We start from the raw sequence: 55,888 nt of genomic DNA, 5'->3' as shown, positions 1-55,888 counted from the left end.
TCAGCCAGAACCGCGCCCGCAGCGCACTGCGCGCGGTCACCGGCTCACTGCCCGTACGCATCCGGATCACCGTTCCCGACTTCAACGTACTCTTCCCCCAGGACGCGACCAAGGGGGTCACCGCTTGCTGCCCGACGCCGACGAACTGGCCGAGGAACTGCTCGACCTGGCCGTACCCCACGAGGACATCGACGACCTGGTACGCGTGGGCCGCCACGTCCGCGACGACCCGGAACTGCGGCAGTCGCTGGAGAACGCCGTCGCGGATCTGGTGCGCGACATGGGGGCGACCCACGGCGGCGCCGATCTTCCCGACCCCGACGTGCCCACCGACGCGCTGCGACGCTGCTTCCCAATCCACGTCTTCGTCGCGGCCCTGCCCCACGTCCGCCGGTACCACCGGGAACGCGGCATCCCGGCCGACGTCACCCGGCGCACCCTCGCCGACCTCGGCCGGAACATGGCCGCCCACCGGGCCCGCCACGGAACGGCCGGCATCCTGGCGCCGCGCTGGCTCACCCTGCACTTCCGCGGCGAGCTGTACCGACTGGGACGCCTGCAGTACCAGCGTGCCCCGCTCGGGGAGCCCACCGCGGCGGCTCTCACGGCGGCCGGGCTGGACGTGACCCCGCAAACGCCCTGCCTGAGCCTGCACATACCCGGCTGCCACGGCCCGCTGACACCGGCCGCCTGCGACCGCTCACTGGCGCTGGCGGGGGAGTTCTTCGCCCGCCACTACCCGGAGGAGAGGCACCCGGCCGCCGTCTGCCACTCCTGGCTGCTCGACCCCCAGCTCAAGCGGTACCTGCCCGCACACTCCAACATCGTCCGCTTCCAGGAACGCTTCCGCACCGCCCACCAGGACACCGAACCGGCCGACACCACGCCCGTCCGGTTCGTCTTCGGCGACCCGGACCTGCCGTACGCCGACCTGCCGCGGCGCACCCCCGTCGAACGGGCCGTCGGCGACCACCTGAGAGCCGGACGCCACTGGTACGTCGGACACGGATGGTTCCCGTTCCCCAGTACCTGACTCGAACGAGTGAACCGCCACCCTCCCGGGAACGCCCGCTCCCGCCCCACCCGTTCTCCCGGCATGACGGTCGAAATGCGTGAGGGATACGAAGGAACAGGACCCGGTGCGATCACCCCGGACGGCTGCGCGGTCGAGCTCTACACGCGGCTCCCGGTCGGCGGCGAACCGGACGTCATCACGAGCGCCGTCCCCGCCGGGGCGCACATCCTCGAACTGGGCAGCGGAGTGGGCCGCGTGACCCACGCCCTGCTCGAACGCGGCTTCACGGTCACGGCGGTCGACGAGTCCGCCGAGATGCTCGCCCGCGTCCGCGGGGCACGCACGATATGCGGGCCGATCGAAAAGCTGGAGCTGGACGAGAAGTTCGACGTGGTGATGCTCGCCTCGTTCCTCGTGCACGCCGGCGACATCGAGGTGCGCCGGGGCCTGCTGCGCACCTGCGCCCGGCACGTGGCGGAAGGCGGCTGCGTGCTCATTCAGCGGGAGGGCGAGGACTACCACTCCGACGTACCGAGAGAGCGGGTCGACCCGAGCGGCTTCACCGTGCGGATCGCGTCGGACGAGCCCGTCGGCGACGGAGTGCGCGCGGTACGCGCCGAGTACGTGTTCCCGGACGCGGTCTGGACGCAGACGTTCCGGAGCCGGCCGCTGACCAAGGAGCAGTTCGAACAGGCGCTGGCGGAGGCGGGACTTGAGGTGGACACGTATCTGACCCCGGACCGGACATGGGTGAGGGCGATGCCGGTGGTCCAGGAGCGATGAGTTCGCGGGACGAGGCCGGTCTACCTCTGTGACAGCAATCGGGACCGCTTCACCCAGGAGACCACCATGTCCGAGACCGCCGCCCCCAGCACCTCCACCGCCACCTCCACCACCCGCGGCCGATTCGCCAGGATCGCCCTGCGCTCGGTGCAGGTGCTGCTGGCCCTGTTCTTCGGGATCGCGAGCGCGCTGCCCAAGCTGATCGCCCACCCGTCGGCCGTCGAGTCCTTCGACAGAATGGGATGGGGCAGTGCGGCCATGTACGCCATCGGCGCGCTCGAACTGGCGGGCGCGGTGGCGCTGTTGGTGCCGGTCCTGCAGTCGGTGGCGGCGATGGCGCTGAGCGCGCTGATGGTGGGCGCGTTCATCGTCCAGGTCACCGTCTTCGACGGTCAGAACGCGGCGACCCCGCTGATCCTGATCGTGCCGCTCGCACTGATCGCGTGGACCCGGCGTGCCCACAACCTGGACCTGCTGGCCCTGCTGCGGCGCGCGGGACGCCGGGCCTGATCTCGGCCCCCGGAGGAGACGAAACTACCGCCCCCGTGAACGCCCGCCCGTTCCTCCGGTCCCGCCCGTCCTGCCGCGCCCGCGGGAGCCCTGCGCTCGTCCCGTACCGGGCCCACTCGGGCCACCGGACCCGACAGACCCACCAGGCCCGCCCAGGCCACCCATCCCGCCCGGTGCCCCCGGTCCGCCGAGTCCGCCCAGCCCGCGCAGTCGTTCCAGCTCGCGGCGGTCCCGCTTGGTGGGGCGGCCGGTGCCGCGGTCGCGGAGGCCGGCCGGAGCCACGGCCTCGCGGGGCGGCGGAGGCGGGGAGTTGTCGATGTAGCACTGCACGGCGACAGGGGCGCCGACGCGTTTGCGGATCAGCCGCTTGACGATCACGACGCGTTCCCGGCCCTCGTGCCGCAGGCGCACCTCGTCGCCGACCCGCACGGAGTAGGCCGGCTTCACCCGCTCGCCGTTGACGTGCACGTGCCCGCCCCGGCAGGCGGTGGCGCCCAGGGAGCGGGTCTTGATCAGACGGACGGCCCAGATCCAGCTGTCGATCCGTACGCTCTCGCCCTTCCCCGGACCGGCCGCCTCGGCGGCGGCCACCGCGGCGGCGACCTTGGGATCGAGCGGCTGGGAGTCCGCGGCCCCGGAGCCATCGGCGGCCGGGACGGGAGCCGGTTCGCCCGGCCCGCCGCTGTCACGGTGCACGTTCTCGTCCGCATCCTCGGAAGCCATGCCCCGACCCTAACTCGCCGGACCCGGCAGGCCGGGCGGATTTTCCGGCGGCCGTTCCGCGTACGAACCCGCCTGTCCATCGGCGGGGCGCGGTGCGCGAGTCTCCGGGGTTGACGCCCCGCCGCACACGGTCCGCCGGCCGCGTCGCCCATGCATGGGACACGCATACGACGGGCATACGGTGGCGGCATGGACGACAGCAGCGACCTGGCCCGGCTCGACCGGCGCGTCGCGGAGTGCCGGGCCTGCCCCAGGCTCGTCGAGTGGCGTGAGGAGGTGGCCCGGACCAAGCGGGCCGCGTTCGCCGACTGGACGTACTGGGGGCGGCCGGTGCCCGGCTTCGGCCCGCCCGACGCGCGACTCGTGATCATCGGACTCGCGCCGGCGGCCCACGGGGGCAACCGCACCGGACGCATGTTCACCGGTGACCGCTCCGGCGACGTGCTGTACCAGGCGCTGTACGACGTGGGCCTCGCCTCGCAGCCCACCTCCGAGCGGGCCGGCGACGGCCTGGAGCTCTACGGAGTCCGCGTCACCGCACCCGTGCACTGCGCCCCGCCCGCCAACAAACCCACCCCCGGCGAGCGTGACACCTGCCGCCCCTGGCTGGTCCAGGAGCTGCGGCTGCTGCGGCCGACGCTCAGGGCCGCCGTCGTGCTCGGCGCCTTCGGCTGGCAGGCTGCGCTGCCCGCGTTCGCCGAGGCGGGCTGGCCGGTGCCGCGCCCGCGTCCCGCGTTCGCCCACGGCGCCCGGGTCGCCCTCGGCGGCCTGGACGTCTTCGGCTGCTTCCACGTCAGCCAGCGCAACACCTTCACCGGCCGGCTCACCGCCGAGATGCTGCGCGAGGTGCTGCGCACGGCCGCGGACACGGCCGGGTTGCCCTGACCGCTTCCCCGTAGCCCGGGCCCGGCCTCATGCCAGGACTGAAGGCCGCCACGTCTCAGGGCTGCCACGTCTCAGGGCCGCCACACGTACCTGCCACGTCTCAGGGCCGCCACACGTACCGTACGTCCGGCTCGCGCTCCTCGTTGCCGCTGCCGTCCGTGTGCTCGACGGCGACGAAACCGTGCCGTTCGTAGAAGCGGTGTGCCGGCTTGTTGACCTGGAAGGTCCACAGCGTCAGCCCCCGCGGACTGCGCTCCTTGGCCAGGGCGACGAACCGGTCCCCGACGCCTCGCCCGCGCCACCCGGGATCCAGGTAGAGCTGCGACAGCAGGTCGCCGTCCAGGACCATCACGCCGACTGTCCGGCATTCTGCCGCCGTCTCCACGGCGATCCAGGTCTCCCGCAGCGGTACCACCACGTCGCGGAAGTGGCCCCGCACGTCGTCGTCGGTGCGGGGCCGGACGACCGTGGGCAGGGCGGCGGCGAAGGACCGCAGCCAGACGTCGGCGGCCGCACCCGCGTCCGCCGCCACCGCCCGCCGCAGCACGATCCCGTCCCCGGACGTCATCGGTCCGTTCCCGGGTCCGGCACGGCGGCCGTCGCCGTGATCTCCACCAGCTGCCCGGTGTATCCGAGGCAGGCGACCCCGAGCAGCGTCGACGAGTGCGGCCCGCGGCTCAGCCCCGAGGCCTCGACGACCTCCCACACCGAGGACAGCACGGCGGGCTCGCCGCTGACGACGTACACCTCCGTCTGCAGCACGTGCTCCAGGCCGCTGCCGACGGCGTGCAGCTGTTCCGTGAGGTTGGCGATCACCTGCTCCGCCTGCCGCACCGGATCGCCGGGACCGACCACCTCGCCCTTCTCGTCGAGCGGGACGGCCCCCGCGAGGAAGGCGAGCCTGGTGCCGGCCTCGACCACGGAGGCGTGGGAGTAGGCGGGCGGCGGGAAGAGCGCGGGGGAGGTCACACGCCGGATCATGGCGGCTCCTGGGGTGGTGGGCGGACAACCTCCCGATCATCCGAGGACCACGCGGCCCGGCGCACCCGAATTTCCGGCCCGACGGCCGAGGCACGGGAACCCGCGAGGTCCTAACGGGATTCACCGCCCCGAAACGTCGTCGTCCCAGGCGTTCGGGACGGGCCCCGTATCCTGGTATCCGCACTTGAAGCGCCCGGCCACTGTCGTCCGAAGGCCCAAGCCGCCCTCGTATGGACAGGAGCCCCGTGTCGCGCCCCGCCGCACTGCCACTGCCGCTCTGGCTCACGCATGCCCTGCGCACCCAGCGGGGGCCCGTCCCGTGGAGCGCGCTGACACGGGGCGCGCTCGCCGCCGGGCCGCTGCTGCTCGCCGGAATGCTCGCGGGCCGGACTCCGCTGGGCGTGCTCGCCGCCATCGCCGCGATGCTCGCCGGCATCAACGACCGGCCCGGCAGCAGGCGGGCCTCCGTGAAGCGACTCGGGGTGCCCGCGCTGGCCGGGACCGTCGGGCTGCTCGTGGGCTCGTACGCGGGGCAGCAGTTGTCCGCGGTGCCGCTGACCCTGGTCCTCACCGGGCTAGGACTGGCCGCCGGAGGCGTCAGCGCCGTCGGGCCGGTCGCCTCGGCCGCCGGCACGCAACTGCTCGTCACCGCCGCCGTCGGCGCCGGGACGCCGCCGGCCGGGAGCGGCTGGCAGCAGGGCGCGGCCTTCCTGGCCGGAGCGGGCTGGCTGCTTCTGCTGCGCCTCGTCCTGCCCACGCCCGGCTCGCTCGCCGGTGACTTCCGGTTCGACGGCGAGCGGACGGCGGTCGCCGACGTGTACGACGCCATCGCCGCCCTGATCGACGCCACCGGAAGCACGAGCGCCACGGCCCGGCGGGCCGCGCTCACCGCCGCCCTCGACCACGCGCAGGACGCGCTCGCCGGACCCCGCTTGCGCCGCCGCGCCAGTTCCGCCGCCGAGCGCCGGCTGCACGCCCAGTTCACCGCCGCGCTGCCCCTCGCCGAGGCCGCCACCGCCCTGGCCTGGGCGGGCGAGCCGGTCTCCGCGCGGGCGGCCGAGGGCCCCCGGCGGCTCGCCGCCGCCGTCCGCGGCAACACCGGCACCGGACCGCTGCCGGCGCCCAGCCGATCGGCGCCGGCGCTGCGCGCCCTGGACGACGCCCTGCTGCGTGCCGCCGAGACCTTCGACCGGGCCGGGGACGGCGCACAGCGGCTGCCCGCCCGGCGCCGGGGGGTCAAGGCCGCGGTCCGGGCCGTGTTCGGCACCGGCGGGCGGGAGTACGGACTGCGTGTCGCCGTCTGCTTCGGGGCGAGCGCGGCCGTCGCCCAGGCGCTGCACGACGCCCGCTGGTACGGGCAGCACCAGCACTGGTACTGGCTGCCCGCCACGACCGTCTTCCTGGTCAAGCCCGACCTCGGGCCGCTCGCCTCCCGGGTGCTGTGCCGGGCCGCCGGTACCGTGCTGGGCGCCCTCGTGTTCGCCGGGTTCGCCGCGCTGCTGCCCCGGCCGGAGGGGCTGGTCGTCCTGGTGACGGTGTGCGGGGCGCTGGTCCCCCTCTCCACCCGCAACTTCGCCGCGCTGACCGCCGTCATCACCCCCCTGGTGCTGGCGCTGGTCATGATCGGCGGCGAGCGGCAGGCCTCGCTGAGCCGCATCGCCGAGACCCTGCTGGCCTGCGCGATCGTGCTGATCGTCGGTCATCTGCCGATGCCGGGGAAGCGGGGCGGAGGGGTACGGGCCCGGCTCGACACCGCCGGGAGCGCCGCGCACGCCTACCTGGTGCACGTGCTGAGCGAGTCCGGCGACCGCGCCGAACGTTGGGCTCTGCGCCGCGAGGCGTACCGCACCCTCGCCGAGGCCCGTACCGCCATCGCGGTCTCCGCCGCCGAGCTGCCCGCACTGGCCCGGCACACCGAGGGCACGGACACCGTCGCCGTCGTGCTGGAACGTCTCGTGGACACCACCACGGCCTGCGCGGTGCACCTCGACGACACCGGACGGCTCACCGCCCGGCACACCGAACTGCTGCGGGACCTGCTCGACGAGCTGGAGCGGCGCGAGGCGTGGACCGTGCCGCCCGCCGCGGCATAGCCAGCTCCCTCAGGGGCTCGTAACGCGCGCGTCCGGCCGCGGAAGGAAGAAAATCCACGCGCCGGAAAAAATCTTCGCGCGCTCCGATGAGTTCCCGGTCCGCCGCCGGTCACCACCCGGAACCGACCTGATACAGGCCGTAGGACAGGAGGGCCCATGTCGCTTCCGGAGATCGTCTCGCGCGAGCGGTGGCGCGCGGCACGGGAGGCGTTGCTGCTCAAGGAGGACGCGGTGCGCAGGGCGCGGGAGGTGCTGAGCGCCGAGCGGCGGCGGCTGCCCATGGTGGAGGCCGACCCGGAGTACGTGTTCGAGGGCGGCGACGGCAAGGCGACGCTCCTCGACCTCTTCGAGGGCCGGACGCAACTCGTCGTCCACCACTTCATGTTCGACCCCGAGTGGCAGGCCGGCTGCCCCTGCTGCGCCGCCTTCCTCGACCAGGTCGGCCACCTCGCCCATCTGCACGCGCGCGACACCTCGTTCGCGGCCGTGTCCCGGGCCCCCTTCACCCGGATCCTGCCGTTCAAGGCGCGGATGGGCTGGGCGGTGCCCTGGTACTCCTCCTGCCACAGCGATTTCAACCGCGACTTCGAGGCGACCGTGGAGCGGGCCGGGGCACTCGTGGAACGGCCGGGGCTCAGCTGCTTCCTCCGGGACCGGGACCGGGTCTTCCACACCTACTCGGTCCACGACGACGGCCTGGACACGCTGGGCACCACCGCGGGCCTGCTCGATCTGACCGCGCTCGGCCGCAGCCCGCTGGGCAGCGACCGGCTCCGGTACCACGACGAGTACGCGGACTGACCGAGCCGCGGATCCGGCACGCGCCCGGCACGACGACTGCCCGGCTCGCCGGCACGACGGCCGGCGGTGCGACGCGCGAGCCTGACACGGTATGCGCCGAACCCGTCGCCGAACGTACGGTTCGTGTCGCAAGGTGCACGGATCCTCACGGTCCGCGCTGAACGGGTGTCGACATGGTCTCAGTCGGGTCACTGGGCGAGGCGTTCGCCCTCCTCAGAGCGTTAACTCCTACGAGTACAACGCTTCTGGAGGTGCGAGATGGTGAACGGGCGAACGGTGCTCGAACGCTTTCCCGCAGGCGGCCCGCGCGGATCGTGGCCCGCCGAGGAATTCGCGCACGCGCGACGTCTCGAGGGCCTGCCCGCCGAGGTCGTGATGGACCTGGCGACGGACACGTTCCTGGTGATCGTGCGCGGCGGGGACGGCGCCGAGTGAGGCCGCTCAGGCCGGCTTCGGGGCCGGTATCCGCGCCGTGAACTGCTCCGCCTGCAGCGCGTACAGCTCGGCGTAGACACCACCCCTGGTCAGCAGCTCCTCCGGGGTGCCGGACTCCACCAGCCGTCCGTGCTCCAGCACGTGCACCAGGTCGGCGTGACGGACCGAGGCCAGCCGGTGGGTGATCAGCACGACGGTCTGCCCGCTGCCCGCCAGTGCCCGGATCTTCTCGAACACCTCCAGCTCCGCCCGCGCGTCCAGCGCCGCGGTGGGCTCGTCCACGATCAGGATCCGCCCGCGCCGGTACGCGGCCCGGGCGATGCCCAGTCGCTGCCACTGGCCGCCGGACAGCTCGTGGCCGCCGCTGAACTCGCGGGCGAGCAGGGTGTCGAGACCGCGCGGCAGCTCGGCGACCACGTCCTCGGCGCCGGCCTCGGCGAGCGCCGTGGCCAGCCGCTCCTCGGTCAGGGCGGCGGAGGGCCGGCCGATGGCCACGTTCACCCGGGCGGTGAAGGGCCAGCGCTTGAAGTCCTGCGCCACCATCGCGACGCGCTCGGCGAGCAGCCTCCGGTCGGCGTCCGCCGCGTCGACGCCGTCCCACAGGATCCGCCCCCGGTCCGGGGTGTAGAGGCCCGCGAGGAGCTTGACGAGGGTCGTCTTGCCCGAGCCGTTCTCGCCGACGAGCGCGATGATCCGGCCGAGGGGGAACGTGAGGGACACGTCGTCGAGGGCCGGACGGGTCGTGTCACCCGGGTAGCTGAACGTGACGTGCTCGAACCGGATCTCCTCGGGCTCCTCGGGCAGCGGCCGGCCGCCGGCCGGGATGGCCCGCTCGGCTCCCTCGGCGTACAGCCGCTGCAGATCGCCCACGAACAGGGCCTCCTCGTGCAGCTCGTTGATCTCGAGCACCAGGGTGTCCAGGCTCGCCGCCCCGGTACGGATGGCGATCACAGCGGTGCCGGCCACCGCCAGCGCCATCGCGCCGGTCAGCAGCAGCGCGCCCAGCGTGGCGTACGTCGCGACGGTCGCGAGGCCCGTCCAGGCGGCCGCGATCAGGCCGGTGCGGGCGGCCAGCCGGGACAGCCGGGCCTGTTCGGCCTCCGCGGACTCCGACATGGACCGGTAGTGCCGCAGCAGGAACGGGCCGACGCCGTGCACCCGGATCTCCGGGGCGGCGGCCGGTTCGGTGAGCAGGTGACCGATCAGGTGGCCGGCGCGGGAGTGCTGAATCCAGACGTGGAAGGACTCGTAACGGCGGCGGGCGTTGGTCAGGGCGCTCCAGGCGCTGGGCAGGGTCATGGTGACCAGCAGCGGGAGCAGGGCCGGATGCAGCACGGTGAGCACTCCGGCCGCGGCGACCAGGGAGATCACCGCATTGATCACCCGGGCCCCGTACATGATCATGCGGCGGGCGGACTGGGCGCCGTACCGGGCCGTGTCCAGCAGTTTGTGGAAGGCGTGGTCCTCGATCGCGGCCAGTTCCACGTTGGCCGCCCGCTCCAGGTACAGCTCGGTCGCCACCCGTTCCACCTTGGGCTCCAGCCGTCCGGTGGCATACGTGGAGGCCGCCCGCAGCAGCGCCGCGACCAGCATCATGGCGGCGACGACGGCCAGGGCGGGGACGGCGTCGCGCAGCCGCCGTTCGATGTCGGCGCCGGCCAGCAGCCTGCCGAGCGCGCTGTTCACGGCCAGCAGGCTCACCGCCTGGGCCACGCCCCGGCCCGCCTCGGCGGCCAGTACGGTCCGCGCGGCCGACGGATCGGCCTGCCGGGCCAGCCGCAGGCTGGAGGCCAGCATGCCGGGCAGCCGCACCACCATCGCCCGGAAACCGAGCTCCAGGAAGGCGTCGGCGTGCTTGTTCCATCCCATGTCGTAGCGCAGCGGCCCGCCGAACAGCAGCCGCTCCGACGCCGAGACCTCAGGGCCGGCCGCCGTACGCCTCTTCCGCACCTGGAACCTCCCCCGAGGGCGCCGTGGACCGCCCCTGGCTCTCCGTGAACCACCGAGGGCCGGCCGCGGCGCGCGGCCGGCCCGGGCGGCTGGCCTTACGGTCACGGCCACTATCGCGGCCGGGGCCGGCGGCGGGGCAGGGCGCGAGCGGGGGTACCGGGGGCGCGCGGGGAGCACTGGCGGGGGAGCGAGGGCTCGGCTCGGGGCTGTGCGGGGTGTGGGGTACGGGAGGCTGGCCGCACGCGGAAGGCCTACCGTCTCGGGGGAGCCGGTGGCGCTACGCCGAAACGGCCCGGGACCAGTCCGGGGTCGTGCCGGTCACCCGGCACAGGGCCAGGTACAAGGGGATCGGCGGGGTGTACGGGACCGTGCTCTCGGGGCGGTGGATCAGCCGGGCGGCGTCGGGGACGGGGGCGCCGGTGGCGTAGTGGGCGGGGACGGGCCAGGGGAGGGCGTAGTCGGAGTCCGACGGAACGATCCACCACCAGTGCGCCCCGTCGGCGTACACGCAGCCCACCCGGGGCAGCCGCGGCACGATCAGCGGTCCGAGGCGGTCCGGCACGGCTACGGCGTCGCAGCCGAGCGGGGCCGTCATGCCTTCCGGGACCACCGGGCGGCGGACCTGGGCCGGTATCCGCCGGTGGCGTCCGAGACGGACCAGGGTGTCCAGGCCGAGCGGCCTGCCGCACGCGTCGGCGGCGCTCACCGGTGCTCCCGCGTCCGGCGCCGTTGCGCCGGGGCCCGGTGCCGCCCCTGCGCCTCCTCCTCGTCGCCGGGGCCGGGCGGTGGGCCGCCGGGCTTGGGGCGGGTGCCCCAGCCCAGGTCGTTGCGCGGTTCGGAGAGATCGTGGGCCGCGTCGGTCTGGCGGGCCAGCTCGGCCCAGACCAGCAGCCCGGGCCCGTGCTCCTGGGCGCCCCAGGCCCGGCACAGCGTGTCCACCAGCAGCAGCCCCCGCCCGTGCTCCTCGTCGGGCCGCTGCGGGGAGGGATGGGGTTCGCCGGGTGCGCAGCCCTCGTCGTGCACGGCTATGCGCACGGTGTCGTCGTGGTCGTGCAGCTCGCATACGACACGGCTGCTCGCGGTGTGCACGATCGCGTTGGTGACCAGCTCGGATATGACCAGGGCCGCGGTGTCGCAGGTGTCCTCGCACACCGACCAGCCGGTCAGCCGGGCGCGTGCCAGACGCCTCGCCTGCGCGGCGGAGCCCGGGTGCGCGGCCAGCTCGAAACGGAACCGGCGCCCGCCGGTGTTCCTGTCAGGGGTCGCCGCCTCGCCCGCACTCGAACCTGCTCGAGCGGGGGAACCGCCATCGGCGCCGAGACGCGGGGCGTCTGCGGCGGTGTCTGTTCCTAAGGGCGCGGACGGAATCACGCTTGCCACTATCTCCCCGGCGTGAACACTTGGCAAGTGTCACTCTGAAAAATGCAGAGTGCTGTGTGACTCGATGGGAGGCCGTGGCACACTGCTCGCAACAGCACCTCGCGCGGCGCCAATTGGGACCGTCGACGATCCCCCGGATCATCGAACGGGTCTTCGAACGGCGCCGCAGGGCTGTCGGGAATCTTTTGTCCCGGACTCTTTTGTCATGGCGGATCGTGCCGGAGGTGGAGCGTGAGCGAACCGCGGTCCGCGCCGACCGTGGGCCAGGTGGTCCTCGGCAGGCGCCTGCTGGACCTGCGGGAACGCGCCGGGCTGAAACGCGAGGAAGCCGCCCGCGTCCTGCGTGTCGCCCCCGCCACCATCCGCCGGATGGAGATGGCCGAGGTCGCCCTCAAGATCCCGTACCTGCAACTGCTGCTGAAGGCCTACGGAGTCCCCGACGACGAGGCCGAACTCTTCGTCCAGCTCGCCGAGGAGGCCAACCGGCCGGGGTGGTGGCAGCGGTTCCACGACATCCTGCCGGGCTGGTTCTCGATGTACGTCAGCCTCGAGGGCGCGGCCGGTCTCATCCGCTCCTATGAGCCGCACTTCGTCCCGGGCCTGCTGCAGACCGAGGACTACGCGCGCGGTGTGCTGAAGTCGGGCGCCATCGGCCAGACCAGCCCCGACGACATCGAGCGCCACGTCGCGCTGCGCATGCGGCGCCAGAACCTGCTCACCCGCCCCGACGCGCCCCGTTTCTGGGCGGTGATGGACGAGACCGCCCTGCGCCGCCCGGTCGGTGGTCCCGAGGTCATGCGCGCGCAGATCGACAAGTTGCTCGAGGCCACGAAGCTGCCCAACGTCACGCTCCAGGTCGCCCCGTTCGCCAACGGGCCGCACCCGGGGACGTACGGGCCCTTCGTGCTCTTCCGGTTCGCCGTGCCCGAACTTCCGGACATGGTCTACAGCGAGTACCTGACCGGCGCGGTCTACCTGGACGCGCGCTCCGAGGTGGCGACCCACCTGGAGGTCATGGACCGCATGGCGGCGCAGGCCGCCACTGCACAACGCACGAAGGAGATCCTGCGGGATCTCCGCAAGGAGCTGTGAATGGATCGCATCACGCCGCGCAGTCGCGTCTACAACGGCATGCCCGCGGGGGAGTTGGGCAGCGAGGGGTGGCACAAGCCCTGGAGCGGCGGCAACGGGGGGAACTGCCTGGAGGCGATGAAGCTCGCCGACGGCCGGATCGCCGTACGCCAGTCGACCGACCCGGACGGGCCCGCGCTGATCTACACCTCGGACGAGATGACCGCCTTCATCGAGGGCGCCAAGGCGGGGGTGGCCGACTTCCTGCTCTCCTGAACGACTGATGATTGCCTTTAACCAACTTGTTTGTGGTGAGCTCCACTTGATTGTCCAACGCGTCAGACGCTCACGGATCGCCGTATGACAGGGCCACGGAGAAGCTCAAGGCGGCCGGAGTCACCCTGGCCCTGCGCTCCCGCGAGGAGTTCGCCCGCTTCTTCAACGGCCTCGACCTGCTGGAGCCGGGCGTCGAGGTCGTGCACAAGTGGCACCCCGAACTGGGCGAACCGGTGCCCGGTCAGGACGACGGGATGATTCCGGGGTACGGGGCGGTGGCACGCAGGCGATAGGCGCGCCGGTCGCCGGTCGCCGGTCGCCGGTCGGTTCACGGGGCGTCGGTCGTGGGCCGGCCGGCGACCGGCGATGGGGCTAGGCGGTCATCGGCCGGTCGTGCGCCGATATCGGCGCCGGGAGGCGGGAGCCGCCCGTCAGGTAGTGGTCGACGGCCGCCGCCACCGCCCGCCCCTCCGCTATCGCCCACACGATGAGCGACTGACCGCGCGCCGCGTCCCCGGCGGCGAAGACACCGGGGACGTTGGTGGCGAAACCCTCGTCCCGGGCGATCGTGCCGCGCGGCTGCATGGCCAGTCCCAGCTGCCCGACGAGCCCGTCCTCCCGGTCCGGCCCGGAGAAGCCGAGGGCGAGCAGGACGAGGTCCACGGGCAGGGTGCGCCCGGTGCCCGGCACCGGCTGCCGCCGCTCGTCGACCTCGACCAGGTGCAGCGACCGGACGTGCCCGCTGTCGTCACCGGTGAAGCGGAGCGTGGACGCCGCGAACAGCCGGGCGTCCGCGTCCGCCGCCGGAGCCGTCCGCAGCTCCCCCGCCTCCTCGTGCGCGGCGGACAGCCGGTAGATCTTCGGATACGTCGGCCACGGCTCGGTGTCCTCGTCCCGCTCGGCGCCGGGCTGCGCGTAGATGTCCAGCTGGCTCACGGACGCCGCGCCCTCACGTACCGCCGTACCCAGACAGTCGGCGCCGGTGTCCCCGCCGCCCACGATCACCACGTGCTTCCCGGCCGCGGACAGCGGCGACGCCTCCAGGTCCCCCGCGCACACCCGGTTGGCCAGCGGCAGGTACTCCATCGCCTGGTGTATTCCACGCAACTCCCGCCCCGGCACCGGAAGTTCCCGCCATGCCGTCGCACCCGTGGCGAGCACCACCGCGTCGTACCGCGTGCGCAGCTGGTCCGCCGGGACGTCCCGCCCGACCGCCGTCGACGTACGGAACTTCGTCCCCTCGGCCCGCATCTGCTCCAGCCGCCGCTCCAGATGCCGCTTCTCCATCTTGAACTCGGGAATGCCGTAGCGCATGAGCCCCCCGAGCCGGTCGTCCTTCTCGTACACCGCGACGGTATGACCGGCCCGGGTCAGCTGCTGCGCCGCGGCGAGCCCCGTCGGCCCCGACCCGATCACGGCGACGGTCCTGCCCGACAGCCGTTCCGGGGGCCGCGGCGGGGTGAATCCGTCCTCCCAGGCCCGATCGGCGATCGCGCACTCGACGTTCTTGATGGTGACCGCCGGCTGGTTGATCGCGAGCACGCACCCCGCCTCGCAGGGCGCCGGGCACAGCCGCCCGGTGAACTCCGGGAAGTTGTTCGTCGCGTGCAGCCGGTCGCTTGCCGCCCGCCAGTCCTCCCGGGAGACCAGGTCGTTCCACTCGGGGATGAGGTTGCCCAGCGGACAGGCCTGGTGGCAGAACGGAACGCCGCAGTCCATACAGCGGTCGGCCTGCTTGCTGATGATGGGCAGCAGCGCTCCGGGGACATAGACCTCGTCCCAGTCCCGGACCCGTTCCTCGATGGGCCGCCGCGGCCACTCCTGCCGCGGTGTGGTCATGAACCCCTTGGGATCGGCCATGGTCGTGTTCCTCGCGTACGGGTACCCGGGGTACTCGGTGTACGACGGGCCGTGCGTCATCGGGCGGCACCCTTCCGGCCACGATACGTCCCCCTCCCCACCCCCGCAGAGTGGCCGACAGCGCTTTCTCGGAGCCCGTCTCGACGGGGAGCCGGCCGTTTCCTCCCGGCCCCCGGCGCGGGCGGAAGCCGGAACCGGGAACCTCAGCCGGCGTCGGCGGCCCCCGCCCATTCCCGCAGCACACCGGCCAGGGCCGGCGCGATCCGCCGGCGCGCCTCGTACCTCGGCACTCCGCTCATGAGGAGCTGGTCGTACGGCGTGTCCACATGCCGTACGGCGGCCACGACCGCCGAGGTCACCGCCCCCTCCGTCAGCGCCCGCCCGGCCGCGCTCCGCCCCACCCTGCCGCTGCCCCGCGCCGACGCGTGTGCCGCGATCGCCCGAGCCCGATCGGCCGGGCACCCCGGGAACAGGCGAACGATCTCCGCCGCGAACGCCGCCGTGAACCGCTCGTCCTCCACCGCCCGGCGCCGGGCGTCCCGGGCCCGCCGCCGGCGTCGTGCCTCCGCGTCCGCCAGGCAGCGCGCCTCGGCCCGGGCGAGCGCCGGCTCCTCCACGAGCAGGCCCCGCCGGTCGTAACGGCCCCGGCGCCGGTCGAACCGCACCACCACCGCCCACAGCGCGCTCTCCTCCCGCGCCCTGCGGGTCAGCGCCGTGTCACCGCGCGGCAGGAAGACCAGGTGCCCGAGGTCGGCGCAGTCCAGACAGCGCGGCACGCCGTCCTCCAGCACGAGCAGCGGCAGCGGACCACGCCTGCACCCCGCGCAGTGTTTGCGCCGCTGGGGCTGGACCACGACAAGCCCACCCGGATACAGAGGAATTGGAGATACCGCCATGGGTGGTTCCTTCCCCGTGCCGCCCGCCCTCTCCCGCCCTCCGGGGCCGCACCCGGCATCATGGGCCTGTGCGACTCGAAGCGATCACCTGGGACCGGCTCGCCGAGCGGCTGGCCGACCGGCTCCTCGAGCTGGAACCGGCCGACGGCGGCGCCTGGCCGCGAGCCGGCTTCGACGGAGCACCGGCCGCCCACCCGGGCGACCTGGCCGAGCGCGTCGCCCAGGCGCTGCGCGTACGGGGGCGGCCCTCGCTCGTCGTCGGCGCGGAGGACTTCCTGCGCCCCGCGTCCCTCCGGCTGGAGCACGGCCGCCGGGACGCCGAGTCGTACTACGGCGGCTGGTTCGACACCGGCGCCCTGTGGCGTGAGGTGTTCGGCCCGCTCGACCCCGGTGGAAGCGGCCGCGTCCTGCCCGACCTGTGGGACCCGGTCACCGACCGCGCCACCCGCAGCCCGTACGTCCAACTCCCGCCCGGCGGAATCCTGCTGATGCACGGCCCCCTCCTGCTGCGCCACTGGTTCCCGTTCGACCTGACCGTCCACGTCCTCCTCTCTCCGGGCGCCCTGCGTCGCCGCACCCCGGAGCCCGACCACTGGACCCTCCCCGCGTTCGAGCGCTACGCGGCCGAGACCGCACCCGACGCCGCCGCCGACGTCCTCGTGCGCGCCGACGACCCCCGCCACCCCGCCTGGAACGGCTGAACGGGCCGGCCCGGCGCCTGCTCCACGAGAGGCCGCGGCCTCTCCGCCGGTACGGTCACAGCCAGCCGTTGCGCCTGAAACCCCGGTACAGCACGAGGCAGGCCAGTGCCATCACACCCATGACCAGCGGATATCCGAACCGCCAGCGAAGCTCCGGCATGTGGTCGAAGTTCATGCCGTAGACGCCGCACACCATCGTGGGCACGGCGACCACGGCCGCCCACGCCGTGATCTTCCGCATGTCCTCGTTCTGCGCGACCGTCACCTGCGCGAGGTGCGCCTGCAGGATCGAGTTGAGCAGTTCGTCGAACGCGGCTATCTGCTCCTTGGCCCGCATCAGGTGGTCGGACACGTCCCTGAAGTACGCCTGTATCTCCGGGGGGACCGCGCGTATCGGCCGGGTGGCGAGATCCTCCACCGGACGTCCGAGCGGCACCACCGCGCGCTTCAGCTCCAGCAGCTCACGCTTGAGCTGGTAGATGCGCCCCGGGTCGGCCCGCGCGCCGCCCTCCGAGAACACGTCCGTCTCCACCTGCTCGATGTCGGCCTGCACCGCGTCCGTGACGTTCAGATACTCGTCGACGACATGGTCGGCGATCGCGTGCAGCACCGCCGCCGGGCCCTTGACGAGCTGCGCCGGATGCGCTTCCAGCTCCTCGCGCAGCGGCCCCAGCGACCCGTGTCGGCCGTGCCGTACCGTGATGACGAAGTCCTCGCCGACGAACACCATGATCTCGCCGGTGCCGACCACCTCGCTCGTCGCCGTCAGCTGCTCGTGCTCCACGTAGCAGACGGTCTTGAACACGGTGAACAGGGTCTCCGCGTACCGCTCCAGCTTCGGACGCTGGTGGGCCTCCACGGCGTCCTCCACCGCCAGCGGATGCAGGTCGAAGAGCCGGGCGACGTCCGTGAACTCACTGTCCGTCGGCTCGTGCAGCCCGAGCCAGACGAATCCCTCGCCGCTCTTGCGCACCTTGGCCACGGCGTCCACCAGGTCGGAGCACCCGGGAACCCGCACCCCGTCCTGATAGGTCACGCAGTTCACCACCGACGAACCGAGCGGTGACCGGGCGGGATGGCTCAGGTCCACGCGCGGCCGCCGTCGGGCCAGCCGCGCCACCTTGCGCAGCCCGCCGGCCCTGCCCAGTCCGGTGACCTTCCGCAGATTCCCTGCCATGGACATCTGGATCTCCTCGCGTGGATCTCCTCGCACAACGTTCTCGCGTCCTGCCCGGCAAGTGTGCCAGTCACGCGAAAAGTCCGTGCGGGCCTGTGGGAACGGTGACTTCCGCTTTGTTCCCGCCTGTGGACAGTGCCCGTTCCCGCAGGCCGGCCCGCCGAGTGCGATGCTCGCGGCATGACATCATCCGACGGATATCTCCTGGACAACCAGCAGGACGAAGCGGAGGAGCGCTTCCACGCCTTCGCCTCCCTCTTCGACCCCGCGACGTTCCGGCACCTCGAAGCCCTCGGCGTCGGTCCCGGCTCGCGGTGCTGGGAGGTCGGCGCCGGCGGCACCTCCGTGGTGTCATGGCTCGCCGAGCGTGTCGGCCCCACCGGCGAGGTCGTCGCCACCGACATCGACACCACCCGGCTCGCCGCCGCTGCCCGGCCCCCGGTCGAGGTGCGCGTCCACGACGTGGGCGGCGAGGAGCCGCCGGGTGCCGGCTTCGACCTGGTGCACGCCCGGCTGGTGCTGGTCCACGTCCCGGACCGGGAAAGAGCCCTGCGGTCCATGATCGAGGCGCTGCGGCCCGGGGGACACCTGCTGATCGAGGACGCCGACCCGGCCCTCCAGCCGCTGCTCTGCCCCGATGAGCAGGGCCCGGAGCAGCGGCTCGCCAACCGGCTGCGCAACGGCTTCCGCAGCCTGCTCGCCGAGCGCGGCGCCGACCTGTCGTACGGCCGCAAGCTGCCGCGTCTGCTCCGTGAGGCCGGACTGCACGACGTCGAGGCCGACGCCTACTTCCCCATGACCTCGCCGGCCTGCACCGCCCTGGAATCCGCGACGGTCCGTCAGATCAGGGGCCGGCTGGTCGCCGCGGGCCTCGCCACCGACGAGGAGATCGACCGTCACCTGGCCAACGTGCGGACCGGCGGGATGGACCTGGCCACCGCGCCGATGATCTCCGCCTGGGGACGCAAGGGCTAGGCCGTGTCCGCAAAGTCGCGTCTGCGTCGCGACGCCCGGCACGCACTCTCGCCGCACCGGCCGAAAGCCCGAGTACACCCAGTACGAGGGCATCCGGCCGGCACTCCCCCAGCCTTCGGCCGGGGGGACCCCCAGAGCACGCACCGGACGCCGCGACGCCCGCCCTGCGGGCGAACGACGCGACTTTGCGGACACGACCTAGGCCGTCCCACGGTGTGCGGCCACCGCGCCGACACCGAGGAGGCGCGGCGCCGGGCGCCCCGGTGCGGACCGAGCGGAAGGCCCTGGTCAGCCAGGTGTGGACGGCACGCCGGTGTCCCACCGCGGTGGTCTGCCGCCCACCCGCCGCACCGCCAGCGCGCCCGCCCCGCAGCCGCTCGCCGCCGCCTCCTCGGGAGCCGCGCCCGCCAGCAGGGCGGCCAGGAACGCGCCGGTGAAGGCGTCGCCCGCGCCCGTCGTGTCCACCGGATCGGCCGGCACGGCGGGAACCCGGGCCACCACGGCCCCGGCACACGCCACCACCGCACCGTCCACCCCCGCCTTGGCGGCCACCAGCGGGACCAGCCGGCTCAACTTGGCCGCCGCGTCGCCCGGTTCGGGCAGTCCTGTCAGCAGACACGCCTCGTCGCGGCTGGGCAGAAGCACGTCGACGCCCTCCGCGAAGGCCAGGAAGCGGTCCACTCCGAAACGCACGAGGAAGCCCGCCGACGCCGGGTCCAGACTGACCGGCACGCCCCGCGCGCGGGCTGCGGCGAGAGCCACCCCGGCCAGCGCCCGGCTCCGCTCCGAGAACAGCAGATAGCCCGACAGGTGCAGCCGGGCCACGCCCTCGAGCAGCGCGTCGGACCAGTCGGCGGGTTCGAGCCGCAGCGACGCCCCGCTGTCCGTGAGGAACGTGCGCTCGGCCGAGGCGCCGTTGTCGACGAGGCAGATCACCGTCCCCGTCGGGGCCTCCGCGTCGATCACCAGCCGGGGCCGCACCCCCGCCGCCACCAGCTCCCGCTCGTGCCACCGGGCGGCGTCCGCGCCAACCCGGCCCAGCAGCCGCACCTCCGCGCAGCCCGCGTGCGCCGCCCAGCAGGCCACGTTGGCGCCCGCGCCACCCGGCAGGGCCCGGATCGCGGCGGCCGTGTCCGTGCCGGCCGCGAGCGGCCCCCGGTGCCGGGCGACGACGTCGGTGACGACGTCCCCGACGACCAGCAGCGCTCCGCTCCCGCCGGAGTTCACCCCCTGGCCCACGCGGTGGCAATCCGCGTCGCCAGCCGGACGTTGCCGCGCACCGCCGCCAGGTTGGCGCTCAGCGAGGCCCCGTCCGTGTGCCGGACCAGATAGTCCAGCAGGAAAGGCGTGACCCCCTGCCCGGTGACCCCCTCCTCCTCGCAGGCGCGCAGCGCGTCGGCGAGCACGCGCGCGTGCAGCCCGGGATCGAGCTGCTCGTCCTCCGGGACGGGATTGGCGACGATCAGCGCGGAATCCGGCCCGTGGAGCGCGTCCTGCGCCTGCATGACCCGCGCGACCTCCTCCGGGCCGTCCAGCGTCCAGTCGACCGGATGCCCGGAGTCGGACAGGTAGAAGCCGGGGAACCGGCCGGTGCGGTACCCGGCGACGGCCACGCCCAGAGTCTCCAGCCGCTGCAGCGTCGCCGGCACGTCCAGGATCGACTTCACCCCCGCGCACACCACGGTGATCCGGGTCCGCGCCAGCAGACCCAGGTCAGCCGACTCGTCCTGCGTCACCGTCCACTGCCGGTGCACACCACCGAGACCGCCCGTGGCGAACACCCTGACGCCCGCCAGCGCCGCGAGCTGCGCCGTGGCCGACACCGTGGTCGCCCCGCTCGCCCCCGCCGCCACGGCCAGGGGCAGGTCGCGATGGCCCAGCTTGCGGATGCCGTCCTCGTTCGCGACCCGCTCCAACTGCCCCTTGTCCAGGCCGACACGGGGCCGTCCGTCCAGCAGGGCGACGGTCGCGGGAACGGCGCCCGCCTGCCGCACCACATCCTCCAGTTCCAGCGCCACCGCCAGATTGCGCGGACGCGGCAGCCCGTGCGCGATGATCGTCGACTCCAGGGCCACCACCGGCCGCCGGGCGTCGAGCGCGTCCCGGACCTCTTCCGACACCACCAGCACCACGTGCCCGCCTCCTGTCCGTCGGTCCTCTCTCATCCCTGGCGGGCGCCGGACCCGGATAAACGCTTGCGGTCTGTGGGGGACACCACCAGCCTGGGCCGCATGACCGACCACACCACGCGTCTCGACCATGTCGTCCTGTGGGTCGCCGACCCCGCGGCGGCCGCGGCCTTCTACGAGAACGCCGTCGGCCTCCAGCCCCTGAGGCTCGCCGAGTACACCGACGGAAAGGTGTCGTTTCCCTCGGTACGCGTCAACGAGGAGACGATCCTCGACCTCGCGCCGCGGACCCTCGCCGAGCACATGAACATGCTTCCCGGCGCCGCCGACAGCGCCGGCCACCCCGTGAACCACGTCTGCCTGTCCCTGCCGTCCGCCGGATTCGACGCCCTGCGCGCCCGTCTGGACGAGCGGGACGTCCCCCTGACCGACATCGGGTACGGCTCCTTCGGCGCCCGCGGAGAGGCCACGCGCAGCTTCTACTTCCGGGACCCCGACGGCAACGTCATCGAGGTCCGGCACTACGGATAGCCCGCCCGGCCCCGTCAGAACAGCGGCTCGGGCAGCACGCCCTCCAGCGCGAGCAGCTTCCGCTTGGTCTCCAGCCCGCCTCCGAAGCCGCCGATGCCCCCGCCGCTCTCCACCACCCGGTGGCACGGCACGACGACCGGAAGGGGGTTGGCGCCCATCGCGGCGCCCACCGCCTGCGCACCGCCGGGTTGCCCGACCCGCCCCGCCAGATCCCCGTAGCCGACCACCGTGCCGTACGGCACCGAGCCGGCCAGTTCGCGCAGCACCTGCCGGTTGAAGCCGGAGATCAGCGACCAGTCCAGGGGCAGGTCGAAGTCGTGCCGCCGGCCGGCGAAGTACGCCTCGAGCTGCCGTATCGCCTCGTGCAGCAGCGGCGACCGCGGGTCCTCGACCGGCTCGGCGCCCATCCGGGCGGTCAGCCGTTCCAGGGCCCGCTCGCGCACTCGGTCCGAGGCGTGGAAGACGACGTTGACCAGACCCTCACGGGTCGCCGCCAGCATCAGCGGGCCGATGCCGGTGTCCACGACGGCCCACACGACCCGCTGCCCGTCCTGCCCATGACTCTCCATGCGGTCACCGTACGACCCGGCACTGACAACGCCCCACCGCCCGCGACGGCTCCCGGTCAGTCCGCGTCCAGGGCCGCCCGGACCACGTCCGGCTTGTTGGTGATGATGCCGTCGACGCCGTAGCGCGCGACCTTCCGGGCGGTGGCGGCGTCGTCCACCGTCCAGGCGCACAGCCCGAGCGGTCTGCCGTGCGGTCCGTCGAAGGCGCGCAGGGCGGTCACGTAGGTCCCGGTGATCGACCCGTACGAGGGATTGATCAGATCGGTGAAGCGCGCGTACCGCTGCAGCTGGGCAACGGACGGCCTGCCGAGGTAGGCGGTGGTGAGCGCCGGCTTCAGCTCGTGCACGGTGCGCACGCTGTCCGCGCTGAAGCTCTGCACGACGAGCCGGCCCAGATGCGCTCGGTCCAGCCAGCCCTCGTTGCCGAGTAGCTTCAGGGTCTGCCCCTCGATCCCCGGGTACAGCTCCGGGTTCTTGATCTCCAGGAGCAGCTTCTCGTGGTTGTGCTCCACCCGGCGCATGTACTGCTTCAGGGTCGGCACGCGCGTGCCGGCATACGAGGCGGAGAACCAGCTGCCCGCGTCCAGCCGGGCGATCTCCGCGGCGGTGAAGTCCTTCACCTTCCAGGGAGCCCGGCCGGGGAAGACCCTCTCCACGTTCGTGGTGCGCCGCAGACTGTCGTCGTGGATCACGACCAGCTGGCCGTCCTTGGTGCGCTGGACGTCGTTCTCGACCCAGGAGAAGCCCAGCCGGGCCGCCTTGTCGATGGAGGCCAGGGTGTTCTCCGGGGCGTAGGCCGAGGCGCCGCGGTGGGCGATCACCACCGGCCCGCGGGCCTCGCCCGCCCGGGCGTCGGACGTGGGGGTCAGCAGCACCGCCGCCCCCAGGATCGCGGTGGCCGTGGCGGCGACTGCGCGCGCGTGCATGGGCGGACTCCTCCCGTCGAACGAATACCGACAGCACCAGAGTGGCAGCAGAGAGTCAACGGCACCCGGGCGCGGGAGGGCCACACGGTGAACGGGGGCGGCCGATTCCGCACACCGGTGCGGCACATGTGGGGCAAGGGCGTGTTTCTTTGCCGGAAAATCGTTCGACCATTCCGGTGCGGGTCATACTCTCTGCGTCAACCCTGGCCGCCCGCGCGGCCCGGTACGGGGGCGCAGTTCGGATATTCCGGGACGCAACAGGACGGAAGGGCTGCCGCGCATGCAGGGCACGGTCGACGGATTCAGCTACGGGGTCGTCACCCCGCTGGTGGCCTATGTCATGGCCTGCCTCGGCGGCGCCCTCGGCCTGCGCTGCACCACCCGCGCCCTGCTGGTCACGCACTCCCGGCGGCCCGCCTGGCTCGCCCTCGGCTCGGCCGCGATCGGCTCCGGCATCTGGACGATGCACTTCGTCGCGATGATGGGCTTCCGCATCGAGGGGGCGCCCATCCACTACGATCAGCCCATCACCTACGCGAGCCTCGGCCTCGCCATCGTGATGGTGGGCGTCGGGCTGTTCATCGTCGGCTACCGGGGAGCCACCGGCGCCGCACTGTTCACCGGCGGCACGATCACCGGTCTGGGCGTCGCCTCGATGCACTACCTGGGCATGGCGAGCATGCGCTTCGACGGACGGTTCGCCTACAGCACCGTCACGGTGGCCGCGTCCGTCGTCATCGCGGTGGTGGCCGCCACGGCCGCCCTGTGGGCCGCCGGACGCGTCCGGGGCGTGCTGTGGAGCGTCGGCGCGAGTCTGGTGATGGGGCTCGCCGTCACCGGCATGCACTACACCGGCATGGCCGCTCTGAACGTCCACCTGCACAGCGCCTCCGCGACCGCCGCGGGCGGGCCGCCGGCCTCGGTACTCGTGCCGATGCTGATCGGCCCGCTCGCCTTCCTGCTCCTCGCCGGCGCCGTCATGATGTTCGACCCGCTGATGGTCATGGGCCGGCCGGCCCAGGCCCCGGTCGAGGACAGGCCGGGCGTCCCGGCCGCCGCCGTCGCCTCCCACCCGGCCCGACAGGCACAGCTCCGCCCCGGCCGCCGGCCCGTCGGTCACCCGCGCCAGCACGCCTCCGGGACCCCGCAGAACCGCTGACCGGGACCCGTTGTCAGTGGGGGGTCGTACGGTTGATGGCATGCGGCCCGTTTCCCACATCGAACGCACGGTGGCGCCCATCGAGGTCGTCAGCCCCTACCAGCCCAGCGGTGACCAGCCGGCGGCCATCGCCGACCTGGCCAAGCGCATCGAGGCCGGTGAGAAGGACGTCGTCCTGCTCGGCGCGACCGGCACCGGCAAGTCCGCCACCACCGCGTGGATGATCGAGAAGCTCCAGCGCCCCACCCTCGTGATGGCGCCGAACAAGACGCTGGCCGCGCAGCTGGCCAACGAGTTCCGCGAGCTCCTGCCGAACAACGCCGTCGAGTACTTCGTCTCGTACTACGACTACTACCAGCCCGAGGCCTACGTCCCGCAGTCGGACACCTACATCGAGAAGGACTCCTCGATCAACGAGGAGGTGGAGCGGCTGCGCCACTCGGCGACGAACTCGCTGCTCACCCGCCGCGACGTCGTCGTGGTCGCCTCCGTGTCCTGCATCTACGGCCTCGGCACCCCGCAGGAGTACGTGGACCGGATGGTCCCCCTCAGGGTCGGCGACGAGATCGACCGCGACGACCTGCTCCGGCGCTTCGTCGACATCCAGTACACCCGCAACGACATGGCCTTCGCCCGGGGCACCTTCCGCGTCCGCGGCGACACCATCGAGATCTTCCCGGTCTACGAGGAGCTGGCCGTCCGCATCGAGATGTTCGGCGACGAGATCGAGGCCCTGTCCACGCTCCATCCGCTCACCGGCGAGATCATCAGCGACGACCAGCAGCTGTACGTCTTCCCCGCCTCCCACTACGTCGCCGGACCCGAGCGCATGGAGCGTGCGGTCAACGACATCGAGAAGGAGCTCGGGGAGCGCCTGGCCGAGCTGGAGAAGCAGGGCAAGCTCCTGGAGGCGCAGCGCCTGCGCATGCGCACCACGTACGACATCGAGATGCTCCGCCAGATCGGCACCTGCTCCGGCGTGGAGAACTACTCGATGCACTTCGACGGCCGCCTGCCCGGCTCGCCGCCCAACACGCTGCTGGACTACTTCCCGGACGACTTCCTGCTCGTCATCGACGAGTCGCACGTGACGGTGCCCCAGATCGGCGCCATGTACGAGGGCGACGCCTCCCGCAAGCGCACCCTGGTCGACCACGGTTTCCGGCTGCCCTCGGCCCTGGACAACCGGCCGCTGAAGTGGGAGGAGTTCCAGGAGCGCATCGGGCAGACCGTCTACCTGTCGGCGACCCCGGGCGCCTACGAGCTGTCCCGCGGGGACGGGGTCGTGGAGCAGATCATCCGTCCGACGGGTCTGGTCGACCCGGAGGTCGTGGTCAAGCCCACCGAGGGGCAGATCGACGACCTGGTGCACGAGATCCGCAAGCGCACCGAGAAGGACGAGCGCGTCCTGGTCACCACGCTCACCAAGAAGATGGCCGAGGACCTCACCGACTACTTCCTGGAGCTCGGCATCCAGGTGCGCTACCTGCACAGCGACGTCGACACCCTGCGGCGTGTCGAGCTGCTGCGCGAGCTGCGTTCCGGCGAGTTCGACGTCCTGGTCGGCATCAACCTGCTGCGCGAGGGCCTCGACCTGCCCGAGGTGTCCCTCGTGGCGATCCTCGACGCCGACAAGGAGGGCTTCCTGCGCTCCGGTACGTCCCTGATCCAGACCATCGGCCGCGCGGCGCGCAACGTCTCCGGCCAGGTCCACATGTACGCGGACAAGATCACGCCGGCGATGGAAAAGGCCATCGACGAGACCAACCGGCGCCGGGAGAAGCAGGTCGCCTACAACAAGGCCAACGGCGTCGACCCGCAGCCGCTGCGCAAGAAGATCAACGACATCGTCGCCCAGATCGCCCGCGAGGAGGTCGACACCGAGCAGCTGCTCGGCTCCGGCTACCGCAAGCTGAAGGACGGCAAGGGGGCCAAGGCTCCCGTCCCCGCGCTCGGAGACAAGGCGGCCAAGGGCGCGAAGGCGGGCAAGGCCGCGAAGTCCGCCAAGGGCAAGGCGGCGGCCGGCGTGCCGACGGACCGCCCGGCTGCCGAACTCGCAGAGCAGATCGAGGAGATGACCGAGCGCATGCGCGCGGCGGCCGCCGAGCTGCAGTTCGAGATCGCCGCCCGGCTGCGCGACGAGGTGTCCGAGATGAAGAAGGAGCTGCGGCAGATGCGTGAGGCGGGCATCGCCTGAGGACCCTTCAGGGCCCGCCCTGTGACGCTCCTGTGGTGCCGGACCTCGGCATATGCGCCAAGTGTTGCAACACCGACACAAAGCGCGGTCCGGGGTTCGGCACTGTCAGTGCCCCTGCGTAGGGTTCTGGCAACCGCGCAGTGCGCGGCAACCGGGGAACACGAGAGGGGAATCAGCCGTGACCGTCAACTTGTCCAAGGGTCAGGCCATCAGCCTGGAGAAGAAGGACGGGGCCAGTCTGAGCGCGGTCCGCATGGGTCTCGGCTGGCAGGCGGCTCCCCGCCGCGGCCTCTTCGGCTCGCGTACGCGGGAGATCGACCTCGACGCCTCAGCGGTGCTGTTCGCGGACCGGCAGCCGGTCGACGTCGTCTTCTTCCGGCACCTCGTGAGCGACGACGGCTCCGTGCGGCACACCGGTGACAACCTCGTCGGCGGTGCGGGCCAGGGCGGCGACGACGAGGCGATCCTCGTCGACCTGCAGCGCGTCCCGGTCCACGTCGACCAGATCGTCTTCACCGTGAACTCCTTCACGGGCCAGACCTTCCAGGAGGTGCAGAACGCGTTCTGCCGCCTCGTCGACGAGACCACCGGCCAGGAACTCGCCCGCTACACGCTGGCGGGCGGCGGCGAGTACACCGCCCAGATCATGGCGAAGGTGCACCGGTCGGGCTCGGGCTGGACGATGACCGCCCTGGGCGAGCCGGCCAAGGGCCGTACGTTCCAGGACCTCATGCCGGCGATCCAGCCGCACCTGTAGGACCGCCGCCGGAAGCGGCGCGCACGACATCACGACACAGGGGGGACGGCGATGACGGCCGAACTGGTGCGGGGACAGAACCACCCGCTGCCCCAGGTCCGGCTGGAGATCCGCATCTCGGCCGGATCGCCGGTCCTGGCGGGTGCCGCGCTCGGCGACGAGCACGGCACCGTGCACGGCGCCGAGTGGGTGGCCCATCCCGGCGCTCCCACCCTGCCCGGCATCGAGGTGTCCCCGCAGGCGGCCGCCGATCACCGCCTGGCCGTCGACCTGGCCGCGCTGCCGGAGGCGGTGCACCGCGTCACGGTGCTGCTCGCCCTGCCGGAGCGGCCGGGGGGCCCGCTCCGGTTCGGCTCGCTGGCCGCACCGACGGCGGCGGTCACCGGTCTCGACGGCGCTGAGATCGCCCGCTTCGTCCTGACCGGTCTGGACGCCGAGTCGGCCGTGGTCGCTCTGGAGCTGTACCGGCGGCAGGGCGCCTGGAAGGTGCGCGCGGTGGGCCAGGGCTACGCCGGCGGCCTCACCGCCCTGCTCGCCGACCAGGGCCTGCCCTCGGCCGCCGAACTCGCCGCGGACGTCGAGGAGGCGGTCGCCCGTGGCCTGGCACGGGCCGTACCGGCACCGCCCACGCCGTCCACGCCGGGCATCCCAGCCGTCCCCGATTCCCCGGAGCCCCGGCGGGTCGGGGCGGACGCCAGCCGCGACCCGGCCGGTGGGCGGGCTCCCGGTGGCCCGATCGACTACACCCACCCCGGCCGCCGTCCCGGCGCCACCCCGCCGCCCGCCCGGTCGCCGGCCGCGTCCCACGCCGCCTCCGACGGGCAGCCGCCGCGGCCCGTCGCGGGCGACGCCGTGGGCTGGTCGATGGACGAACGGCTGTACAACCAGGTCTGGGGCATGTTCGAGGACCTGGCCCGCACCACGGCCGCGTACCGCAGCGCCGTCGACTTCGCAGACTCCCGCCTGGAGAAGGAACTCGACCAGGCCCTCGCCGACCCCCGCGCCCGGCTCGGCGCGGCGGGCGACGCGGCGCGGGAGGCGGCCCAGGCACGGCACACCCAGCTGGTCGACCAGGCCCGGGCCGCGCTCGACCGCGACGTCGCGCAGCTCGCCGCCGAGTCCGAGGTGGTCGAGCCCGCGCTTCCCCCGGCCTGTGCCCGCTGGGACAACCCCGTCTGGCACGGATACCGGGTGCCGGCCGAACCGCCGATGGCCATGCGGCTCGGCGACCTGCACCTGCCGGAGAGCGCCCCGCTGTCCATACCGCTGCTGGTCAGGCTCCCGCTCGAACGCGGCCTGTGGATCGACAGCGGCCCGGCGCCGGGAGCCGACGACGTCTTCCTGGACTCCGCGGAGACCCGCCGGCTCGCCATGGACGCCGCGGTGGCGCTCGCCGTCCGGCTGCTCGCCGTCCATCCGGTGGGGGAGTTCACCGTTCAGGTCCTGGACCCGGCCGGTACGGGGGCGCAGGCGCTCCTGCCACTGACCCGGACGGGAGTCGTCGCCCTGCCGTCCCTGGCCGGCGCGGCGGGCGTGGCCGACGTCCTGGGACGGCTCACCCGGCGGGTCGACCTGGTCCAGATGGCGCTCCGCGGCGGGGCGGCCGAGTCACTGCCGCCCGACTTCGACCCCGCCCAGCAGCTGCTGCTCGTCAACGACTTCCCGCACGGCTTCGACGACCGGGCGGTGACCCAGTTGCGCTACCTGGCCGACGAGGGGCCGGCCGTCGGCGTCCACCTTCTGATGGTCGCGGACCGTGAGGACGCCGCCGCCTACGGGCCGTTGCTCGATCCGCTGTGGCGTTCGCTCATGCGACTCACCCCCGTCCCCGACGACCACCTCGCCGACCCCTGGGTCGGCCACGCGTGGACGTACGAGCCCTCGCTCGTGCCGTCCGGCAGCGGTGTCCTTCAGCGGGTGCTCACCGAGGTGGCCACAGCCCGCACCAAGCGTAAGTAAAGTGCTCCTGGCCAGCCGCTTTGGGATTCTATTTACCAATCACTTTACCTTTCCTTGGTGATTGGGGTACTGTTTTCCGTGCGGAGGGGAGTACTCCCTGATTGCGGCGCACCCGTCAGTACGGACCGTTACGGATCCCGGGGCGCCGGCCCACGCGGGTGGAAGAGACCTCCGGCAATGACAACGCAGATGTGTTTGCCATGACCTATGCCGGAGGTGCAGTGCAAGTCTCCCCGACCCTGTGGGTCCTCACCATCGTTGGCCTCGCCGTCCTCATCGCGGTCGACTTCTTCATCGGGCGCAAGCCTCATGACGTGTCGATCAAGGAGGCGGGCACCTGGACGGTCGTCTGGATCGCCCTCGCCGGGCTCTTCGGCCTCGGCCTCCTCCTGTTCGGCGGCGGCGGGCCGTCCGGCGAGTTCTTCGCCGGCTTCATCACCGAGAAGTCGCTGAGCGTCGACAACCTCTTCGTCTTCGTCCTGATCATGGCGAAGTTCGCGGTGCCCTCGCAGTACCAGCAGCGCGTGCTGCTCGTCGGTGTTCTCATAGCCCTGGTGCTGCGTGCCGTGTTCATAGCCGCCGGCGCCGCGATCATCGCCAGCTTCTCCTGGGTGTTCTACCTCTTCGGCGCCTTCCTGATCTGGACCGCCTGGAAACTCGTCCAGGACGCCCGGGCCGACGAGGAGGAAGAGGAGTTCGAGGAGAACAAGCTGCTGAAGGCCGCCGAGCGAAGGTTCGGCGTGGCGGACCGGTACCACGGCACCAAGCTGTGGATCCAGCAGAACGGCAAGCGGGTCATGACCCCGATGCTGGTCGTGATGCTGGCCATCGGCACCACGGACGTGCTCTTCGCGCTGGACTCGATCCCCGCGATCTTCGGCCTGACCCAGGACCCGTACATCGTCTTCACCGCCAACGCCTTCGCCCTGATGGGACTGCGTCAGCTGTACTTCCTCATAGGCGGCCTGCTGAGGAAGCTGGTCCACCTGTCGTACGGCCTGTCGATCATCCTGGGCTTCATCGGCGTCAAACTGGTGCTGCACGCCCTGCACGAGTCCGGGGTCCACGTCCCCGAGATCAGCATCCCGGTGTCGCTGGGCGTGATCTGTGCCGTCCTGGCCATCACCACCGTCACCAGCCTGATCGCCTCGCGCAAGCAGGCGGCGGCCGAAGTGGCGGACCCCCGGAGCGGCGAACCGGCCGAGCGCATAGACGCCTGACCGGGACCGGCGCGACAACCGACACCGAACCCGCGAGGCGCCGGCCGCACCGTGACCGGCGCCCCGCGCAGGAAGGATGACAAGGGATCCGGAAAGAACGGAATGCGAATCCTGTACGGGTCTGTCACGATCGCAGCATGATCGCTCGGCTCAGACCGCTCACCACCCAGTGGACGTTCCTCGTGCCGGTACTCGCGGTCGTCCTGCTCGTCCTCACCTGGGGTCGCGCCCTCCCCGGCCCGCTCGTCGCGCTGGTCACCCTGGTCCTCGCCGGGTCCGTCCTCGCCGCCGTGCACCACGCCGAGGTGGTCGCACACCGGGTGGGCGAGCCCTTCGGCTCGCTGGTGCTGGCCATCGCCGTCACGATCATCGAAGTGGCCCTGATCGTCACCCTCATGGTCGACGGCGGCGACAAGAGCGCCTCCCTGGCCCGGGACACCGTCTTCGCCGCCGTGATGATCACCTGCAACGGCATCGTCGGACTCAGTCTTCTCGTGGCCTCCCTGCGGCACGGCACCGCGGTCTTCAATCCCGAGGGCACCGGCGCCGCCCTGGCCACCGTGGCGACCCTCGCCACACTCAGCCTGGTGCTGCCGACCTTCACCACCAGCAAGCCCGGCCCCGAGTTCTCCACCGTCCAGCTCACCTTCGCCGCGTTGTCCTCGCTGATCCTGTACGGACTGTTCGTGGCCACGCAGACCCTGCGGCACCGTGACTACTTCCTGCCGGTCAGCCGGCAGGGCGATGTGATCACGGGGGACGACCACGCGGTGCCCCCGTCCGCGCGCACGGCATGGATCAGCCTCAGCCTGCTCGGCCTCGCGCTGGTCGGGGTGGTCGGTCTGGCCAAGGGGGTGTCCCCGACCATCGAGTCCGGGGTGGAGGCGGCCGGCCTGCACCAGGCGGTCGTCGGTGTGATCATCGCCCTGCTCGTACTGCTGCCCGAGACCATCGCGGCGCTGCGCGCGGCCCGCCGGGACCGGGTGCAGACCAGCCTCAACCTGGCGCTCGGCTCGGCGATGGCCAGCATCGGCCTGACCATCCCCGCGGTCGCCCTGGCCTCCATCTGGCTGTCCGGCCCGCTCGTCCTCGGCCTCGGCGCGACCCACATGCTGCTGCTGGCGCTGACCGTGGTGGTCAGCTCCCTGACGGTGGTTCCCGGCCGGGCCACCCCCCTGCAGGGCGGTGTGCACCTGGTGCTGTTCGCGGCCTATCTGGAACTGGCGATCAACCCCTAGGCGCGTCGGGGGACGGCGCCGGCCCGGGGCCGGTCAGCCGGCGGCCGGCTCCATGGCGGGCGCGGGTGCGGGCGCGGGCCGGGTCTCCGGCAGCAGGGCGAAGCAGACCAGGCTCACCAGGGCGATCCCGGTCAGATAGGCGCCCACCCCCCACGGGACGCGGCCGCCTCGGTCCGCCAGGGCCGTCGCCACGATCGGGGTGAGGGCGCCGCCCAGGACGCCGCCGAGGTTGTAGCCGACCGCGGCGCCGGTGCAGCGCACCCGCGCCTCGTACAGCTCGGGCAGGTACGCGGCGATCACCGCGAACATGGTGATGAAGGCGATCAGCGCGCCCAGGATGCCGAGGAACATCAGCAGCGGTTCACCGGTCGCGAGCAGCGCGACCATCGGCAGCATCCACAGCGCGCAGCCCGCGCAGCCCGCCAGGCACAGCGGTCGCCGGCCGTAGCGGTCGCCGAGCAGCGCCATGAGGGGCGTCAGCGCCCCCTTCACCGCCACGGCGGCCATGACGCAGGTCAGCATGACGGTCCGGCTCACCCCGAGCCGTCCGGTGGCGTACGCCAGCGACCAGGTCGTCACCGCGTAGAACACCGCGTACCCGGCGGCCAGCGCCCCGGCCGTCAGCAGCACCAGCCGCCCGTGGCGCCGTACCACCTCCACGAGCGGTACGCGCGCGTGATCGTCGATCTCCAGGAAGCGGGGACTCTCGGTGAGCGAGGCGCGCAGCCACAGCCCGGCCAGGGCCGGCACCCCGGCCGCCCAGAACGGCACCCGCCAGCCCCACTGGGCGAACTGGTCGTCCGGCAGGGCGGCCGACAGCGCGAGCATCACGCCGTTGGCGAGCACGAAGCCCACCGCGGGCCCCACCTGGGGGAAGCTCGACCACAGGGCACGCCGTCCCGGCGGCGCGTGCTCGGCGGTCAGCAGCACCGCCCCGCCCCACTCCCCGCCGAGCCCCAGCCCCTGCAGGAAGCGCAGCAGGAGCAGCAGCACGGGGGCGGCCGCTCCGATCGTCTCGTACGTCGGCACACAACCGACCGCAACCGTCGAGGCGCCGGTCAGCAGCAGCGAGGCGACCAGTACCGGCCGCCGTCCGCGCCGGTCGCCCAGGTGTCCGAACAGCACCGAGCCGAGCGGCCGCGCCACGAAGCCCACCCCGAACGTCCCGAACGCCGCGAGCGTCGCGGCCAGCGGGGAGAACGACGGGAAGAACAGCGGCCCCAGCACCAGGGCCGCCGCCGTCCCGTAGACGAAGAAGTCGTAGAACTCGATCGCGGTCCCGGCGAGCGAGGCGGCCGCCAGCCGCGGCATGGAAGGCGCCCTCACAGGGCGTACGGGCTGCATGTCGCGTCAACCACCCGCGGTGATCTTGGGTTACGGGGGCGCGCGGAGCTGATCCAAGACCGGGGCGTGAGCCGGACCACCGGCGTACGCCGCCCTCGCCCTCGCCCACGCCTCATCGGTCCGTCGCCCGCGTCTCGCCCGCCCCCGGCCACTCCTCGCCCACCCCTCGGCCACTCCTCGCCCACCCCTCGGCCGCCCGTCCCACCGTGATAGACCGGGTCCGAGCAGCGGTGGCGAACGCGCCGCCCCGAACGGACCGGAGGAACCGTGCCCCGCACCCTGGCCAACGCCCCGATCATGATCCTCAACGGGCCCAACCTGAACCTCCTCGGTCAGCGTCAGCCCGAGATCTACGGCAGGGACACGCTCGCCGACGTGGAGGCGATGTGCGCCAAGGCCGCGGCCGCGCACGGCGGGACGGTGGACTTCCGCCAGTCCAACCACGAGGGCGAACTGGTCGACTGGATCCACGAGGCGCGGCTGAACCACTGCGGCATCGTCATCAACCCCGGTGCCTACTCGCACACTTCGGTGGCGATCCTGGACGCGCTCAACACCTGTGACGGCATGCCGGTGCTGGAGGTGCACATCTCCAACATCCACCAGCGCGAGTCGTTCCGGCACCACAGCTACGTCTCGTTGCGCGCCGACGGCGTGATCGCGGGCTGCGGGGTGCAGGGTTACGTGTTCGGCGTGGAGCGGGTCGCCGCGCTGGCGGGGGCGGCTCGGGCCGACGCGTAGTCCACCGCGCGTCTCGTCCAGGGGCGGCCGCCGGGCACGCGGCGTGCCGACGCCGGACGTTGCCGCTGCCCGGGCCGCCGGTCGAGGGCGGGGTTGGAGACCGGCGGCCCCTACCGCCCAGGAGCCGTCGTCCTGTGCGGCGCTGCTACCAGTTGACCGCGTGTCACGTGGCCCGGGGAGCGCGCACGAGCACCCGGAGCGTGTGAAGAGTTCACACGGGGCGCGTGCCATGGAGTGCGCGCCGGGCGTGCCTCAAGGGCGTGCGCCCGGCGTGCGTCGTGCCCTCGCGGCTACCACCCGCGCGCGTGCCACTCCGGCAGGTGCGGCCGTTCCGTGCCGAGCGTGGTGTCGTTGCCGTGTCCGGGGTAGACCCAGGTCTCGTCCGGCAGCACGTCGAAGATCTTCGTCTCGACGTCGCGGATCAGGCTGGCGAACGCCTCGGGATCCTTGTGGGTGTTGCCCACACCGCCGGGGAACAGGCAGTCGCCGGTGAAGACGTGCGGATGCCCGTGCGGGTCGTCGTAGACCAGGGCGATGGAGCCCGGGGTGTGTCCGACGAGGTGGCGGGCGGTGAGTTCCACGTGGCCGACCCGGATGACGTCGCCGTCGTCGACGAGGACGTCGGTGGGCACCGGGATGCCGGGCGCGTCCTCCCGGCCGGCGTACGTGCGCGCGCCCGTGGCGGCGACGACCTCGGCGAGCGCCTGCCAGTGGTCGCCGTGCCGGTGGGTGGTGACGACGGACGCGATGCCGTCGTCACCGATGGTGCCCAGCAGCGCTCCCGCGTCGTTGGCGGCGTCGATCAGCAGCTGCTCGTCGGTGGCCCGACAGCGCAGCAGATAGGCGTTGTTGTCCATCGGGCCGACCGCGACCTTGGTGATCATCAGGTCTTTCAGCTCGTGCACGTCCGCGGGTCCGCCGACCCTGACCTCTCCGCTGTACGTCATGGTGATCAGCCTATAGCGGGGCGGCGCCCGGAGGACCGTGTCGCGCTACAGCGGAGGCAGCTTCGGCAGCGTGCCGCCCGTCACCTCCAGCGCGGACCCGTCGCGGCGTCCGGCGAGCCAGCCCAGCAGGTCCGCCGGCGCTCCGCTCACCGTGACCTCGGCCACGTCCGCCTCGCGCCCGGTGCGCCACGCGCGCGTACCGTCCGTGATCCGTGTCGCCGGAATCTCGGGGTGCCCGGCGAAGCGGTCCGCCAGGAAGCCGGTCTCGCGCTCCGTGAACTCCGCCGGAAGGTCCTCCAGCTCGTAGCCGATCCCCAGGTCCACGTGGTGCAGGTCGACCTCGGCCCACCGCCGGAACGGCAGCCGGGCCGCGGAGTCGGTGACGCCGTTGCGCAGCTCCACCGTCCGCGTCCAGTCCGCCGGCACCGCTCCCGCCCGCTGGAAACGGGCGGCGCTCTCGCGCACATCGGCGAGCTGGGCGGCCGGCGGCCGCGGGGCGTCCCGCTCGATGTCGGCGTCCCGGGCCTCGGCGCTGACGTACATGGGCCGGCCCTCGAGGACGTTCACGAGGGCGTCCGCGTTGCGGGCGAGGTGGGCGAGGACGTGGCCGCGCGTCCAGCCGGGCAGCCGTGACGGCTCGGCCGTCGACGCGTTGTCCAGCTTGGCGACAGCGGTGAGGAGCCGCTCGGTCGCGTCCTGCACACATGCCAGGTCATGAACGTGATCAATCATGGCCCTGACCCTAGCCTCGCCACCCCTGCGGGTGAAGGTGGTGAAGCTCGCCCCTTAATCGAAAGCACGTGCTATATCGTCGAAGGCGGCGCCGGGCATGTAACAGGGCCCGCGATTGTTATGCATCCCGGAATCCGACCGGCGCTGTCAGTGGCTCCCCCTAGTCTCGAAAGAAGCACCGGGGGCCCCGGCCCCTGTCACTTCTCTCAAGAAAGGTGCGGACCCGGCGTGGCCGACCGTCTCATCGTCCGTGGAGCGCGCGAGCACAACCTGAAGAACGTCTCGCTCGACCTCCCGCGCGACTCGCTCATCGTCTTCACGGGCCTGTCGGGGTCGGGCAAGTCCTCGCTGGCCTTCGACACGATCTTCGCCGAGGGGCAGCGGCGCTACGTGGAGTCGCTCTCCTCGTACGCCCGGCAGTTCCTCGGCCAGATGGACAAGCCGGACGTGGACTTCATCGAGGGTCTGTCCCCGGCCGTCTCCATCGACCAGAAGTCGACCTCGCGCAACCCGCGCTCGACGGTCGGCACCATCACCGAGGTCTACGACTACCTGCGTCTGCTCTTCGCGCGCATCGGCAAGCCGCACTGTCCCGAGTGCGGCCGGCCCATCTCGCGGCAGTCGCCGCAGGCCATCGTCGACAAGGTCCTGGAGCTGCCGGAGGGCAGCCGCTTCCAGGTGCTGTCGCCGCTGGTGCGCGAGCGCAAGGGCGAGTTCGTCGACCTCTTCTCCGACCTGCAGACCAAGGGCTACTCCCGCGCGCGTGTGGACGGCGAGACTATCCAGCTCTCCGAGCCGCCCACGCTGAAGAAGCAGGAGAAGCACACGATCGAGGTGGTCGTCGACCGCCTCACGGTCAAGGACTCCGCCAAGCGCCGCCTCACCGACTCCGTCGAGACCGCGCTCGGCCTGTCCGGCGGCATGGTCGTGCTCGACTTCGTCGACCTCCCCGAGGACGACCCCGAGCGCGAGCGCATGTACTCGGAGCACCTGTACTGCCCGTACGACGACCTGTCCTTCGAGGAGCTGGAGCCGCGCTCCTTCTCCTTCAACTCGCCCTTCGGCGCCTGCCCCGAGTGCACCGGCATCGGCACGCGCATGGAGGTCGACCCCGAGCTGATCGTCCCGGACGAGGACAAGTCCCTCGACGAGGGCGCCATCCACCCCTGGTCGCACGGCCACACCAAGGACTACTTCGGCCGTCTGATCGGGGCCCTCGCGGACGCCCTCGGCTTCCGCACCGACATCCCCTTCGCGGGCCTGCCCCAGCGGGCGCGGAAGGCCCTGCTGTACGGCCACAAGACCCAGATCGAGGTCCGCTACCGCAACCGGTACGGCCGCGAGCGGGTGTACACCACCCCCTTCGAGGGCGCGGTGCCCTTCGTCAAGCGCCGGCACAGCGAGGCGGAGAGCGACGCCAGCCGCGAGCGCTTCGAGGGCTACATGCGCGAAGTGCCCTGCCCCACCTGCGAGGGCACCCGCCTGAAGCCGATCGTCCTGGCCGTCACGGTCATGGGGAAGTCCATCGCCGAGGTCTCCGCGATGTCGATCAGCGACTGCGCCGACTTCCTGGGCGAGCTGAAGCTGACCGCCCGTGACAAGAAGATCGCCGAGCGGGTCCTGAAGGAGGTCAACGAGCGGCTGAAGTTCCTGGTCGACGTCGGCCTGGACTACCTCTCGCTCAACCGCGCGGCCGGCACCCTCTCCGGCGGCGAGGCCCAGCGCATCCGTCTCGCCACCCAGATCGGCTCCGGTCTGGTCGGCGTCCTGTACGTGCTGGACGAGCCGTCCATCGGCCTGCACCAGCGGGACAACCACCGGCTGATCGAGACCCTGGTCCGGCTGCGCGACATGGGCAACACGCTCATCGTCGTCGAGCACGACGAGGACACCATCAAGGTCGCCGACTGGATCGTGGACATCGGCCCCGGCGCCGGCGAGCACGGCGGCAAGGTCGTGCACAGCGGTTCCCTGAAGGAACTGCTCGCCAACACCGAGTCCGAGACCGGCCAGTACCTCTCGGGCCGCAAGGCGATCCCGCTGCCCGACGTGCGGCGCCCCCGCGACCCGTCCCGGCAGCTGACCGTGCACGGCGCGCGGGAGAACAACCTCCAGGACATCGACGTGTCCTTCCCGCTGGGCGTCTTCACGGCCGTGACGGGCGTGTCCGGCTCCGGCAAGTCGACGCTGGTCAACGACATTCTGTACACGCACCTGGCGCGCGAGCTGAACGGCGCGCGCAACGTCCCCGGACGGCACACGCGCGTGGACGGCGACGACCTGGTCGACAAGGTCGTGCACGTCGACCAGTCGCCCATCGGCCGCACCCCGCGGTCCAACCCGGCGACCTACACCGGCGTCTTCGACCACATCCGCAAGCTGTTCGCCGAGACCACCGAGGCGAAGGTCCGCGGCTACCTGCCCGGCCGCTTCTCCTTCAACGTCAAGGGCGGTCGCTGCGAGAACTGCGCGGGCGACGGCACGATCAAGATCGAGATGAACTTCCTCCCGGACGTCTACGTCCCGTGCGAGGTCTGCCACGGCGCCCGGTACAACCGGGAGACCCTGGAGGTCCACTACAAGGGCAAGTCCATCGCCGAGGTGCTGAACATGCCGATCGAGGAGGCGACCGACTTCTTCGAGGCGGTTCCGTCCATCTCCCGGCACCTGCGCACGCTGAAGGACGTCGGCCTCGGCTACGTCCGGCTCGGCCAGTCCGCGACCACCCTGTCCGGCGGTGAGGCGCAGCGCGTCAAGCTCGCCAGCGAGCTCCAGAAGCGCTCCACCGGCCGCACGGTCTACGTCCTGGACGAGCCGACCACCGGTCTGCACTTCGAGGACATCAGCAAGCTGCTGAAGGTCCTGTCCGGCCTGGTCGACAAGGGCAACACGGTCATCGTCATCGAGCACAACCTCGATGTGATCAAGACCGCCGACTGGCTCGTCGACATGGGCCCGGAGGGCGGCGCCGGCGGCGGCCTCGTGGTCGCCGAGGGCACGCCCGAGGAGGTCGCCGGGGTTCCGGCGAGCCACACCGGCAAGTTCCTGCGCGAGGTCCTCGGCGCCGACCGCGTCAGCGACGCGGCACCGGTGAAGGCGCCGCGCGGCACGGCGGCCAAGCGGACCGCCGCCGCCCGGTCGACGGCGAAGAAGACGGTGACGGCCAAGGCCAACAACACGGCCACCGCCAAGAAGGCGTCGCCGGCGAAGACCGCACCGGCGAAGAAGACGACCCGGGCCCGCAAGGCCTGAGGTCACCGGCGGCGCTCCTGACGCGCCGGCCGGCAGACGGCGCCCCGCGATGACGCATCGCGGGGCGCCGCCTGTGTACGAGTGGGGCTACAGCTCGCCCAGTTCGGCCGCGAACGGCGGTTCCGCCCCCGCCCGCGAGCAGGTGATCGCCGCCGCGCGCGCCGCGAACCGCAGCAGCCGCCGCCAGCCGTCCGGGCCCAGGGCCGCGAGGCCCCCGGGCGACAGCGCGTCCTGGGCGGCCAGTCCGTGCAGCAGGGCCGCGTTCACGGTGTCGCCGGCGCCGATGGTGTCCACGACCTCGACCTTCTCACCCGGTACGGAGTACTCGGCGCCGTCCCGGGTGTGCACGGTGAGGCCCTCGCCGCCCCGGGTCACCACGACCGCCGAAGGCCCCGCGGCCAGCCACTCCCGCGGGGTGCCGCCGAGCCACTCGGCGTCCTCGGCGGACAGCTTCAGCAGCGTCACCGAGGGCAGCCAGCCGCAAAAGCGCGCCCGGTAGGCGTCCGCGTCCGGGATCAGTCCGGTGCGGATGTTGGGGTCGAGGGCGGTGAACAGGCCCTGCGCGGCCGCTTCGCGCATCAGCTTCTCGTAGGCGCTCGCCCCGGGCTCCAGGACGAGCGAGCAGGTACCGAAGGACACCGCGCGCGTGCCCGCCGGGAGAGCGGCGGGGGCGGTGAAGAGGCGGTCGGCGGTGCCGTCCACGTAGAACGAGTAGGCGGCCGAGCCGTCGGTGTCGACGGTGGCGACGGCCAGGGTGGTCGGCTCGGGACCGCGCTGCACGTCCGACACCTCCACCCCGGCCCGCCGCAGCCCGTCCAGCAGGGCCTCCCCGAACGGGTCGCGTGAGGCGCGGGAGCAGAAGGCGGTCCGGGAGCCGAGACGGCCGAGGGCCACGGCGGTGTTGTACGGGCCGCCGCCCAGCGCCGGCTTCAGGTCGGCCAGGGCGCCCGGGCCGCGCGGGACCAGGTCGATCAGTGCCTCTCCGGCGACGACGATCACGAGGCGGTTCCCCTCTCCAGAGGCGTGGATGGTTCCGTGGTCCCGCCGGTTCCGGCCGGCGGGGAGCCCACGGCCTCGTCCCGCCGTTCCGGGCATCCGCAGGAGGTGCGGTGGACGAAGGCGCAGGGCAGCCGGACGGTCCTGGGAGGCCGGCCCGGCTCGGCCAGCCGCTCCAGGAGCACATCGACGGCCCGCGCGCCGATCTCCCTGCTGGGCTGGGCTATGGCGGTGAGCCGGGGCGAGAACAGGTCGGCCCAGGCGAAGTCGTCGAAGCAGCCCAGGGCGATGCCGTCCGGTACGGCCAGATTCCGCTCGCGCAGGGTGCGCAGGGCTCCGATGGTCATGGCGTTGTTGGCTGTGACGAGGGCGGTGGGCGGAGCGGGCAGGGCGAGCAGCGCGGCCGTGGCCCGCTCGGCGCCGGCCGACTCCGACAGACCGGACACCACGAGATCCTGGTCGAAGGCCAGTCCGGCGGCGGCGAGGCCCTGCCGGTAACCGGCGATCCGCTCCTCGGTGGTGCTCAGGCCGGGCAGGCCCGCGACCAGGCCGATCCGGCGGTGGCCGAGACCCGCGAGATGACCGGTGAGATCCGCCATCGGGCCGGCGTTCTCGGCGCACACCTGGTCGAACAGGCCTTGGCCGGGGGCTGTGCCGCCGGCCACGGGTTCGGTGGCCGGGAGCACCCGGTCGAGGAACACGGCGGGCACGGCATGACGTCCGAGGTAGGCGACGAGGTCGTGCGGGCGGGCGGACGGGGCGACGATCATGCCGTCCACCCGGCGTTCGTGGAGGAGCTGCACCACCTTGCGCTCGTGCGCGGGGTCGTCGTGCGGATCGGCGATGAGGAGGCTGTAGCCGGCCGCGAGGGCGGCTGCCTCGACTCCCTGGAGGATCTCCGTGAAGTAGGGGTTGCTGATCGCCGACACCGCGAGACCGATGGAGCGGGTGCGGGACGTGACCAGTGAGCGGGCCAGGGTGTTGGGGGTGTAGCCGAGGGCGTCGACGGCGTCGAGCACGGCCTGCCGGGTGGAGGGCAGCACCGGGCGCGTGCCGTTGAGCACGTGGGAGACGGTCGCCACGGAGACTCCGGCGCTGCGGGCCACGTCCGCCATGGTGGGCATCGAGTCGTCCCTTCTCTCCGGCCGTGGCCGGGAAGGTATCGCATCCGCGCGGCCCACGTAAACGCTTGCGCAAACGTTTACGTCTCCCGGTCCTCGCACCTCAGTCACCGTCCCTCCGAAGGCTCCCCTACGGACAGCCGCCTCCGGAACGCACGCCGGACGCACGTCGGACCGGCCGCGGAACACACCCCGGACTCGCCCCCGACCCCACCCCATACGAACGTCGGGCCCGCCCCCCGGGTGCCGGCCGTCCCCGGGTATCGTCGGGCTGCACGCCCCCTGACCAGTGGAGATCTGATGCCCGCCCGATCGTCAGCGAGCCGCCGTACCGTCCTCCGCGGAGCCGCCGTGGCCCCGGCCGCGGGGCTGGGCCTCGCCGCCTGCTCGGCCCCGGGCGACGACTCGGCCGACGCGAGCCCGACCACGCCTGTCGACCTCGGCACGGAGAGCGAGATCGCGAAGGGCGGCGCCAAGCTCTACCGGGACCGGAACGTGGTGGTCAGCAGGGACGCGGGCGGGGCGCTCAAGGCGTACAGCACCGTCTGCACCCACGCCGGCTGCGTGATCAACAAGCTCCGGGGCACCACGCTCGTCTGCCCCTGTCACGGCAGCGAGTTCGACGCGGTGACCGGCGAGGTGCTGCAGGCCCCGGCCACCGAGCCGCTCGGCGAACTCCCCGTCCGCGCCTCGAAAGGGCGGATCATCGCCGGGCCCGGCGCCTGAGCCGGTTCATCCCTGCGGGATCACTCCCACTCCCACGCGATGCCCACCAGCCCCGGCCGGATCCGGGGCTCGACCACGTGGACGCCGTGGTGCGGCGCGCTGATCCGCAGTTCCTGCCTGCCGCCGCGCGGGGCAGCCGGGCTGTGCTGGGTGAAGCGGTGGCAGCGGGCCGGCAGCGCCGCCGCGTCGAAGCTCACCTGGAGCGCGTACTGGCCGCCCGGGAAACCGAACCGGTGGACGTACTCGCCCGAGACCCCCGCCGTGCCGTCCTCGACGCCGTAGCGGAAGAGGAACGTGTCGCCGGAGCGCAGCCGGGTGCCGAACAGCAGCTCCGTCACCAGCACACCGGTGTCCTTGTCCCAGCGCGTCCGCCCGGTGCGGCAGTTCTCCAGCGCGCGCACCGTCATCGCGCCCGGACTGCAACCGGGGTCGCCGTGGTGGACTGCCACGAAACGGTCGACGCCGTCGCGATGGGCCCGCACGATGTGGTGGGACTCCAGGCCGGCGAGCTCGCGCCGGGCGCCGATCCGGACGCGCTCGTGGTGGCCCAGGGTGTGCAGTCCCCCGTCCAGGTGCCAGTCCAGATCGGCCCGCAGCCGGTTCCCGGCGTCACAGGCCGCCGCCCGGGAGCGGTAGGAACGGGCCGGGCGGCCCGGCCCGGCCTCGTCCGGTTCGGTGAGCAGCCGGATCAGCGACTCGTCCGGCAGCCGCAGGATCTCCTCGAGGGCCCGTACCGCGCGCAGCGACTCCGGGCGCTGCGGGCGCCGGGCCCCCTGCTGCCAGTAGCTCAGACTCGTGATGCCGACCCTGACCCCGTGGCGGGAGAGATGGTGCTGCACGCGCTGGAGCGGCAGCCCGCGGGCGGCGATCGCGGCGCGCAGCGCCACATGGAAGGGGCCGCCCCGCAGGGCCGTGTCGAGTTCGGCGGTGGGGACGTCCGCGTGCTCTGTGGCGTGCCGCATGGACAGAGGCCTTTCTGTGAGGTGTCACGACGGCTGGTCAGACCGCTGGCGCGGGCGCGGGTCCACCCCCGTGGGCGCCCGGGCACGCCCGTCTCCGCGCACGTCGCGTCCGTGCCCGGTGGGCACGGCCCCGAGTTCCCACGCATTGAAGCGTGTTGACCATGCCCCGACAACACCGCGGACCGGTCGCGGTCGGCTCTGGCCGGGTCACGGCCCCCGCACGCGCTGTTTCCGGCCGCCCCCGCCCGCCCGTCGAGCCGCCCCCGCCCGCCCGTCGAGCCCGACCCCGTCCGTCCGGCGAGTTGCTGACCCGAGTGCGCGGCCCACGGGCCCGACGCGCTGTCGGTCCTCGCCAGTAGGGTGTGAAGCATGGCCGACCCCTCCAGCTACCGCCCCAGGCCGGGTGAGATCCCGGACTCTCCGGGGGTGTACAGGTTCCGTGACGAGCACCGCCGGGTGATCTACGTCGGAAAGGCGAAGAGCCTGCGCCAGCGCCTGGCGAACTACTTCCAGGACCTGGCGGGCCTGCACCCCCGCACCCGGACGATGGTGACCACCGCCGCGTCCGTGGAGTGGACCGTGGTGTCCACGGAGGTCGAGGCGCTGCAGCTGGAGTACTCCTGGATCAAGGAGTTCGACCCCCGGTTCAACGTCAAGTACCGCGACGACAAGAGCTACCCGTACCTCGCGGTGACGATGAACGAGGAGTTCCCGCGCGTCCAGGTGATGCGCGGTCACAAGAAGAAGGGCGTCAGGTATTTCGGCCCGTACGCGCACGCGTGGGCCATCCGGGACACCGTCGACCTGCTGCTGCGCGTCTTCCCGGTGCGCACCTGCTCGGCCGGTGTCTTCAAGAACGCCGCCCGCACGGGCCGTCCCTGCCTGCTTGGCTACATCGGCAAGTGCTCCGCCCCCTGCGTCGGCCGGATCAGCCCGGAGGACCACCGGGAGCTGGCCGAGGAGTTCAGCGACTTCATGGCCGGCCGCACCGGCACCTACCTCCGCCGTCTGGAGAACCGGATGACGGAGGCGGCGGAGGAGATGGAGTACGAGCGGGCCGCCCGCCTGCGCGACGACATCGGGGCCCTGAGAAAGGCCATGGAGAAGAACGCGGTCGTGCTCGCCGACGCGACCGACGCCGACCTCATCGCCGTCGCCGAGGACGAGCTGGAGGCGGCGGTGCAGATCTTCCACGTCCGTGGCGGCCGGGTCCGCGGCCAGCGCGGCTGGGTGACGGACAAGGTCGAGGACGTCACCACCGGCGCCCTCGTCGAGCACGCCCTGCAGCAGCTCTACGGCGAGGAGAGCGGGGACGCCGTGCCCAAGGAGGTCCTGGTCCCGGCCCTGCCGGAGCCGGTCGAGCCGGTCCAGGAGTGGCTGGCAGTCCGCCGCGGGGCGAACGTCTCGCTGCGCGTGCCGCAGCGCGGCGACAAGAAGGCGCTCATGGAGACCGTGGAGCGCAACGCCCTGCAGGCCCTCGCCCTGCACAAGACCAAGCGCGCCTCCGACCTGACCACGCGCTCGCGCGCGCTGGAGGAGATCGCCGAGGCCCTCGACCTGGACAGCGCGCCGCTGCGGATCGAGTGCTACGACATCTCGCACCTCCAGGGGGACGACGTGGTCGCCTCCATGGTCGTCTTCGAGGACGGACTGCAGCGCAAGAGCGAGTACCGCCGCTTCCAGATCAAGGGCTTCGCCGGGCAGGACGACGTCCGCTCCATGCACGAGGTGATCAGCCGCCGCTTCCGGCGCTACCTGGCCGAGAAGGAGCGGACGGGGGAGTGGACCGACGGCGAGCAGGCGACGGCCGACGGCGCGCTCGCACTCGGCGACGGCGCTCCGGCACTCGCGGACGAGGCGCCTGCCCTCGCTGTCGGGGGTCCGGAGCTCGCGGACGAGGGGGCCGCGCCCGCTGTCGGCGGTCCGGCACTCAGGGGCGAAGGAACCACGCCCGCTGACGGCGGCCCCGCGCTCCCCGGCGAGGGAGCCGCGCCCGCCGAGGGCGGAACCGCGTCCGCAGGGGGCGCGGCGGCTCCACTCGGCGGTACGGACGTGATCGACGGCGCACTCAAGGACGACGACGGGCGCCCCAGGAAGTTCGCCTACCCGCCCCAGCTCGTGGTCGTCGACGGCGGGCAGCCGCAGGTCGCCGCGGCGCGCCGGGCGCTGGACGAGCTGGGCATCGACGACATCGCCGTGTGCGGGCTCGCCAAGCGCCTGGAGGAGGTCTGGGTGCCCGGCGAGGACGACCCCGTTGTCCTGCCCCGCACCAGCGAGGGGCTGTACCTGCTCCAGCGCGTCCGCGACGAGGCCCACCGCTTCGCGATCACCTACCAGCGCACCAAGCGCGCCAAGCGTTTCCGCGCAGGACCCCTGGACGACGTGCCCGGCCTCGGCGACACCCGCAAACAGGCGCTCATCAAGCATTTCGGCTCGGTGAAGAGGCTGCGGTCGGCGACAATCGAACAGATCCAGGAGGTGCCCGGGATAGGCCGGAAGACGGCCGAGACCATCGCCGCGGCCCTCGCCGGGGCGGTCCCGGCCGGACCCGCCGTGAACACGGCGACCGGAGAGATCATTGAGGACGAGGAACCCGTGACGGCGGCGGGTTCCGCGGGGGAGCCCGTGAGCGCGGGCCCCCCGGACGAACGACGGGGGCAGGAGACATGACCGAGCACGACGCACAGCCCACGCCACGACGAGAACAGGCGCCCGGGGAAGCGGGCGGGAACCAGCCGCGGCAGGCGGCCGGAGCACACCCGGGGCAGCCGGTCCAGGACAACGGAGCACAGGTGAGTACGGACGTCACACCGGCCGGCCCCGCCGAGGCGGCCATCCCCGAGCTGGTGATCATCTCCGGCATGTCCGGAGCGGGCCGCTCGACGGCGGCCAAGTGCCTGGAGGACCTCGGCTGGTTCGTCGTCGACAACCTGCCGCCCGCCCTCATCCCGACCATGGTCGAGCTGGGCGCCCGCTCCCAGGGCAACGTGGCCCGGATCGCGGTCGTCGTCGACGTGCGCGGCCGCCGCTTCTTCGACAATCTGCGCGAGTCCCTCGCGGACCTGGAGGCCAAGCACGTCACCCGGCGGATCGTCTTCCTTGAGTCGTCCGACGACGCGCTGGTGCGCCGCTTCGAGTCGGTGCGCCGGCCGCACCCGCTGCAGGGCGACGGCCGGATCGTCGACGGCATCGCCGCCGAGCGCGAACTGCTGCGCGAGCTGCGCGGCGACGCCGACCTGGTGATCGACACCTCCAGCCTCAATGTGCACGAGCTGCGCGCCAAGATGGACGCCCAGTTCGCCGGGGAGGAGGAGCCCGAACTGCGGGCCACCGTCATGTCCTTCGGCTTCAAGTACGGCCTCCCGGTCGACGCCGACCTGGTCGCGGACATGCGCTTCCTGCCCAACCCGCACTGGGTCCCGGAGCTGCGGCCGTACACCGGCCTCAACGAGGAGGTCGCCCGCTACGTCTTCAACCAGCCCGGCGCCAAGGAGTTCCTCGACCGCTACGCCGAACTGCTGCGCCTCATCGCGGCCGGCTACCGGCGCGAGGGCAAGCGGTACGTGACGATCGCCATCGGCTGCACCGGGGGCAAGCACCGCTCGGTGGCGATGTCGGAGAAGCTCGCCGCGCGCCTCGTGGCCGAGGGCGTGGAGACGGTGGTCGTCCACCGGGACATGGGACGGGAATGACGGAACGCACACGGCGGCTGAGCCGGCTGCGCCGCATGGCGCCGGACAGCCGCTCGGGCCGCACGACGGCCGACGGCGGGGCGGTCCGCCCCGCCGAGGCGCGCGGCGGCCGGCCCCGCAGGCGCGGCGCCCAGCCCAAGGTCGTCGCGCTCGGCGGCGGCATGGGCCTGTCCGCCTCGCTCGCCGCACTGCGCCGGATCACCGGTGACCTGACCGCCGTCGTCACGGTGGCCGACGACGGCGGCTCCAGCGGGCGCCTGCGCGACGAGCTGGGCGTGCTGCCGCCCGGCGACCTGCGCAAGGCGCTGGCCGCGCTGTGCGGGGACGACGACTGGGGCCAGACCTGGGCCCGGGTCATCCAGCACCGCTTCCAGTCACAGGGCGACCTGCACGACCACGCGGTCGGCAATCTGCTGATCGTGGCCCTGTGGGAGCAGCTCGGCGACCACGTCCAGGCCCTGGACCTGGTCGGCAAGCTGCTCGGCGCGCACGGGCGGGTACTGCCCATGTCCGCCGTGCCGCTGGAGCTGCAGGCCCTGGTCAAGGGGCACGACCCCGAGCGCCCCGAGGACGTCGACACCGTCCGCGGCCAGGCGACGGTGGCCCTCACCCCGGGCGAGGTGCAGTCCGTGCACCTCGTGCCGCACGACCCGCCCGCCGTCCCGGAGGCCGTCGCCGCCGTGCTGGACGCGGACTGGGTGGTGCTGGGTCCGGGCTCCTGGTTCTCCTCGGTCATCCCGCACCTGCTCGTCCCCGAGCTGCTGGACGCCCTCACCGCGACCAAGGCGCGCCGTGTACTGTCGCTGAACCTCGCCCCGCAGCCCGGAGAAACCGACGGCTTCTCCCCGCAGCGTCATTTGGAGGTTTTGGGGCGACACGCCCCTAAACTCGCCCTGGACGTGGTGCTGGCCGACGAGGCCGCCGTGCCCGACCGCGACTCGCTCACCGAGGCCGCCAAGCGGCTCGGAGCCGCGGTCGAGCTGGCGCCGGTGGCCCGGCCCGACGGAAGCCCCAGGCACGACCCGGAGCTGTTGGCCGCCGCGTACGACCGTATTTTTCGGATGCATGGAAGGATCGGCCCATGGCGATGACGGCAGCGGTGAAGGACGAGATCTCCCGGCTCCCCGTCACCCGGACCTGCTGCAGGAAGGCGGAGGTCTCCGCCATTCTGCGGTTCGCCGGCGGCCTTCACCTGGTGAGCGGGCGCATCGTGATCGAGGCGGAGCTGGACACCGCGATGGCCGCCCGCCGGCTCAAGCGGGACATCCTGGAGATCTTCGGCCACAGCTCGGAACTGATCGTGATGGCGCCCGGCGGCCTGCGCCGCGGCTCGCGCTACGTCGTGCGGGTGGTGGCGGGCGGCGACCAGCTGGCCCGCCAGACCGGGCTCGTCGACGGCCGCGGCCGTCCGATCCGCGGCCTGCCCCCGCAGGTGGTCTCGGGGGCCACCTGCGACGCGGAGGCCGCCTGGCGCGGGGCGTTCCTGGCGCACGGCTCGCTGACCGAGCCGGGCCGCTCCTCCTCCCTGGAGGTGACGTGCCCCGGACCGGAGGCCGCGCTCGCCCTGGTCGGTGCGGCCCGCCGGCTCTCCATCGCGGCCAAGGCCCGCGAGGTGCGCGGGGTGGACCGGGTGGTCGTGCGCGACGGTGACGCGATCGGCGCCCTGCTGACCCGGCTCGGCGCGCACGAGTCGGTGCTGGCCTGGGAGGAGCGCCGGATGCGGCGCGAGGTGCGGGCCACCGCCAACCGGCTCGCCAACTTCGACGACGCCAACCTGCGCCGCTCGGCCCGCGCCGCCGTGGCCGCGGGCGCCCGGGTGCAGCGCGCCCTGGAGATCCTCGGCGAGGAGGTGCCCGAGCACCTCGCCGCCGCCGGGCGGCTGCGCATGGAGCACAAGCAGGCCTCCCTGGAGGAGCTGGGCGCGCTCGCCGACCCGCCGCTCACCAAGGACGCGGTCGCGGGCCGGATCCGCCGGCTGCTGGCGATGGCCGACAAGCGCGCCTCCGACCTGGGCATCCCGGGCACCGAGTCCAACCTCTCGGAGGAGCTCGCGGACAACCTGGCGGGCTGATCCGCGCCACGCCGACTCGCCGGTGCCGGGGCCCTTCCGGGGCGCCGGCACCGGCGTTCGCGTGTCCATGTGGCGCCCTTGACTCGATCTTGAGGTGACATGAACCTGGCAGCCTGGTCGCCGCTGTGGCGGTCAGGCCCTAGGGGGGTTCATGAGACACAGAGCGAGATCGATCCTCGCCGTCGGCGCGCTCCTCGCCGGAGCCGCCAGCCTCACGCCCGTCGCCCGGGCGCAGGACCCGGGTTCCGCCCCGCCCCGCTCCGACGAGGTGAAGGTCTTCCGCGCCCAGGTCACCCGCCAGCAGTTACCCCTGCTCCTCGCGGCCGGCCAGGACGGCCGGGAGCTGTCCGAGCAGGTGGGCGCCGGCGGCCGGACGGCCGTCGAGGTCTACCTGACCGACCGGCAGGCGAGGAGGCTCGAACAGCAGGGCGTCCGGCTCATCGAGCACACCCTGCCGGCCCGGACCGAGGCCCGCCTGAAGGGCGCCGCGCAGGGCGTGTTCCGTCCGTACAGCGGCGACGGCGGCCTGAAGGAGGAGATCCTGCGCACGGCGCGGGCCAACCCCGGGCTGACGAAGGTCGAGTCCATCGGGAGGACCGTCGGCGGCCAGGACATCGTCGCGCTCCGGCTGACCAGGGACGCCGGGAAGTCGAAGGACGGTTCCAAACCCGCCGTGCTGTACATGTCCAACCAGCACGCGCGCGAGTGGATCACGCCGGAGACGACCCGCCGCCTGATGCACTACTACCTCGACCACTACCGGACCGACCGGCGGATCCGGAGGATCGTCGACTCGACCGAGCTGTGGTTCGTCCTCTCGGCCAACCCCGACGGCTACGACTACACCTTCAAGAGCCCCGGCAACCGGCTGTGGCGCAAGAACCTCCGCGACGTCAACGGCGACGGTGTCATCAGCGCCGGCGACGGCGTCGACCTCAACCGCAACTTCGCGTACAAGTGGGGCTACGACGACGAGGGTTCGTCCCCCAGCCCGGCCGACGAGACCTACCGCGGCGCGCGCCCCGGGTCCGAGCCCGAGACCGCGGCCCTCGACGCCCTCGAGAAGCGGGTCGGCTTCAAGTACGCCGTCAACTACCACTCGGCGGCCGAACTCCTGCTGTACGGCGTCGGCTGGCAGGTGGCCACGCCCACCCCCGACGACGTCCTGTACCGGGCGCTCGCCGGCACCCCCGCCCGGCCGGCCGTGCCGGGCTACCACTCACAGCTCTCCTCGGAGCTGTACACCACCAACGGCGAGGCGGACGGCCATGCCTCGAACGTCAACGGGGTCTCGATGTTCACCCCCGAGATGTCGACCTGTCAGACCGCCTCGGAGGTCGATCCGGACGACGCCTGGAAGCCCCAGGACTGCCAGTCGGTGTTCAACTTCCCCGACGACGAGAAGCTGATCCAGCAGGAGTTCGCGAAGAACGTCCCCTTCGCACTCTCGGTCGCCGAGACCGCCGCCCACCCGGACCGGCCGGTCTCCGCGGTCGGGCTCGCCGCCGCCGACATCACCCCGGCCGCGTTCACGACGTCGTACTCCGGCGGCGCCGGCCAGGAGGTCTCGGCCGTCGTCCGCAGGGCGGTCCGCGACAAGACGCTCAAGTACCGCGTCAACAAGGGCCGTACGCACGAGCGGCCGCTGCGGCCCTGGAAGGGCGGCCGGACCTACGGCGGCGAGGACAACCTCTACTTCGACGAGTACCGGGCCACGGTGCGCGGAGGCAGGCCGGGCGACCGGGTCGAGGTGTGGTTCACCGGTGAGGCCGGCAAGGGCGGCAGAGCCGGCAAGGTGACCGGACCGCACTTCACGTACACCGTCGCCGAGCGGCCCCGCGCTGACACCCTCGTCGTCGCCGAGGAGGGCGCGAGCGCCCCCGAGGCGGGGAAGTACGCGGACGCGCTCCGGGCGGCCGGGCGCCGGGCGGTCGTGTGGGACGTGGCCGCCCGGGGCGCCCCGGACGCCCTCGGCGTGCTGAAGCACTTCCGCACCGTCGTGCACTACTCGGGCGCGGGCGGACCCGCCGATGCCACCCAGCTCCAGCTGCGCGCCTACCTCAACGAGGGCGGGAAACTGATCGAGGCCGGCGAGCTGGCCGGCGGCAGCGTGGACCTCGGCGGCGGCGCGCGCTCGGACGACTTCAGCCAGTACTACCTGGGCGCCTACAGCCGTACCTCGACCAAGGGGGTCACCGGCTTCACCGGATCCGGCGCCCTGGCCGGCTACAGCGGCGCCCTCGGCGACGCGCCCGGCAACCCGCTCGACCGGGCCGGCGCCTACGGCGTCACCTCCGACGAGCTGCCGCCGTCCGCGTACCCGCAGTTCCGGAGCGAGGGCGCGGGCCGGTTCGCCGGCGCCGTCAACCCGTACGGCCCGTACAGCGGCTCCGCCATGGCGGCCGCGGTGCACACCGACGACGCCTACAAGCGCCTCACCCGCACCATCGACCTCACCGGTGTCACCGCGGCGGAGCGGCCCACCCTCTCCACCCGTCTGCTGTGGGACACCGAACCCGGCTACGACCACGCCGTGATCGAGGCGCACACCGTCGGCGCCGGCGACTGGACGACCCTGCCGGAGACGGGCGGTGCCACCACCGACTCCGTGCCGGCCGAGTGCGGAGCCGGCTTCCTGATCGGCGAGCACCCGTGGCTCGGGCACTATCTGACGCTCGCGGACCACGCCTGCGCCGCGACCGGCACCACCGGCTCGTGGCACAGCCTCACCGGCAGCTCCGACGGCTGGCGGCAGGCCGGCTTCGACCTCAGCGCCTACGCCGGGCGGACGGTGGAGGTCTCCATCGCCTACGTCACCGACCCGGGCAGCGGCGGCCACGGCGTGCTCGCCGACGACGCCTCCCTCGTCGTCGGCGGCGCGGCGAAGGACACCGAGGGATTCGAGACGTCCCTCGGCGCCTGGCGGGTGTCCGGACCGCCCGCGGGAAGTCCGGCGGCGCTGAAGGACTGGACGCGGACCGGAGCCCTGTTCCAGACCTACGGAGCGGTCGCCACCGACGACACGGTGCTGCTCGGATTCGGCCTGGAACAGGTGCCGTCGGCCGCCGACCGGGCAGCCGTGATGAGGAAGGCGCTCGCCGCACTCGACAGGTGAGCGAGACCCCCTCTCAACGGTGCGGCGAGGCTTGGTCATCAGGTGAGCCGACCCGCTCACGAACGAGTGAAAAAGGCTCCGTCGGGCACTCGCTTTCCGTAACAAACAGGAGTGAAACGACTGCCGATCCGGGAGGGTCCGTACCCTACTGACGGGTACGGACCGCCTGCCCGTGTATGCGGCATCTCGATGTCACCTCGGGGCCCCCAGAGGGGTAGGGTCGGGGGTGGTCGGGGACATCCCAAATACAGCTCGCCGGCACCGCATGGCCGGCGTACCAACGAGGAGATCGGTTCGTGACGATCCGCGTAGGCATCAACGGCTTCGGCCGCATCGGGCGTAACTACTTCCGCGCACTGCTGCAGCAGGGTGCGGACATCGAGGTCGTGGCCGTCAACGACCTGGGTGACACCGCGACCACCGCGCACCTGCTGAAGTACGACACGATCCTGGGCCGCCTCAAGGAAGAGGTCTCCCACACCGCCGACACGATCACCGTCGACGGCCACACCATCAAGGTGCTGTCGGAGCGCAACCCGTCCGACATCCCCTGGGGCGAGCTGGGCGTCGACATCGTCATCGAGTCGACCGGCATCTTCACCAAGAAGGAAGACGCCGAGAAGCACATCGCCGGCGGCGCCAAGAAGGTCCTCATCTCGGCTCCGGCCAAGGGCGAGGACATCACCATCGTGATGGGCGTCAACCAGGACAAGTACGACCCGGCGAACCACCACGTCATCTCCAACGCCTCCTGCACCACCAACTGCGTGGCGCCGATGGCGAAGGTGCTCGACGAGAACTTCGGCATCGTCAAGGGCCTGATGACGACGGTGCACGCGTACACGAACGACCAGCGCATCCTTGACTTCCCGCACAAGGACCTGCGCCGCGCCCGTGCCGCCGCCGAGAACATCATCCCGACCACCACGGGCGCCGCCAAGGCCACCGCGCTGGTCCTGCCGCAGCTCAAGGGCAAGCTGGACGGCATCGCGATGCGCGTGCCGGTTCCCACCGGCTCCGCCACCGACCTCGTCGTGACGCTCCAGCGCGAGGTCACCAAGGACGAGGTCAACGCCGCGTTCAAGAAGGCCTCCGAGGACGGCGCCCTCAAGGGCTTCCTGGCCTACACCGAGGACGAGATCGTCTCCTCGGACATCGTCGGCGACCCGGCCTCCTGCACCTTCGACTCGTCCCTGACCATGGTCCAGGACGGCAACTCGGTGAAGATCCTCGGCTGGTACGACAACGAGTGGGGCTACTCCAACCGCCTCGTCGACCTCACGGTCTTCGTCGGCGACCAGCTCTGATCGTCCAGAGCACAGCAGCAGGACCTTGAAGTGAGAGCAGGGCTCGGGCAGCGCACCGTCGCGCTGTCCGGGCCCTGTCTCGCGTACGGATCACGCCCCCATACGATCAGGGGCATCAAGAGCCCTCCTCAGGAGTCCACCCCATGAAGACGATCGACGAACTTCTCGCCGACGGCGTGAGCGGAAAGCGGGTCTTCGTCCGCGCCGACCTCAACGTGCCGCTCGCCGACGGGACCATCACCGACGACGGCCGCATCCGCGCCGTCCTGCCCACCGTGAAGGCCCTCGCGGACGCGGGCGCCAAGGTGGTCGTCGCCTCGCACCTGGGCCGTCCCAAGGGCGCCCCGGACCCCGCCTTCTCCCTCGCCCCGGTCGCCTCCCGCCTCGGTGAACTCCTCGGTTCGGACGTGGCCTTCGCGGCCGACACGGTGGGCCCGTCCGCGCAGGAGACGGTCGCCGGCCTCGCCGACGGCCGGGTCGCCGTCCTGGAGAACCTCCGCTTCAACCCGGGCGAGACGGCCAAGGACGACGCCGAGCGCGCCGCGTTCGCCGACCAGCTCGCCGCCCTCGCCGACGTGTACGTCGGTGACGGCTTCGGCGCGGTGCACCGGGGGCACGCCTCCGTCTACGACCTCCCGGCCCGGCTGCCGCACTACGCCGGCTACCTCATCGCCACCGAGGTCGGCGTCCTCAGGAAGCTCACCGAGGACGTCAAGCGCCCCTACGTCGTCGCGCTCGGCGGCGCCAAGGTCTCCGACAAGCTCGCCGTCATCGACGAGCTGCTCGGCAAGGCCGACCGCCTCCTCATCGGCGGCGGCATGGCCTACACCTTCCTGAAGGCCAAGGGCTACGAGGTCGGCATCTCCCTCCTGCAGGAGGACCAGGTCCCGGCCGTCACCGAGTACATGGAGCGCGCGGAGAAGCAGGGCGTCGAGCTGCTGCTGCCGCTCGACGTCGTGGTCTCCCGCGAGTTCCCCGACCTCAAGGCCAAGGCCCCGACCGAGCACGGCGTGGTCGACGCGGACAAGATCCCCGCCGACCAGGAGGGCCTGGACATCGGCCCGAAGACCCGAGAGCTCTACGCCTCGAAGCTCGCCGACGCCGAGACCGTCTTCTGGAACGGTCCCATGGGCGTCTTCGAGCACCCCGACTACGCCGAGGGCACCAAGGCGGTCGCCCAGGCCCTCGTGGAAACCGACGGCTTCACCGTCGTCGGCGGCGGTGACTCCGCCGCGGCCGTGCGTACGCTCGGCTTCGACGAGAACGCATTCGGCCACATCTCGACCGGTGGCGGCGCCTCCCTCGAATACCTCGAGGGCAAGACGCTCCCCGGCCTCGCCGCACTGGAGGACTGAACCCGATGAGCACGCGCACGCCGCTGATGGCGGGCAACTGGAAGATGAACCTCAACCACCTCGAGGCCATCGCGCACGTCCAGAAGCTCGCCTTCGCCCTGGCCGACAAGGACTACGAGGCCGTCGAGGTCGCCGTCCTGCCGCCCTTCACCGACCTGCGCTCCGTGCAGACCCTGGTCGACGGCGACAAGCTGAAGATCAAGTACGGCGCCCAGGACCTCTCGGCCCAGGACTCCGGCGCCTACACCGGCGAGATCTCCGGCTCGATGCTGGCCAAGCTGAAGTGCACGTACGTGGCGGTCGGCCACTCCGAGCGCCGGCAGTACCACAACGAGACCGACGACGTCGTGAACGCCAAGGTCAAGGCCGCCTACAGGCACGGACTGACCCCGATCCTCTGCGTCGGCGAGGAGCTGGACGTCCGCGAGGCGGGCGACCACGTCTCGCACACCCTCGCCCAGGTCGAGGGCGGCCTGAAGGACCTCCCGGCCGAGCAGGCCGAGACGATCGTGATCGCCTACGAGCCCGTCTGGGCCATCGGCACCGGCAAGGTCTGCGGCGCCACGGACGCCCAGGAGGTCTGCGCCGCGATCCGCGCCAAGCTCGCCGAGCTGTACTCCCAGGAGCTGGCCGACAAGGTCCGCATCCAGTACGGCGGCTCCGTGAAGTCGGGCAACGTCGCCGAGATCATGGCGCAGGCCGACATCGACGGCGCGCTGGTCGGCGGCGCCTCGCTGGACGCCGACGAGTTCGTGAAGATCGTCCGCTTCCGCGATCAGTGACCCTGACCGTGAGTAGGCGGTAACGGCGATTCGTCGTACCCTTGCGGGGGCACGGCCCAGGTGCTGTGCCCCCGTCGTCCATCCGATTCCGAGGAAGTTGGTCCAGCCGTGGTTCTGGGGTTCTCGATCGCCCTGATCGTCTTCAGCCTGCTGATGATGCTGCTGGTGCTGATGCACAAGGGAAAGGGCGGCGGCCTCTCCGACATGTTCGGTGGCGGCATGCAGTCCTCCGTCGGCGGCTCCTCGGTCGCCGAGCGCAACCTGGACCGGATCACCATCGTGGTCGGGGTGCTGTGGTTCGCCTGCATCGTCGTCCTCGGCCTGCTGATGAAGTCGAACGGCTGATCCGCACCGCCCAGGTACATCCATTCCGTACGTAAGGCCCCATGTTCGGTACGCGCTCCGGTGCGCGGCCTATCATGGGGCTTGCGTCTAGGTGCGGGGCCGGTAACTCCAATCACTGGACGCGCGTTGGGCCTTACGTAGACTGAGGCGCTCGCAGCGAAGTGAAACGCCGACTCGCTTTGCGGCACCATCACGCAGGGAGTTACGACCGTGGCAAGTGGCAACGCGATCCGAGGTAGCCGGGTCGGGGCGGGGCCGATGGGCGAGGCCGAGCGCGGCGAGTCCGCGCCGCGTCTGCGCATCTCCTTCTGGTGCTCCAACGGGCACGAGACCCAGCCCAGCTTCGCCAGCGACGCGCAGGTGCCCGATACCTGGGACTGCCCGCGCTGCGGCTTCCCGGCCGGCCAGGACCGGGACAACCCGCCGGACCCGCCGCGCACCGAGCCGTACAAGACGCACCTCGCGTACGTACGGGAGCGGCGCAGCGACGCGGACGGCGAGGCGATCCTCGCCGAGGCCCTCGCCAAACTGCGCGGCGAGATCTGAGACCTGTGACCGGCCGGGTGCCCTGAGCGCCCGGCCGCTGCTGTAGCGGCACCCCGCGCACAGCCGCCTTCCCCAGGCGTGCCGCCATCGCGCTGACACCTGCCCGCAAGCCGGACGTACCTGTTGTTGCCCGCGTGGACGACGTCATGAGCGCTCGTCCCCGGTGCTGATCAACTAGGTTGGGACCGGCAGCGGGGCAAGGTACACAGCAGGACAGCTCGCAGGAAAGAAGGCTGACGTCGAGATGAACGCAGACGGCCGTACCAGGCTCAACCAGACGCCCGAGTGGAGCGCTCTCGCCAAGCACCGGGAGGAGCTGGCCGACACCCATCTGCGGGACCTGTTCGCCGCCGATCCGGCGCGCGGCGCCGGGTACACGCTGCAGGTCGGCGACCTGCACATCGACTACTCCAAGCACCTGGTCACCGACGACACGCTGCGGCTGCTGCGCGACCTCGCCGCCGCGACCGACGTCTTCGGCCTGCGGGACGCCATGTTCCGCGGTGAGAGGATCAACATCACCGAGGACCGGGCGGTGCTGCACACCGCGCTGCGGGCCGCTCCGGACGCGGTGATCGAGGTCGACGGCGAGAACGTCGTGCCCCGGGTGCACGCCGTGCTGGACAAGATGGCGGGCTTCGCCGAGCGGGTCCGGTC

At 72.3% G+C, this 55,888-nt stretch carries 52 protein-coding genes and 1 pseudogene (1 of these 53 cut by a window edge); 33 read left to right on the top strand and 20 right to left on the bottom strand.

All coding sequences use genetic code 11. The features are described from left to right. Positions 1-61: the 5' portion of a DUF6343 family protein gene (locus ACZ7JA_RS33475; protein WP_351672418.1), read on the bottom strand. 191 nt of this gene lie to the left of the window's left edge; the window shows 61 of its 252 coding nt (coding positions 1-61); the start codon lies at positions 59-61; its stop codon lies off the left edge, out of view. Positions 62-124: 63 nt separating this feature from the next. On the opposite strand from ACZ7JA_RS33475, the gene ACZ7JA_RS33470 reads away from it, so the two are divergent. The 3 genes from ACZ7JA_RS33470 to ACZ7JA_RS33460 all read left to right on the top strand — a co-directional run bounded on the left by ACZ7JA_RS33470 (position 125) and on the right by ACZ7JA_RS33460 (position 2,308). Beyond that, positions 125-1,033: an acyltransferase domain-containing protein gene (locus ACZ7JA_RS33470; protein WP_389304296.1), complete on the top strand. Its 909-nt coding sequence runs from the start codon at positions 125-127 to the stop codon at positions 1,031-1,033. Between the two features lie 75 nt (positions 1,034-1,108). Then, on the top strand, positions 1,109-1,798 hold the full coding sequence (locus tag ACZ7JA_RS33465) for a class I SAM-dependent methyltransferase (RefSeq protein WP_351672422.1): 690 nt from the start codon (positions 1,109-1,111) through the stop codon (positions 1,796-1,798). 66 nt (positions 1,799-1,864) lie between these two features. Beyond that, on the top strand, positions 1,865-2,308 hold the full coding sequence (locus ACZ7JA_RS33460) for a DoxX family protein (protein ID WP_470812201.1): 444 nt from the start codon (positions 1,865-1,867) through the stop codon (positions 2,306-2,308). A 24-nt stretch (positions 2,309-2,332) separates the two neighbouring features. On the opposite strand, the gene ACZ7JA_RS33455 is transcribed toward ACZ7JA_RS33460, so the two are convergent. Next, the gene (locus ACZ7JA_RS33455) at positions 2,333-3,031 is read right to left on the bottom strand and encodes an RNA-binding S4 domain-containing protein (RefSeq protein WP_351672426.1); all 699 of its coding nucleotides are present in this window, start codon (positions 3,029-3,031) and stop codon (positions 2,333-2,335) included. A 189-nt stretch (positions 3,032-3,220) separates the two neighbouring features. Here ACZ7JA_RS33455 and ACZ7JA_RS33450 point away from each other — a divergent pair, with 189 nt between their 5' ends. Further along, the gene (locus tag ACZ7JA_RS33450; RefSeq protein ID WP_351672428.1) at positions 3,221-3,916 is read left to right on the top strand and encodes a uracil-DNA glycosylase; all 696 of its coding nucleotides are present in this window, start codon (positions 3,221-3,223) and stop codon (positions 3,914-3,916) included. A gap of 100 nt (positions 3,917-4,016) precedes the next feature. Here ACZ7JA_RS33450 and ACZ7JA_RS33445 read toward each other — a convergent pair whose 3' ends face one another. Further along, on the bottom strand, positions 4,017-4,484 hold the full coding sequence (locus ACZ7JA_RS33445; RefSeq protein WP_470812198.1) for a GNAT family N-acetyltransferase: 468 nt from the start codon (positions 4,482-4,484) through the stop codon (positions 4,017-4,019). Then, positions 4,481-4,897, bottom strand: a complete 417-nt coding sequence (locus ACZ7JA_RS33440; protein ID WP_450745309.1) for a RidA family protein — start codon at positions 4,895-4,897, stop codon at positions 4,481-4,483. The genes ACZ7JA_RS33445 and ACZ7JA_RS33440 overlap by 4 nt, the downstream gene beginning before the upstream one ends. Before the next feature lie 245 nt (positions 4,898-5,142). Between ACZ7JA_RS33440 and ACZ7JA_RS33435 the strand changes: the two genes are divergently transcribed. The 3 genes from ACZ7JA_RS33435 (at position 5,143) to ACZ7JA_RS33425 (ending at position 8,226) form a co-directional block, all read left to right on the top strand. Then, entirely contained in the window at positions 5,143-6,990 is a 1,848-nt protein-coding gene (locus ACZ7JA_RS33435) for an FUSC family protein (RefSeq protein WP_470812195.1), read from the top strand. Between the two features lie 156 nt (positions 6,991-7,146). Beyond that, entirely contained in the window at positions 7,147-7,791 is a 645-nt protein-coding gene (locus tag ACZ7JA_RS33430; RefSeq protein WP_470812193.1) for a DUF899 domain-containing protein, read from the top strand. Positions 7,792-8,049: 258 nt separating this feature from the next. Next, complete coding sequence (locus ACZ7JA_RS33425) at positions 8,050-8,226, top strand: hypothetical protein (protein WP_167357441.1); 177 nt, start codon at positions 8,050-8,052, stop codon at positions 8,224-8,226. A gap of 6 nt (positions 8,227-8,232) precedes the next feature. On the opposite strand, the gene ACZ7JA_RS33420 is transcribed toward ACZ7JA_RS33425, so the two are convergent. The 3 genes from ACZ7JA_RS33420 to ACZ7JA_RS33410 form a co-directional block, all read right to left on the bottom strand. After that, the gene (locus ACZ7JA_RS33420; RefSeq protein ID WP_351672459.1) at positions 8,233-10,095 is read right to left on the bottom strand and encodes an ABC transporter ATP-binding protein; all 1,863 of its coding nucleotides are present in this window, start codon (positions 10,093-10,095) and stop codon (positions 8,233-8,235) included. Between the two features lie 358 nt (positions 10,096-10,453). Further along, positions 10,454-10,882 (bottom strand): hypothetical protein, encoded by a 429-nt coding sequence (locus tag ACZ7JA_RS33415; RefSeq protein ID WP_351672439.1) that lies wholly within the window; start codon positions 10,880-10,882, stop codon positions 10,454-10,456. Then, positions 10,879-11,583 carry an ATP-binding protein gene (locus tag ACZ7JA_RS33410; protein WP_389304310.1) on the bottom strand — a complete coding sequence of 235 codons (705 nt, stop codon included), beginning with the start codon at positions 11,581-11,583 and terminating at the stop codon, positions 10,879-10,881. Before ACZ7JA_RS33410 ends, ACZ7JA_RS33415 begins: the two co-directional genes overlap by 4 nt. Before the next feature lie 204 nt (positions 11,584-11,787). On the opposite strand from ACZ7JA_RS33410, the gene ACZ7JA_RS33405 reads away from it, so the two are divergent. From ACZ7JA_RS33405 to ACZ7JA_RS33395, 3 genes are read left to right on the top strand one after another with little or no spacing between them, the layout of a single operon-like run. Further along, positions 11,788-12,648: a helix-turn-helix domain-containing protein gene (locus ACZ7JA_RS33405; protein ID WP_351672443.1), complete on the top strand. Its 861-nt coding sequence runs from the start codon at positions 11,788-11,790 to the stop codon at positions 12,646-12,648. Further along, positions 12,649-12,903, top strand: a complete 255-nt coding sequence (locus ACZ7JA_RS33400; RefSeq protein ID WP_351672445.1) for a DUF397 domain-containing protein — start codon at positions 12,649-12,651, stop codon at positions 12,901-12,903. Between the two features lie 50 nt (positions 12,904-12,953). Beyond that, the gene (locus ACZ7JA_RS33395; protein WP_470812189.1) at positions 12,954-13,196 is read left to right on the top strand and encodes an SAM-dependent methyltransferase; all 243 of its coding nucleotides are present in this window, start codon (positions 12,954-12,956) and stop codon (positions 13,194-13,196) included. A 79-nt stretch (positions 13,197-13,275) separates the two neighbouring features. Here the strand turns inward: ACZ7JA_RS33395 and ACZ7JA_RS33390 are convergent, their stop codons facing one another. Together ACZ7JA_RS33390 and ACZ7JA_RS33385 are read right to left on the bottom strand one after the other, a co-directional pair. Next, entirely contained in the window at positions 13,276-14,763 is a 1,488-nt protein-coding gene (locus ACZ7JA_RS33390) for a glutamate synthase subunit beta (protein WP_470812295.1), read from the bottom strand. A gap of 203 nt (positions 14,764-14,966) precedes the next feature. Further along, positions 14,967-15,659 carry a DUF2293 domain-containing protein gene (locus tag ACZ7JA_RS33385; protein WP_351672447.1) on the bottom strand — a complete coding sequence of 231 codons (693 nt, stop codon included), beginning with the start codon at positions 15,657-15,659 and terminating at the stop codon, positions 14,967-14,969. Between the two features lie 68 nt (positions 15,660-15,727). Between ACZ7JA_RS33385 and ACZ7JA_RS33380 the strand changes: the two genes are divergently transcribed. After that, a complete protein-coding gene (locus ACZ7JA_RS33380) occupies positions 15,728-16,360 on the top strand; it encodes a nucleoside/nucleotide kinase family protein (protein ID WP_389304314.1) in 633 nt (210 codons plus the stop codon). A 55-nt stretch (positions 16,361-16,415) separates the two neighbouring features. Here ACZ7JA_RS33380 and ACZ7JA_RS33375 read toward each other — a convergent pair whose 3' ends face one another. Next, positions 16,416-17,543, bottom strand: coding sequence for a magnesium and cobalt transport protein CorA (locus ACZ7JA_RS33375; RefSeq protein ID WP_470812187.1), 1,128 nt, complete (start codon positions 17,541-17,543; stop codon positions 16,416-16,418). 174 nt (positions 17,544-17,717) lie between these two features. Here ACZ7JA_RS33375 and ACZ7JA_RS33370 point away from each other — a divergent pair, with 174 nt between their 5' ends. After that, positions 17,718-18,512 (top strand): methyltransferase domain-containing protein, encoded by a 795-nt coding sequence (locus tag ACZ7JA_RS33370; protein WP_389304316.1) that lies wholly within the window; start codon positions 17,718-17,720, stop codon positions 18,510-18,512. 288 nt (positions 18,513-18,800) lie between these two features. Here ACZ7JA_RS33370 and ACZ7JA_RS33365 read toward each other — a convergent pair whose 3' ends face one another. After that, positions 18,801-19,751, bottom strand: a complete 951-nt coding sequence (locus ACZ7JA_RS33365) for a carbohydrate kinase family protein (RefSeq protein WP_470812185.1) — start codon at positions 19,749-19,751, stop codon at positions 18,801-18,803. Continuing rightward, on the bottom strand, positions 19,736-20,644 hold the full coding sequence (locus tag ACZ7JA_RS33360; protein WP_470812183.1) for a pseudouridine-5'-phosphate glycosidase: 909 nt from the start codon (positions 20,642-20,644) through the stop codon (positions 19,736-19,738). Before ACZ7JA_RS33360 ends, ACZ7JA_RS33365 begins: the two co-directional genes overlap by 16 nt. Positions 20,645-20,743: 99 nt before the next feature. Here ACZ7JA_RS33360 and ACZ7JA_RS33355 point away from each other — a divergent pair, with 99 nt between their 5' ends. Then, complete coding sequence (locus ACZ7JA_RS33355; RefSeq protein WP_351672900.1) at positions 20,744-21,172, top strand: VOC family protein; 429 nt, start codon at positions 20,744-20,746, stop codon at positions 21,170-21,172. A 14-nt stretch (positions 21,173-21,186) separates the two neighbouring features. On the opposite strand, the gene ACZ7JA_RS33350 is transcribed toward ACZ7JA_RS33355, so the two are convergent. Both ACZ7JA_RS33350 and ACZ7JA_RS33345 read right to left on the bottom strand, forming a co-directional pair. Next, positions 21,187-21,741 carry a methylated-DNA--[protein]-cysteine S-methyltransferase gene (locus ACZ7JA_RS33350; RefSeq protein WP_389304321.1) on the bottom strand — a complete coding sequence of 185 codons (555 nt, stop codon included), beginning with the start codon at positions 21,739-21,741 and terminating at the stop codon, positions 21,187-21,189. Between the two features lie 56 nt (positions 21,742-21,797). Continuing rightward, positions 21,798-22,667: a glycerophosphodiester phosphodiesterase gene (locus tag ACZ7JA_RS33345; RefSeq protein WP_351672896.1), complete on the bottom strand. Its 870-nt coding sequence runs from the start codon at positions 22,665-22,667 to the stop codon at positions 21,798-21,800. A gap of 280 nt (positions 22,668-22,947) precedes the next feature. On the opposite strand from ACZ7JA_RS33345, the gene ACZ7JA_RS33340 reads away from it, so the two are divergent. The 6 genes from ACZ7JA_RS33340 (at position 22,948) to ACZ7JA_RS33315 (ending at position 31,197) form a co-directional block, all read left to right on the top strand. After that, complete coding sequence (locus tag ACZ7JA_RS33340; RefSeq protein WP_470812180.1) at positions 22,948-23,826, top strand: MHYT domain-containing protein; 879 nt, start codon at positions 22,948-22,950, stop codon at positions 23,824-23,826. Between the two features lie 40 nt (positions 23,827-23,866). Continuing rightward, positions 23,867-26,023, top strand: a complete 2,157-nt coding sequence (gene uvrB, locus ACZ7JA_RS33335; RefSeq protein ID WP_389451991.1) for an excinuclease ABC subunit UvrB — start codon at positions 23,867-23,869, stop codon at positions 26,021-26,023. A 178-nt stretch (positions 26,024-26,201) separates the two neighbouring features. After that, complete coding sequence (locus ACZ7JA_RS33330; RefSeq protein ID WP_351672890.1) at positions 26,202-26,780, top strand: TerD family protein; 579 nt, start codon at positions 26,202-26,204, stop codon at positions 26,778-26,780. A gap of 51 nt (positions 26,781-26,831) precedes the next feature. Then, complete coding sequence (locus ACZ7JA_RS33325) at positions 26,832-28,739, top strand: TerD family protein (RefSeq protein WP_470812177.1); 1,908 nt, start codon at positions 26,832-26,834, stop codon at positions 28,737-28,739. A gap of 221 nt (positions 28,740-28,960) precedes the next feature. Beyond that, on the top strand, positions 28,961-29,959 hold the full coding sequence (locus ACZ7JA_RS33320) for a TerC family protein (protein WP_470812175.1): 999 nt from the start codon (positions 28,961-28,963) through the stop codon (positions 29,957-29,959). A gap of 137 nt (positions 29,960-30,096) precedes the next feature. Continuing rightward, entirely contained in the window at positions 30,097-31,197 is a 1,101-nt protein-coding gene (locus ACZ7JA_RS33315; RefSeq protein WP_351672884.1) for a calcium:cation antiporter, read from the top strand. 33 nt (positions 31,198-31,230) lie between these two features. On the opposite strand, the gene ACZ7JA_RS33310 is transcribed toward ACZ7JA_RS33315, so the two are convergent. Then, complete coding sequence (locus ACZ7JA_RS33310) at positions 31,231-32,508, bottom strand: MFS transporter (RefSeq protein ID WP_403678148.1); 1,278 nt, start codon at positions 32,506-32,508, stop codon at positions 31,231-31,233. A 300-nt stretch (positions 32,509-32,808) separates the two neighbouring features. On the opposite strand from ACZ7JA_RS33310, the gene aroQ reads away from it, so the two are divergent. Next, positions 32,809-33,282, top strand: coding sequence for a type II 3-dehydroquinate dehydratase (gene aroQ, locus ACZ7JA_RS33305; protein WP_351672880.1), 474 nt, complete (start codon positions 32,809-32,811; stop codon positions 33,280-33,282). 290 nt (positions 33,283-33,572) lie between these two features. Here the strand turns inward: aroQ and ACZ7JA_RS33300 are convergent, their stop codons facing one another. Continuing rightward, positions 33,573-34,229 (bottom strand): MBL fold metallo-hydrolase, encoded by a 657-nt coding sequence (locus tag ACZ7JA_RS33300; RefSeq protein WP_351672878.1) that lies wholly within the window; start codon positions 34,227-34,229, stop codon positions 33,573-33,575. A gap of 45 nt (positions 34,230-34,274) precedes the next feature. Then, positions 34,275-34,961 carry a maleylpyruvate isomerase family mycothiol-dependent enzyme gene (locus tag ACZ7JA_RS33295; protein WP_393428781.1) on the bottom strand — a complete coding sequence of 229 codons (687 nt, stop codon included), beginning with the start codon at positions 34,959-34,961 and terminating at the stop codon, positions 34,275-34,277. A 228-nt stretch (positions 34,962-35,189) separates the two neighbouring features. Here ACZ7JA_RS33295 and uvrA point away from each other — a divergent pair, with 228 nt between their 5' ends. Continuing rightward, positions 35,190-38,213: an excinuclease ABC subunit UvrA gene (uvrA, locus tag ACZ7JA_RS33290; RefSeq protein ID WP_470812171.1), complete on the top strand. Its 3,024-nt coding sequence runs from the start codon at positions 35,190-35,192 to the stop codon at positions 38,211-38,213. Positions 38,214-38,300: 87 nt separating this feature from the next. On the opposite strand, the gene ACZ7JA_RS33285 is transcribed toward uvrA, so the two are convergent. Both ACZ7JA_RS33285 and ACZ7JA_RS33280 read right to left on the bottom strand, forming a co-directional pair. Then, positions 38,301-39,212, bottom strand: a complete 912-nt coding sequence (locus ACZ7JA_RS33285; RefSeq protein ID WP_470812169.1) for a carbohydrate kinase family protein — start codon at positions 39,210-39,212, stop codon at positions 38,301-38,303. After that, positions 39,209-40,333 (bottom strand): LacI family DNA-binding transcriptional regulator, encoded by a 1,125-nt coding sequence (locus ACZ7JA_RS33280; RefSeq protein WP_470812167.1) that lies wholly within the window; start codon positions 40,331-40,333, stop codon positions 39,209-39,211. The genes ACZ7JA_RS33285 and ACZ7JA_RS33280 overlap by 4 nt, the downstream gene beginning before the upstream one ends. A gap of 297 nt (positions 40,334-40,630) precedes the next feature. On the opposite strand from ACZ7JA_RS33280, the gene ACZ7JA_RS33275 reads away from it, so the two are divergent. Next, on the top strand, positions 40,631-41,056 hold the full coding sequence (locus tag ACZ7JA_RS33275; protein ID WP_470812165.1) for a Rieske (2Fe-2S) protein: 426 nt from the start codon (positions 40,631-40,633) through the stop codon (positions 41,054-41,056). Between the two features lie 20 nt (positions 41,057-41,076). On the opposite strand, the gene ACZ7JA_RS33270 is transcribed toward ACZ7JA_RS33275, so the two are convergent. After that, positions 41,077-42,018, bottom strand: coding sequence for a hypothetical protein (locus ACZ7JA_RS33270; protein ID WP_351672866.1), 942 nt, complete (start codon positions 42,016-42,018; stop codon positions 41,077-41,079). Between the two features lie 369 nt (positions 42,019-42,387). On the opposite strand from ACZ7JA_RS33270, the gene uvrC reads away from it, so the two are divergent. The 11 genes and pseudogenes from uvrC to ACZ7JA_RS33215 all read left to right on the top strand — a co-directional run. Further along, a complete protein-coding gene (uvrC, locus tag ACZ7JA_RS33265; protein ID WP_470812163.1) occupies positions 42,388-44,688 on the top strand; it encodes an excinuclease ABC subunit UvrC in 2,301 nt (766 codons plus the stop codon). Continuing rightward, positions 44,685-45,710: an RNase adapter RapZ gene (gene rapZ, locus ACZ7JA_RS33260; protein ID WP_351672862.1), complete on the top strand. Its 1,026-nt coding sequence runs from the start codon at positions 44,685-44,687 to the stop codon at positions 45,708-45,710. Before uvrC ends, rapZ begins: the two co-directional genes overlap by 4 nt. Then, positions 45,707-46,801 (top strand): gluconeogenesis factor YvcK family protein, encoded by a 1,095-nt coding sequence (locus ACZ7JA_RS33255; RefSeq protein WP_389451971.1) that lies wholly within the window; start codon positions 45,707-45,709, stop codon positions 46,799-46,801. The genes rapZ and ACZ7JA_RS33255 overlap by 4 nt, the downstream gene beginning before the upstream one ends. Continuing rightward, entirely contained in the window at positions 46,792-47,781 is a 990-nt protein-coding gene (gene whiA, locus ACZ7JA_RS33250) for a DNA-binding protein WhiA (RefSeq protein WP_351672858.1), read from the top strand. The genes ACZ7JA_RS33255 and whiA overlap by 10 nt, the downstream gene beginning before the upstream one ends. Before the next feature lie 151 nt (positions 47,782-47,932). Next, positions 47,933-50,896, top strand: coding sequence for a M14 family metallopeptidase (locus tag ACZ7JA_RS33245; RefSeq protein ID WP_470812160.1), 2,964 nt, complete (start codon positions 47,933-47,935; stop codon positions 50,894-50,896). Positions 50,897-51,192: 296 nt separating this feature from the next. Continuing rightward, positions 51,193-52,203 (top strand): type I glyceraldehyde-3-phosphate dehydrogenase, encoded by a 1,011-nt coding sequence (gap, locus tag ACZ7JA_RS33240; protein WP_351672854.1) that lies wholly within the window; start codon positions 51,193-51,195, stop codon positions 52,201-52,203. A 143-nt stretch (positions 52,204-52,346) separates the two neighbouring features. After that, positions 52,347-53,558 carry a phosphoglycerate kinase gene (locus tag ACZ7JA_RS33235; protein ID WP_351672852.1) on the top strand — a complete coding sequence of 404 codons (1,212 nt, stop codon included), beginning with the start codon at positions 52,347-52,349 and terminating at the stop codon, positions 53,556-53,558. Positions 53,559-53,563: 5 nt separating this feature from the next. After that, positions 53,564-54,340, top strand: coding sequence for a triose-phosphate isomerase (gene tpiA, locus ACZ7JA_RS33230; protein WP_351672850.1), 777 nt, complete (start codon positions 53,564-53,566; stop codon positions 54,338-54,340). 108 nt (positions 54,341-54,448) lie between these two features. Further along, positions 54,449-54,685, top strand: a complete 237-nt coding sequence (gene secG, locus ACZ7JA_RS33225) for a preprotein translocase subunit SecG (protein ID WP_450746890.1) — start codon at positions 54,449-54,451, stop codon at positions 54,683-54,685. Between the two features lie 210 nt (positions 54,686-54,895). Continuing rightward, entirely contained in the window at positions 54,896-55,231 is a 336-nt protein-coding gene (locus tag ACZ7JA_RS33220; protein WP_003957010.1) for an RNA polymerase-binding protein RbpA, read from the top strand. A gap of 244 nt (positions 55,232-55,475) precedes the next feature. After that, positions 55,476-55,888: pseudogene (locus tag ACZ7JA_RS33215) on the top strand (glucose-6-phosphate isomerase); the annotation flags it as partial.

The organism is Streptomyces sp. NPDC038135, from assembly GCF_055601245.1.
Note: the sequence above shows the minus strand (reverse complement) of the source record. Positions and strands in the feature narration are given on the sequence as shown.

Bases quoted from the DNA above. Each gene is read 5' to 3' on its own strand.
- ACZ7JA_RS33390 (WP_470812295.1), bottom strand. From the start codon at position 14,763: ATGGCCGATCCCAAGGGGTTCATGACCACACCGCGGCAGGAGTGGCCG.
- rapZ (WP_351672862.1), top strand. From the start codon at position 44,685: ATGACCGAGCACGACGCACAGCCCACGCCACGACGAGAACAGGCGCCC.
- ACZ7JA_RS33300 (WP_351672878.1), bottom strand. From the start codon at position 34,229: ATGACGTACAGCGGAGAGGTCAGGGTCGGCGGACCCGCGGACGTGCAC.
- ACZ7JA_RS33465 (WP_351672422.1), top strand. From the start codon at position 1,109: ATGCGTGAGGGATACGAAGGAACAGGACCCGGTGCGATCACCCCGGAC.
- ACZ7JA_RS33425 (WP_167357441.1), top strand. From the start codon at position 8,050: ATGGTGAACGGGCGAACGGTGCTCGAACGCTTTCCCGCAGGCGGCCCG.
- ACZ7JA_RS33345 (WP_351672896.1), bottom strand. From the start codon at position 22,667: ATGCACGCGCGCGCAGTCGCCGCCACGGCCACCGCGATCCTGGGGGCG.
- ACZ7JA_RS33245 (WP_470812160.1), top strand. From the start codon at position 47,933: ATGAGACACAGAGCGAGATCGATCCTCGCCGTCGGCGCGCTCCTCGCC.
- ACZ7JA_RS33460 (WP_470812201.1), top strand. From the start codon at position 1,865: ATGTCCGAGACCGCCGCCCCCAGCACCTCCACCGCCACCTCCACCACC.
- ACZ7JA_RS33445 (WP_470812198.1), bottom strand. From the start codon at position 4,484: ATGACGTCCGGGGACGGGATCGTGCTGCGGCGGGCGGTGGCGGCGGAC.
- whiA (WP_351672858.1), top strand. From the start codon at position 46,792: ATGGCGATGACGGCAGCGGTGAAGGACGAGATCTCCCGGCTCCCCGTC.
- ACZ7JA_RS33275 (WP_470812165.1), top strand. From the start codon at position 40,631: ATGCCCGCCCGATCGTCAGCGAGCCGCCGTACCGTCCTCCGCGGAGCC.
- ACZ7JA_RS33340 (WP_470812180.1), top strand. From the start codon at position 22,948: ATGCAGGGCACGGTCGACGGATTCAGCTACGGGGTCGTCACCCCGCTG.
- ACZ7JA_RS33370 (WP_389304316.1), top strand. From the start codon at position 17,718: ATGACATCATCCGACGGATATCTCCTGGACAACCAGCAGGACGAAGCG.
- tpiA (WP_351672850.1), top strand. From the start codon at position 53,564: ATGAGCACGCGCACGCCGCTGATGGCGGGCAACTGGAAGATGAACCTC.
- ACZ7JA_RS33255 (WP_389451971.1), top strand. From the start codon at position 45,707: ATGACGGAACGCACACGGCGGCTGAGCCGGCTGCGCCGCATGGCGCCG.
- ACZ7JA_RS33455 (WP_351672426.1), bottom strand. From the start codon at position 3,031: ATGGCTTCCGAGGATGCGGACGAGAACGTGCACCGTGACAGCGGCGGG.
- ACZ7JA_RS33235 (WP_351672852.1), top strand. From the start codon at position 52,347: ATGAAGACGATCGACGAACTTCTCGCCGACGGCGTGAGCGGAAAGCGG.
- ACZ7JA_RS33400 (WP_351672445.1), top strand. From the start codon at position 12,649: ATGGATCGCATCACGCCGCGCAGTCGCGTCTACAACGGCATGCCCGCG.
- ACZ7JA_RS33430 (WP_470812193.1), top strand. From the start codon at position 7,147: ATGTCGCTTCCGGAGATCGTCTCGCGCGAGCGGTGGCGCGCGGCACGG.
- ACZ7JA_RS33270 (WP_351672866.1), bottom strand. From the start codon at position 42,018: ATGCGGCACGCCACAGAGCACGCGGACGTCCCCACCGCCGAACTCGAC.
- ACZ7JA_RS33420 (WP_351672459.1), bottom strand. From the start codon at position 10,095: ATGGGATGGAACAAGCACGCCGACGCCTTCCTGGAGCTCGGTTTCCGG.
- ACZ7JA_RS33295 (WP_393428781.1), bottom strand. From the start codon at position 34,961: ATGATTGATCACGTTCATGACCTGGCATGTGTGCAGGACGCGACCGAG.
- ACZ7JA_RS33385 (WP_351672447.1), bottom strand. From the start codon at position 15,659: ATGGCGGTATCTCCAATTCCTCTGTATCCGGGTGGGCTTGTCGTGGTC.
- ACZ7JA_RS33375 (WP_470812187.1), bottom strand. From the start codon at position 17,543: ATGTCCATGGCAGGGAATCTGCGGAAGGTCACCGGACTGGGCAGGGCC.
- uvrC (WP_470812163.1), top strand. From the start codon at position 42,388: ATGGCCGACCCCTCCAGCTACCGCCCCAGGCCGGGTGAGATCCCGGAC.
- ACZ7JA_RS33280 (WP_470812167.1), bottom strand. From the start codon at position 40,333: ATGCCCACCATGGCGGACGTGGCCCGCAGCGCCGGAGTCTCCGTGGCG.
- ACZ7JA_RS33325 (WP_470812177.1), top strand. From the start codon at position 26,832: ATGACGGCCGAACTGGTGCGGGGACAGAACCACCCGCTGCCCCAGGTC.
- ACZ7JA_RS33450 (WP_351672428.1), top strand. From the start codon at position 3,221: ATGGACGACAGCAGCGACCTGGCCCGGCTCGACCGGCGCGTCGCGGAG.
- ACZ7JA_RS33440 (WP_450745309.1), bottom strand. From the start codon at position 4,897: ATGATCCGGCGTGTGACCTCCCCCGCGCTCTTCCCGCCGCCCGCCTAC.
- ACZ7JA_RS33310 (WP_403678148.1), bottom strand. From the start codon at position 32,508: ATGCCGCGGCTGGCGGCCGCCTCGCTCGCCGGGACCGCGATCGAGTTC.
- uvrB (WP_389451991.1), top strand. From the start codon at position 23,867: ATGCGGCCCGTTTCCCACATCGAACGCACGGTGGCGCCCATCGAGGTC.
- ACZ7JA_RS33355 (WP_351672900.1), top strand. From the start codon at position 20,744: ATGACCGACCACACCACGCGTCTCGACCATGTCGTCCTGTGGGTCGCC.
- ACZ7JA_RS33315 (WP_351672884.1), top strand. From the start codon at position 30,097: ATGATCGCTCGGCTCAGACCGCTCACCACCCAGTGGACGTTCCTCGTG.
- ACZ7JA_RS33350 (WP_389304321.1), bottom strand. From the start codon at position 21,741: ATGGAGAGTCATGGGCAGGACGGGCAGCGGGTCGTGTGGGCCGTCGTG.